This window comes from Enterobacter sp. 940_PEND (assembly GCF_001059415.1).
Lineage (GTDB): Bacteria > Pseudomonadota > Gammaproteobacteria > Enterobacterales > Enterobacteriaceae > Enterobacter > Enterobacter cloacae_M.
Genome location: NZ_JUMS01000148.1, coordinates 1 through 48,078 on the forward strand (window position 1 = coordinate 1; position 48,078 = coordinate 48,078).

Sequence of the window (48,078 nt, forward strand, 5' to 3'; positions counted from 1 at the left end):
CTCAAAAACACCATCATACACTAAATCAGTAAGTTGGCACCATTACCCGGGCCCGCATCGCGATAGCTGTTCATCAGCGGAATATGATCGTTCTGGAAGCAGACGGTTTTTTCCGGGTTGTTCATGACCCAGCGCGGGAAGAAGATGGTGCCGTGGAACAGCTTGTCGCCCAGGTTCACAATCAGGCTGACGTCGGTGCCGGTTGGCTCGGTCCAGGAAATTTTATAGATGCTCTCCCCTACCCGCACGATGTAAGCCTGCTGATCTTTCACCCAACGGTTGGCTACCAGACCGCTGTGAATACGGTAATCAAGCGTGGTCTCATTTTTTACGTAAATCTCGTAGTTCCAGCCGTTATCGTAGGTATATACAAGATGTTTACCAACAAAGCCGCTCAAGTCGTGTTTGTCGAAGGTGTTCATAAAATGTCTCCTTTGTTTTGATGAGAAGATTGTACCCCTTCAAAAAATGAATAAATAACGCTATGTTTTAATCAAATCCATCCAAATTTTAGATAAATCATGCATAAGACGACGCTTGAACAATGGTCTTTACTGGAAAAGGTAGTTGAGGCGGGCAGCTTTGCCAGAGCGGCGGAAGAAACGCACCGCAGCCAGTCCTCGGTGAGCTATAACCTGTCGCTGCTGCAGGAGCGACTCGGCGTGGCGCTGCTGGTCCCGGAGGGGCGACGGGCGGTGTTAACCCCGGCCGGAGAGCTTCTTCTCAACCAGGTTAAACCGCTGCTGAAAGCGTTTTCGTATGTTGAGACGCGCGCAGCGACCCTTCGCAACGGGATGCGCACGCGGTTGGATCTGGTGGTGGACTCCATTTTCCCGCGCCGCCGCCTGTTCGCTATTCTTCGTCAGTTCCAGCAGCAGTATCCGCAGACTCAGGTACGTCTGACCGAGGTGCTGGAAAATACCCGCGCCGACGCCATTAACGACGAAGCCGATGTGATGGTCTTAACCCGCCGCCAGGACATTACCGGGCTCGGCGAATGGCTGATGAATATCGACTTTGTTGCCGTGGCCCATTCCCGGCATCCCCTGTTTCACCTCGACGCGCCGCTCAATGATGAGATGCTGCGCCCGTGGCCGCTCATCCAGATTGCGGACAGCCAGCCCGCCGCGCGTGCTGCCGGCGAGTCGTGGACCTTCTCCACCATCGATGCCGCCATAGAGGCCGTTGTCTCTCAGGTCGGCTACGGCTGGCTGCCGGAGGAACGCATCCAGACCCAGTTGGATCAGGGCGTACTAAAACGCCTGCCGCTGAGCCACGGCGCGCGCAGGGCAACGCCGCTACACCTGATTGTTAAGCGTTCCCTCGCCCCGCTTGATGAACAGGTTGAGACGCTATTGCGCCTTTTTAGCCAGGAGCCGTCATCCTCACCTGCTACGCTTTAAGGTCCGAACGTTAAAACGAGAAGGAGCAGATGATGAAAATCGACTTTGCGGGGAAAGTGGCGCTGGTGACCGCCTCAACCGGCGGGATCGGGTTCGCCATTGCCAGAGGTCTGGCAGAAAGCGGTGCGGAAGTGATCGTCAATGGTCGCAGCACGGAATCGGTGAATAAAGGCATTCAGCAGCTCCAGCAGGTGGTGCCGGGCGTGCAGGTGCGCGCCGCGATTGCCGATCTCAGCACGGCGGAAGGGGTCGAGTCGCTTCTGAAGGTGGCGAATGACGTCGATATTCTGGTCAACAACGCCGGGATTTACGGTCCGCAGGATTTCTATGCCACCGATGATGAGACCTGGGAGCGTTACTGGCAGACTAACGTGATGTCCGGCGTGCGTCTGTCCCGCGCCCTGCTGCCGGGTATGGTGCAGAAAGGCTGGGGACGCGTGGTGTTTATCTCCTCCGAGTCGGCCTGCAATATTCCGGCGGATATGATCCACTACGGCGTGACCAAAACGGCGCAGCTCTCGCTGGCGCGCGGGCTGGCGAAGTTCGTGGCGGGGAGCGGCGTGACGGTCAACAGCGTCCTGCCGGGCCCGACGATGTCTGACGGTTTCGCAGAGATGATGAAAGATGAAATCGAAAAAACCGGCAAATCGCTGGAGCAGCTGGCGAAAGAGTTTGTGATGACCAACCGCCCCAGCTCGGTTATCCAGCGCGCGGCCACGGTTGAAGAGGTGGCCAATATGGTGATTTATGTCTGTTCGACCCAGGCCTCCGCCACCTCGGGCGCGGCGCTGCGCGTCGACGGTGGCGTCGTGGATGACATCATCTGACGCTCTGTCAGGCCGCACTGCCTGCGATGCGACGGGCGGTAATGTAGTGTGCCTGCCAGTAATCATCCGTGAGGGTTGAAACCGTTACGCCCTGACTGGTTGAGGCATGAATAAACTGGTTTTCGCCAATATAAACGCCAACGTGCTTGCGGTTCGGGCCCGTCTGGAAGAAGACCAGATCGCCGGCTCTCAGGCGGTATTGCGCCACCTGCACGCCACGATGGATCTGTTCACTCGTCGTGCGCGGCAAATTAAGATGTGCCGCATCGGTGAACAGGTGCTGCATGAGCGCGGAGCAATCTACCCCGCGATGCGTGGTTCCGCCCCACCGGTACTGGGTGCCTTTCCACTTCTGGTATTGATCGAGAATACGCGAGCGCAGCGGGCCTGTTTCCTGATGCACCAGCGCAGATTTCGCCGGTGATGCTGCCAGTTCACTGTTCATCGATAACATCGACGCTGGAAGTTGAAAGCTGAACGCAGAAAACGAAGCAAAACTTAACGTGAGGATTGAAATAAGCGATCTAAGAGTCATATCAAAAAAGAAGTAGTGAGTGAGTTTTTCCTTACCTGTGGGGGCCAACGGTTCCCCTAAATATCTTGCGATGTGGCGATAATATAGACAGCTCGTTTTTTCACCAATTGTTATCGAGGCCAAAAATGGACTCACTTTGAGATCGCAAGATCGAGAAAAAAAGAGTGGTGATATAAGGACTGTCCAGCTAAAGCAGGTAAACTGATCCGCAGAATGTGTATTTCAGCTAAGACGTATTTATGACCAATATGATTGCCGACGAGACGGTGGCTAAATCCAGCGTGCTCTCTGTCTTTGACTTTGACGGGACATTAACGCACCACGACAGCTTTATTCCTTTCCTGCGTTTTGCCTTCGGTAAACGTTACTTCGCGGGCCGACTGGTGCGCATGGCGCTGCCTACGCTGCACTGCGTGCGTCGCAAGCTGACGCGCGATGAGCTGAAGGAAGTGCTGATTAAAACCTTCCTGACGGGCGTGGATGAACACTGGCTGCGCCAGCAGGCGGAAGCCTTTTGCGAAAAATACTGGAACAAACTGATGCGCCCCGAAGGGGTTCTGGCGGTGGCGGCTGAGGTGAATTCCGGTGCGGAAGTGACCATCTGTTCCGCGTCCCCGGCGCTGGTGCTCCAGCCGTGGGCTGATAAGCTCGGCATTAAGCTAATTGGCACGCAGCTGGAAGTGAAGGACGGCAAGCTGACGGGGCGCATCACGGGCAATAACTGCCGCTGCGCCCAGAAGGTGGCAAGGCTGGAAAAAGTGTATGGCGATCTGAACGCCTATCACCTGCGCGCCTGGGGCGACACCCGCGGCGACCACGAACTGCTGGCGGCGGCGCAGGATCCGCACTGGCGGCACTTCCACCACCCGCGCAAGCGTCGGAATTCACCGATTAAGGGTTAGGTGCGGTCCGGTGCCCTCACCCCGGCCCTCTCCCACAGGGAGAGGGAGAAAACCAAATCACAGGCCCGGTAAGCGAAGCGCCACCGGGCAATGCATCAGGCCTCACGTTTTCCCGGGAACATCACGCTCGCAATAATCCCCAGCGCCAGCACGCCAAGCACCACAAACAGGCTGGCCGTGGCGCCAATGCTGTAACCGTGATGCCAGAAGTGGTCGGTGGCATTTAACCCCAGCTTGAACGCCACGAAGAACAGTAGCAGCACCACGGCTTTCTCGAGGTGCACCAGATACTGCTTCAGCGCTTCCAGCACGAAGTAAAGCGTACGCAGGCCGAGAATGGCGAACATCATGGCGCTGTAGATAATCAGCGGCTCGCGGCTCACGGCAATAATGGCCGGCACGGAGTCAAACGCGAACATGACGTCAGAGAGCTCGACGACGGCTACGCAAAGCAGCAGCGGCGTCGCATAGCGCTTCGCCTTCTTCACGCGTCCGACCATCACGTCCTGGTTTTCCGGCTTTTCAAGCTCCGCATCCACCTCTTTCTGCGTCAGAATAAAGGCATTGCTGCTAATTTTTGGCCAGACCGGATAGAAGCGCTTCACCAGACGATAGGCGAGATGACCCGAGTAATCCTCCACTTCGTCGCTCTCTTCATTGCGCCTGAGCATCATCACCGCCGTCCAGCCGACGACCAGCGCGAAAATTACCTCAACGTACGGCCCCAGGCTTAACAGGCTGGTGCCGATAGCCACAAAGATGCCGCGGAAGACAATCGCCCCCAGCACGCCCCAGTAGAGCACGCGGTGACGGTACTTATCCGGCACGCCGAACCAGGCGAAGATCGCCATCATCACGAACAGGTTATCGACGGAGAGCACCTCTTCCAGCGCATAGCCGGTGAGGAACAGGCTCGCCATCTCGGCGCCGTGGTGAACGTACAGGAAACCGGCGAAGGCCATCGCCATCATGACCCAGAAAACGGACCACATCGCCGCGCTTTTCAGCGAGATCGGTTTATCGTGACGGTGCATAAAGAGGTCGATAAACATCGCCCCAACGGCCATCACCACAAAGACAACAACGGTTTCCGTCGGGAAACCGAGATGAGCAGCAGACATACAAAACCCTTTTGGCAGACAAAACACAACACCATGCAAACTGGCGTAAACCAGGAACAGAAAAGGGTGGGCCGTTAATCAGCCTTTTCACCCTCAAAGCCGCAGCCCTGTCGGCTACGTAAAGAGGGGTGTACTTTACCTTACCAGGCGGGGATCGCGCATCTGCCGTTTAGGCGCTCATTCCGCGTAAGCGCTGCAGCACCGCCACCAGAACCGCCACGGACCAGCCCACCATCAACGCGCCCACCAGTCCTTCCACCCCGCCGATAAGCCGCCAGTGCTGGGGTAACGTGACGTCGCCGTACCCTACCGTCGCATAGCTCACCAGTGAAAAGTAGAAGCTGGTGTTCCAGTCATTAAACGCATCGATGACAAAATAAAACGCAGCAAACAGCCCGGCCTCAAGGAGATGGGCGAAGATCATGGAGATCACGATACCGACATTGCGTAAAACAATGCGTACCGCAGAATCGACTTCTAATTTGATGAATTTTAAAACGCCAAACATCCACAGCGAATGGATCACCACGGTTAGGGTAAGCAAAATAATAATACTGAGTAGCTGCATGATGCGTGCTCGACCAAAAGGAATATGGCCCCGCTAACGCGGCGGGGCACCTGGTCGAAGCTTAGTTGAATGGAGAGGAAAAGTTGGTGCAATAATTGCGTTGCGTGATTATCTCCCTTGCAGCGTACTCTCTTTGCGGCTGGTTCGGCTGCTGTGAACGATATATCTGAAGCGCACTATCTGTGAGTCACCTCTTATTTACATCATTTAAACCTTCCATTAACTGGATAAAAATAACGCGCCGTCGCTATAGTGGTTTTGTTTAATAAAACTGAGTTGTACCTAATAAAACAAAGAACAAACCCTGCGAGGACACAATGACAGAACATTTACGTAACGGCGCTACCGCCACCGAGGACATAGAAAGAGAGACGATGCGGAAGGTGATCTGGCGTATTCTCCCGTTTCTGATTGTCAGTTACCTGGTCTCCATTATCGATCGCGGGAATATCGGCATGGCTTCGCTGCAGATGAATGAGGACCTTGGCCTCAGCAAAGCGGCGTTTGGCTTCGCCAGCAGCCTTTACTTCGTGGCCTATTTTTTATTTGAGGTGCCCAGCAACCTGGCCATGCAGAAAGTCGGCGCCCGGCTGTGGATCCCGCGCATTATGATCAGCTGGGGCATCGTTTCCATGTGTATGTCCCTGGTGCAGAACACCACGTCGCTCTATATCGTCCGTTTTCTTCTCGGTGCTGCAGAGGCGGGCTTCTTCCCGGGCGTCGTGCTGTATCTGACCTGGTGGATCCCGTCCCGCTACCGCGCACGCATTATTGCGTCATTTATGGTCGCCATCCCGCTCGCTAACTTCATCGGCTCCCCGCTTTCCGGATTGATACTGTCACTGGATGGCTGGCTGGGTCTTCGCGGCTGGCATCTGCTGTTCATTATTGAAGGCTTGCCGGCGGTGCTGCTGGGTATTGCAGCCTGGTTTATTCTCCGGGATCGCCCTCATCAGGCGAGCTGGCTCAGCAGCGAACAGAAACAGTGGCTGGAAACCACGCTGGAAACCGAGCGCAATCAGCAAAAGAATATCGGACATCAGACCACGTGGCAGCTGCTGAAGCATCGCCAAATCTGGCTGATGGCGCTGATTTACGCGGGCGCATCTTCCGCGGGCACCACGATCAGCGTCTGGTCTCCTCAACTGCTGAAATCCTTCCATCTCGATAACCTTGAGACAGGTCTGCTTAACGCTATTCCTTACGGTCTGGCATCTGTTCTCATGATTGTATGGGGACGGAATTCCGATCGTACCAACGAACGCCGCTGGCATACCGCACTCACGCTGTTCATGATTGCCGCCGGTGTGTTCGCCGCCTTTGTGAGCGTCTCGCTGTCTGCCACGATCGTTATCCTCAGCATTATGCTGATAGGCGCTTATTCAATGAAAGGGCCTTTCTGGGCGCTGGCATCCGGTTGGATGAGCAGTACCTCAGCGGCGGCGGGACTGGCCGCGATTGGCGCCATCGCAAACCTGATAGGCGGGGCGGTGATGGTAAACGCGTACGGCATTATCAATGAGCGGACGGGCAGCTACACGCTGGCTATGCTTCCGCTGGCCGCGCTGTGCGTGGCCGGGGGTATCGCGGTGCTCATTATGGGGCGGCAGGCCCGCCGCGCTCAGCTACACGAAAAACAGGTCACGCATTAACGATGACAGAAGCGGGACATTTGTCCCGCTTCTGCGTTTAAAGATTTTCTTCCGCCGCGTCGCTCGTTTCACCAAAGAACTGCTGACAGAAGGGCTTACTGGCGCCCATTTTCTGCGACAGACGGCTTGCAGCCGCCTTCATCAACTGCCCTATCTCCTTCTCACGACGATCTTCCGTCAACCGCGAGATGGGGCCGGTCAGGGCTAACGCCGCTACCAACTTGTCGTGAACGCCAAAGACAGGCATCGCAAACGCAGCGGTGTGGGGATCGCGTGCGCCTGACGTGTAGAAAGGAAGTTCAGCGTCTTCCTCCGGCAGGCTTTCATTGAGCCCCCAATGACGCAATACCTTACTGATGGCCGAATTATCGAGCGGGAACTGGCTGCCGGGAAGATTGCTGTGTCGCAGGCCATGCGACGCTTCAGCGCGAAACAGGCAAAGCCGCTGCCCTCCCTCCAGCACATACCAGCTGGCACTCTCCTGAGACGCCAGGGATAAGGCCTGAAGCTCTGGCTGAACCACCCGGGAAAGGTGAAAAGATTGTTCATACAGCTTGCCGAGGTAAAGCAGACGTGGGCCCAGCGCATAATTGCCGTCTTCATGCCTGACGACGTAATTCATCCGTTCAAGAGAATTCATCAAGCGGTAAACCGTGGTTTTGTGATAACCCGACAGCTGTGCCAGCGCGGTCAGCGTCAGGCTCTCATCTCCAGGACGGAAGCAATCCAGTAAAGCCAGCGCTTTTTCAACCGCTACAACGCCTTCATTCCCCATCATTATCTCCTTGTTAGCCCGGCAGTGAGTGTACCTCAAATTTTGTGAGTCACTTCGTGTTTACATCACAAACGCCACCTCGGGTCTGGCTAAAAGGAAAGCAACACCGCTATAGTTGTTTTGTTCTGTACACCTGCATTGTACCCAGTAAAACAATATGGAGGCATTTATGTCCGTTACTGAAAAAAAATCGATTAATCGCCATTTCGAGCGCGTTTCTGCCGAGGACGTTCGTCGGGCTGCCGAGTATCAGGCAGCTATTCTGGCCGACGTGGCCGGTCGCCGCGGTACGCTTCATGGCCGCATCAAACCGCTGGCCCCACACATGTCCGTTGCAGGTCCGGCCATCACCGTTGAAGTCCGTCCGGGTGATAATCTGGCGATTCATGCCGCGATGGCGGTGGCGCAGCCCGGCGATGTCCTGATCGTCGATGGCAAAGGCGACCTGAGCTGCGCGCTGCTTGGGGAAATCATGGCCACTCAGGCTCAGGCGAGCGGCATTGCGGGCATTATTATTGATGGCGCTGTACGTGACGCCGACACCCTGAGCAAAGGTCACTACCCCGTCTTTTCTGCCGGTCTGAACCCCTGCGGCCCGACAAAGTTAATCTCTGGCCGGGTTAATCATCCCATTTCAGTCGCCGGGGCGACGGTTCAGGCCGGGGATCTGGTTGTCGCGGATATCGACGGCGTGGTCGTTATCCCGCGAGATGAGGTTCAGGAGGTTATCGCTCTGGCAAAAGAAAAGCTGGAGATGGAGATCCGGCGCCTTGCCGCCATCCGTGAAGGCGATTTACGTCCACACTGGCTTGATGACGCGCTTCGTAAAGCAGGAATGTTAGCTGACGGGGAGACGCTGTGATGGGGGGCAAAGACGTAGTACTGGTTACCGGTAGCGACCTGGCGGAGCAGGCCATGGTGATGTTGCAGGGCTTTGAGGTAGTGTTTGCGGGCCGTCAGCCCACAGAAGATGACCTGATCGCCCTGTGTAAACGACACAATCCTGTGGCAATCCTGGTACGTTACGGCAGGATCACCGCGAAAGTTATGGATGCCGCCCCGGCTCTGCAGGTCATTTCCAAGCACGGAAGCGGGATCGATGTGATAGACCAGACGGCAGCGGCCGAGCGCAACATCGCCGTCCGCTCTGCGCCTGGCGCAAACGCGGCGGCAGTGGCTGAACATACCTGGGCGCTGATCCTCGCCTGCGCAAAGTCGGTGGTGCCTCTGGACAAGCGGCTGCGAGAAGGGCACTGGGATAAGGCGACGCATAAATCCATTGAGCTGGAGGGCTTAACGCTAGGCCTAATTGGGTTGGGTGCTATCGGCTCGCGCGTGGCGACTATTGGTCACGCTTTCGGCATGAAGGTGCTGGCTTACGATCCCTATGCTAAGTCCATGCCTGCCCTGTGCGAACGCGCAGAAACGCTGAACGGACTTCTTTCCCGTTCCGATGTTATCTCTTTGCACTGTCCGCTGACCGATGAGAATCGGGGAATGATCAATAGCCAGACGCTTGCACACTGCAAGCGGAACGCCATTCTGGTCAATACGGCACGCGGCGGACTGATCCACAGTGAATCGTTACTGGCGGCGCTCAGGGATGGCACGCTGCACAGCGCGGCGCTGGACAGCTTTCCCCACGAGCCGCTGACGGCGCCGCACCTCTGGCAGTCCGAAGAAAACGTGGTTATTTCACCGCATATTGGCGGCGTTACCGCAGCGTCATACATCAAGATGGGGACCGTGGCCGCGAGCAATATTCTGGCCGTGACGGACGCAACCACCGTCGGTCCATAAAGCCAACCGTGTCGAGTGGCAGTGCGCTTAGGTCACTTGTCTTCTGCCAGCGCCTGAGCACACGCCCAGGCACTTGCCCAAGCCCACTGGAAGTTGTAGCCGCCGAGCCAGCCGGTCACGTCCATCACTTCGCCAATAAAATAGAGCCCCGGCACGTTGCGCGCTTCCATGGTGCGGGACGAGAGCTCATTCGTATCGACCCCGCCCAGCGTGACCTCTGCCGTACGGTAGCCTTCGGTGCCGTTTGGCTGCACGCGCCAGTTTGTCAGCGTCTCGACCAGCGTTTCCTGCTCGCGGCTATTCAACTGCTTGAGCGACACGTCCGGAATCTGCCCCAGCGCCTGCAAACATTCCACCAGACGTTTTGGCAGCTGCATCGCCAGGGTGTTTTTCAGGCTTTGATTCGGGTGCGCGGTACGCTGCTCGTTAAGGAACGCGTCGAGATCGCAATCGGGGAGCAGATTCACCGTGACGAACTCACCCGGCTGCCAGTAGCTGGAGATTTGCAGCACCGCCGGTCCGGAGAGGCCGCGATGGGTAAAGAGCAGATTTTCGCGGAACACCGTCCCGTCTTCGGCGGTAATCACAGAGGGAACAGACACGCCAGACAGCGTCTGAAGCTGTTCAAGAAGCGGTTTATGTAGGGTAAACGGCACCAGCCCGGCGCGCGTAGGCAAGACTTTAAGGCCAAACTGTTCGGCAATCTTATAGCCGAACGGGGAGGCGCCCAGCCCCGGCATAGACAGGCCGCCGCTGGCGATCACCAGGCTGTTTGCGCTGACGGTTTCACCGTTCAGCTGCAGCGTATAGCCCTGGTCGTCGCGGGCGACCTCCAGCACTTCCGTGCGCAGACGCATGACGACGCCGCCCTTCTCGCACTCGGCCACCAGCATATCGACAATCTGCTGCGCGGAGTCGTCGCAGAACAGCTGTCCCAGCGTCTTCTCATGCCATGCGATGCCGTGCTTGCCCACGAGATCGATAAAATCCCATTGTGTATAGCGCGCCAGCGCAGATTTACAAAAATGACGGTTTTGGCTCAAATAGGCCGCGGGTTCAACATACAGATTAGTAAAGTTGCAGCGCCCGCCGCCGGACATCAGGATCTTACGGCCGGGCTTTTTACCGTTATCCAGCAGCAGTACGCGACGACCCGCCTGTCCGGCCATTGCCGCACAAAACATACCCGCCGCACCGGCGCCAATTACCACGGCATCAAACCTTTCCACGTCAAAACCCTCTTTGTTAACTGCCGCGGATTGTAAAGTTTCCTCTGTGGTCACACCAGCGTAAAAAGATATTACAAAGGCATTCCATTGAAATTTAAAGAATATCCTTTATGAGGCATTTCTCAAATCAGGTGGTATGTCAAAAAAAGTCTATATTTCACTTTGCCCGCCGCGCATTTGTCCTGGATAATGCGCCGCGTTCATGTCCTCAAAATGGCGTAACGTCCTATGCTACATTTGTTTGCCGGCCTGGATTTACATACCGGGCTTTTATTATTGCTTGCTCTGGTTTTTGTACTGTTTTACGAAGCGATCAACGGCTTCCACGACACTGCAAACGCAGTAGCGACGGTTATCTACACTCGCGCAATGCGATCGCAGCTTGCGGTTGTTATGGCGGCGGTATTTAACTTTTTTGGTGTTCTCCTGGGCGGGCTGAGCGTTGCGTATGCCATCGTGCATATGCTGCCAACGGATCTGCTGCTTAACGTTAGTTCTGGCCATGGCCTCGCTATGGTGTTCTCAATGCTGCTTGCTGCAATTATCTGGAACCTCGGTACCTGGTATTTTGGCCTGCCTGCATCCAGTTCTCACACGCTCATCGGCGCGATTATCGGCATCGGGTTAACCAACGCCCTGATGACCGGGACATCGGTTGTTGATGCGCTGAACCTGCCTAAAGTACTGGGCATTTTCGGCTCCCTGATCATCTCCCCTATCGTGGGTCTGGTCGTTGCAGGTGGCTTGATTTTCATCCTGCGTCGCTACTGGAGCAACACGAAAAAACGTGCGCGTATCCACCTGACGCCAGCAGAGCGTGAGAAGAAAGACGGCAAGAAAAAGCCGCCGTTCTGGACGCGTATCGCCCTGATCATTTCTGCTATCGGCGTGGCTTTCTCACACGGCGCGAACGACGGGCAGAAAGGCATTGGTCTGGTGATGCTGGTTCTGATCGGCGTCGCACCGGCAGGCTTCGTGGTGAACATGAACGCCTCCGGTTACGAAATCACCCGTACCCGCGATGCGGTCAACAACGTTGAAACCTATTTCCAGCAACATCCTGACCTGCTGAAAAAAGCGACCGGCGTTGATCAATTGATCCCTTCTCCGGAAGCAGGTGCAACCACCGCGCCTGGCGAATTCCACTGCCATCCAGCTAACGCGATTAACGCGCTGGAACGCGCCAAGGGCATGCTGGGCGACATCGAAAGCTACGACAAACTGGCCGTTGAACAGCGTGGTCAGCTGCGTCGTATCATGCTCTGCATCTCTGACGTGACCGATAAAGTCGCGAAGCTGCCAGAGGTGAATGGTGACGACAAACGTCTGCTGAAGAAACTGAAAAGCGATATGCTCAACACCATTGAGTACGCGCCAATCTGGATCATCATGGCCGTCGCGCTGGCACTCGGTATTGGTACGATGATTGGCTGGCGTCGTGTGGCGACCACCATCGGAGAGAAGATCGGTAAGAAAGGCATGACCTATGCGCAGGGTATGTCCGCGCAGATGACGGCGGCAGTGTCTATCGGTCTGGCGAGCTACACCGGTATGCCGGTATCCACCACCCACGTACTCTCCTCGTCCGTGGCAGGTACCATGATTGTTGACGGCGGCGGTCTGCAGCGCAAAACCGTGACCAACATTCTGATGGCCTGGGTGTTCACCCTTCCGGCCTCAATCCTGCTGTCTGGCGGTTTGTACTGGATTTCGCTGAAGCTGATTTAATCGGTTGAAGGCGACAAAAAAGCGGGTCAGTTTCCTGACCCGCTTTTTTTATGCTCAGTGCCAAATCATCAATGCAATCATACTGACCACGACCAGCCCGCACAGGGCGCTGGTCAAAATGAACTGACGACGCAGGCGCTCGCAGCGACGAATAAACTCTTCATCGTGATGATCGCGGTAGCGCTGGTAGTAGATGTATCCCACCAGACGCATCTGCTTGCTGGGCTGTCCATGCGAGGTGAAGAACCCTCCACCGTCCACATACTGATAAAGCAACGGATCGCAACCACGAAGTACCACTAACAGCGCACGTAACGATGAGAAGTAGCGCGCCATATTCACTATGCAAACCACGCATAACGCCCAAAACAATGCGACGGTGCTAATCATACATCCTCCCCGGCGTCCGCCCACGAAGCAAGGCTCCTGAGCTACCGCACCCCAATGCCCTGACAGACAGTTCAGTGAAAGAATGACCAGAAGTCGATCCAGTTCGCGTTTTAATATCCGAACGGCTCATTTAATAGTGTAGGAGATCCGTTAATTTTTTTGCCACAAGGTTAATCGTTATCAACACCAAAGCTTGAAAAATATGTTTAACTGGGCCGTAATGAAAGTATCAGACGACGGCATTCTCACTTAGTCATCGATAACTTAAGGAAGGAGTAACACTATGGCTTACAAACACATTCTCATCGCGGTTGACCTCTCCCCTGAGAGCAAAGTGCTGGTTGATAAAGCGGTATCCATGGCACGTCCCTACAACGCGAAAGTTTCGCTGATTCACGTTGACGTGAATTACTCCGACCTCTACACCGGTCTGATCGACGTGAATCTTGGCGATATGCAGAAACGCATCTCCGAAGAGACTCACCATGCCCTGAGCGAACTCTCCACCAACGCGGGCTATCCAATTACCGAAACCCTTAGCGGCAGCGGCGACCTGGGCCAGGTGCTGGTTGATGCGATCAAGAAATACGATATGGACCTGGTGGTTTGCGGTCACCATCAGGACTTCTGGAGCAAGCTGATGTCTTCAGCGCGCCAGCTGATTAACACCGTTCACGTGGATATGCTGATTGTTCCACTGCGTGACGAAGAAGACGAATAAGTGCGTTAAATTCCCCTCACCCTAACCCTCTCCCCAAGGGAGAGGGAATAGATCGAGGCCACAGGCCGGGTAAGGCGAAGCCGCCCCCCGGCTTTTTTATTCCGGCGTACCCGGATAAATATCAAACCGGTGCCCTTTGGTGGTCACCGCGTTAGCGGTCGCAACGTTCGCCAGCGGCGGCGCATAGTCCGGGCGCTTTACCACCACCCGCTTCGTGGCAAGCTGACGAGCCGGCTCCAGCAGGCCATCGGCATCCAAATCCGGCCCCACCAGCGACTGAAACACCCGCATCTCTTTCTTCACCAGCGCGCTTTTCTGCTTATGCGGGAACATAGGGTCGAGATAGACCACCTGCGGGCGCGGGGTGATATCCGTCAATGCCGTCAGGCTGGAGGCGTGGATCAGCTGCAAACGATCCTGCAGCCAGGGGCCGATTTCCGGGTCCGCGTAGCCTCGCACCAGCCCATCGTCGAGCAGCGCAGCGACCACCGGATTACGCTCCAGCATCCGCACGCGACAGCCGACAGACGCCAGCACAAACGCATCGCGCCCCAGTCCCGCCGTGGCATCGACCACGTCCGGGAGGTAGCTCCCTTTGATGCCGACCGCTTTGGCCACCGCTTCGCCGCGACCGCCGCCGAACTTGCGCCGGTGCGCCATCGCGCCGCCGACAAAGTCGACGAAAATCCCGCCGAGCTTCGGTTCGTCGCGCTTGCGTAATTCGAGATGTTCCGGCGTCATCACCAGCGCCATCAGGTTTTCTTCATCGTGCTCCAGCCCCCAGCGGGCCGCCAGAACTGATAAGGCGCCGTCTCCGGCGCCTGTTTCATCTACTAAGCAGATCTTCACGTAACAATCAGCCTTTGATCCCGTAATGCTCAAGCATCGCATCCAGCTGCGGCTCGCGTCCGCGGAAGCGTTTGAACAGCACCATTGGCTCTTCAGACCCGCCGCGGGTCAGGATGTTATCGAGGAACGACTGGCCGGTTTCGCGGTTGAAGATCCCCTCTTCTTCGAAGCGAGAGAAGGCATCTGCCGCCAGCACGTCGGCCCACAGGTAGCTGTAGTAGCCCGCCGCGTAGCCGCCTGCGAAGATGTGGCTGAACGCGTGCGGGAAGCGGCCCCAGGTCGGCCCTGGAATAACGGCAACCTGCTTTTTAATCTCGGCCAGGGTCTCAAGGATTTTCGCGCCCTGCTCCGGGCTAAACTCGGCGTGCAGGCGGAAATCGAACAGGCCGAACTCCAGCTGGCGCAGGATGAACATCGCCGCCTGGTAGTTTTTCGCCGCCAGCATTTTATCCAGCAGCTCTTTCGGCAGCGGTTCGCCGGTCTCGTAGTGACCAGAGATAAACGCCAGCGCGTCCGGCTCCCAGCACCAGTTTTCCATAAACTGGCTCGGCAGCTCGACCGCATCCCACGGCACGCCGCTGATGCCTGCCACGCCTGCGGTTTCGATGCGGGTCAGCATATGGTGCAGACCATGACCGAACTCGTGGAACAGGGTAATCACTTCGTCGTGGGTGAACAGCGCCGGTTTGCCGCTTACCGGACGGTTGAAGTTACAGGTCAGGTAGGCGACCGGCTTCTGCAGAGAACCGTCGGCTTTACGCATCTGGCCCACGCAGTCGTCCATCCACGCCCCGCCGCGCTTGTTCTCACGCGCGTAGAGATCGAGGTAGAAGCTGCCGCGCAGCTCATTTTTCTCGTCATACAGCTCGAAGAAACGCACGTCCGGGTGCCAGACGTCGATATCGGTACGCTCTTTGGCAGTGATGCCGTAGATGCGCTTCACCACTTCGAACAGGCCGTTAACGGCTTTGTTTTCCGGGAAGTACGGGCGCAGCTGCTCGTCGCTGATGCTGTAGAGGTGCTGCTTCTGTTTTTCGCTGTAGTACGCGATATCCCACGGCTGCAGCTCGTCCACGCCGAACTCGGCTTTCGCGAAGGCGCGCAGCTGGGCCAGCTCTTTCTCACCCTGCGGACGGGCGCGTTTCGCCAGATCGGTCAGGAAGTCGAGCACCTGCTGCGGGTTCTCCGCCATTTTGGTGGCGAGAGATTTATCGGCGTAGTTTTCGAAGCCCAGCAGCTGCGCCAGCTCGTGACGCAGGGCGAGGATCTCCGCCATTACCGGGCTGTTGTCCCACTTACCGGCATTCGGCCCCTGATCGGAGGCGCGGGTGCTGTACGCGCGGTACATCTCTTCGCGCAGGGCCTGGTTGTCGCAGTAGGTCATCACCGGCAGATAGCTCGGGATATCCAGCGTTAACAGGAAGCCTTCCTGCTCTTTCGCTTCAGCCTGGGCTTTTGCCGCCGCCAGCGCGCTTTCCGGCATACCGGAAAGCATAGCTTCGTCGGTAATCAGCTTCGTCCAGCCCATGGTGGCGTCGAGCACGTTGTTGCTGTACTGGTTGCCCAGCTCGGACAGACGCGCGGCGATTTCGCCGTAGCGGGTCTGCTTCTCTTTTGGCAGGCCAATCCCGGACAGCTCAAAATCACGCAGGGCGTTATCGACCGATTTTTTCTGCGCCGTGCTCAGTTCGGCATAATGGTCGCCGTCGCGCAGGTCGCGGTAGGCTTTGTACAGCCCTTCGTGCTGGCCGACCCAGGTGCTGTACTCAGAGAGCAGCGGCAGGGTCTGTTCGTAGGCTTCGCGCAGTTCAGGGCTGTTTTTTACCGAGTTCAGGTGGCTCACCGGGGAGAAGATACGCCCCAGCACGTCGTCCACTTCGGCCAGCGGCTGACACAGATTTTCCCAGGTGTACGGCGCGCCCTGCGCTACCACGCTTTCTACCGCCGCGCGGCAGTTGTCCAGCGATTGCGTAACGGCTGGAACCACATGCTCAGGGAGGATTTTAGAAAACGGCGGCAACGAAAAAGGCGTCAGTAATGGATTGGTCATAAACGCTGTCCTGTTGAAATAGGTGAATGAAGCGCGCATCCGGCGCTGTGCATATGGGATCTAGAATGGGGTTAAGTGTAGAGGATTTCAATGCCGGACGTTGCGCTTTCGCGGCAGTGGAAACTTTTCTGTATACTGTGGCGATACGCTCTATTTTTGCCCGATGGCGCTACGCTAATCGGGCCTACGTTTACTACCTGGAACACATTCATCCATGCTCAGTTATCGCCACAGCTTCCACGCAGGCAACCACGCCGACGTCCTTAAACACACCGTTCAGAGCCTGATCATCGAATCGCTCAAAGAGAAAGAGAAGCCGTTTCTCTATCTGGACACGCACGCGGGCGCGGGCCGTTATCAGCTGAGCGGCGAGCATGCCGAGCGTACCGGTGAATATCTGGAAGGGATTGCCCGCGTCTGGCAGCAGGACGACCTGCCTGCCGAGCTGGAGCCGTACATCGGCGTGGTGAATCACTTCAACCGCAACGGCCAGCTGCGCTACTACCCTGGCTCACCGCTGATTGCACGTCAGCTGCTGCGCGAGCAGGACAGCCTCCAGCTGACCGAACTGCATCCGAGCGACTTCCCGCTGCTGCGTTCCGAATTTCAGAAAGACAGCCGCGCCCGCGTGGAAAAATCCGACGGCTACCAGCAGCTGAAAGCCAAGCTGCCGCCGGTTTCCCGCCGCGGCCTGGTGCTGATCGACCCGCCGTACGAAATCAAAACCGACTATCAGGCGGTGGTGACCGGTATCCACGAAGGCTACAAACGCTTTGCTACCGGCACCTATGCCCTGTGGTACCCGGTGGTGCTGCGCGCGCAAATCAAACGCATGATCAAAGACCTGGAAGCGACCGGCATCCGTAAGATCCTGCAGATCGAGCTGGCGGTACGCCCTGACAGCGATCAGCGCGGCATGACCGCCTCCGGCATGATTGTGATCAACCCGCCGTGGAAGCTTGAAGCGCAGATGAACAACGTGCTGCCGTGGCTGCATAAAACGCTGGTGCCAGCGGGTACAGGCCACGCCACCGTCAGTTGGATCGTGCCGGAGTAATCGCAGCCATCGGTGGAAACTATTGATTTCAGGTATACAATCGCGGCAATTCACGATTAAGGACAAAAGCAATGACTAAGCATTATGACTACATCGCCATCGGCGGCGGCAGCGGCGGCATCGCCTCCATCAACCGTGCGGCCATGTACGGCCAGAAGTGCGCGCTGATTGAAGCCAAAGCGCTGGGCGGCACCTGCGTGAACGTGGGTTGTGTACCGAAGAAGGTGATGTGGCATGCGGCGCAGATCCGTGAAGCTATCCATATGTATGGCCCGGACTACGGCTTTGACACCACCATCAACCACTTCGACTGGGAAAAACTGATCGCCAGCCGTACCGCCTACATCGACCGCATTCACACCTCGTACGACAACGTGCTGGGTAAAAATAACGTTGACGTTATCCACGGTTTCGCCCGCTTTGTGGACGCGAAAACGATCGAAGTGAACGGCGAGACGATCACCGCCGATCACATCCTGATCGCCACCGGCGGTCGTCCGAGCCACCCGAACATCCCGGGCGTGGAATACGGCATCGACTCCGACGGTTTCTTCGAACTGCCTGCCCTGCCAAAACGCGTTGCCGTTGTTGGCGCGGGTTACATTGCGGTGGAACTGGCCGGCGTGATTAACGGCCTGGGCGCAGAAGCGCACCTGTTCGTACGTAAACACGCGCCGCTGCGCAGCTTTGACCCACTGATTGTCGATACGCTGGTTGAAGTGATGAACACCGAAGGCCCGACCCTGCACACCAACGCCGTGCCAAAAGCGGTGGTGAAAAACGCGGACGGCAGCCTGACGCTTGAGCTGGAAGATGGCCGCAGCCAGACCGTCGATTGCCTGATCTGGGCGATTGGCCGTGAACCCGCGAACGATAACTTCAACCTGGGCGTGACGGGCGTAAAAACCGACGAAAAAGGCTATATCGTCGTCGATAAATTCCAGAACACCAGCGTACCGGGCATTTATGCGGTCGGCGACAACACCGGCGCGGTTGAGCTGACGCCGGTCGCCGTTGCGGCGGGTCGTCGTCTCTCCGAGCGCCTGTTCAACAACAAGCCGGACGAGCATCTGGACTACAGCAACATCCCGACCGTGGTTTTCAGCCACCCGCCAATCGGCACCGTCGGCTTAACCGAGCCGCAGGCGCGTGAGCAGTACGGCGACGACCAGGTGAAAGTGTATAAATCGGCATTTACCGCGATGTACACCGCCGTCACCTCTCACCGTCAGCCGTGCCGCATGAAGCTGGTCTGCGTCGGTCCGGAAGAGAAGATTGTCGGTATCCACGGCATCGGTTTTGGTATGGACGAGATCCTGCAGGGCTTCGCCGTGGCGCTGAAGATGGGCGCAACCAAGAAAGACTTCGACAACACGGTGGCCATCCACCCGACGGCCGCAGAAGAGTTTGTTACTATGCGTTAATCCTGATGCCCCTCTCCTGAGGGGCATTTTTTTAACATTCATAAATCGTTGCGAAACGAATGCTCCGAAAATAGTGATCTACCGCACATTTCCCTCCCCATCTACCGAAGCGAATGTCTACGCTTATAAGACGCCCGGATAAACCTGTCTTTTGAACACACAACCGGAGGTCCCTATCACCATGTTCAACCAGAAACTACAGGCTACCGAGAACATCGAGTTCGAGATTGCAGAAGAGCTGCGCTACGAGACCGATCCCTGCGAGTTGAAACTGGATGAAATGATTGAGGCGGAGCCGGAACCCGAAATGATCGAGGGGCTACCCGCCTCCGATGCGTTGACGCCCGCAGACCGCTATCTTGAACTGTTCGAGCATGTGCAGTCGACGCGGCTGTTTGCGGACAGTAAAACCTTCCCCGACTGCGCGCCGAAGATGGATCCGCTGGATATCCTGATCCGCTACCGCAAGGTCAGACGCCACCGGGATTTCGACCTGCGCCAGTTTGTGGAGAACCACTTCTGGATGCCGGAAACGTACGGCACAGAATATGTCTCCGACCCGGGACTCTCTCTGAAAGAGCATATTGATAACCTGTGGCCGGTGCTGACGCGCGAGCCGCAGGATCACATTCCCTGGTCTTCCCTGCTGGCACTGCCGCAGGCCTATATCGTCCCCGGCGGGCGATTCAGCGAGACCTACTACTGGGATTCCTATTTCTCCATGCTGGGGCTGGCGGAGAGTGGCCGTAACGATCTGCTCAAGTGTATGGCGGACAACTTTGCCTGGCTGATTGAACGCTACGGACATATCCCCAACGGCAACCGCACCTATTATCTCAGCCGCTCGCAGCCGCCGGTCTTTGCCCTGATGGTGGAGCTGTTCGAGGAGGACGGCGTGCGCGGTGCGAAACGCTATCTGGATCACCTCAAAATGGAGTACGCCTTCTGGATGGACGGCGCGGAGTCGCTGCTGCTTAACCAGGCTTACCGCAGCGCCGTGCGCATGCCGGACGGTTCACTGCTCAACCGCTACTGGGACGACCGTGATACCCCGCGCGACGAATCGTGGATTGAGGACGTGGAAACTGCCCGCCACTCGGGTCGTCCGCCCAATGAGGTGTATCGCGACCTGCGCGCGGGTGCGGCGTCCGGCTGGGATTACTCGTCCCGCTGGCTGCGCGATCCGTCGCGGCTCGCCAGCATCCGCACGACGCAGTTTATCCCCATCGATCTGAACGCCTTCCTGTTCAAGCTGGAAAGCGCTATCGCCAACATCTCGGCGTCGAAAGGGGACAAAGAGACGGCCGACCTGTTCCGCCAGAAAGCCAGCGATCGCCGCGAGGCGGTGAACCGCTATTTGTGGGACGAGGAGAGCGGCTGTTACCGCGATTACGACTGGCGACGCGAAGAGCTGGCGCTGTTTTCTGCCGCCAGCATTGTGCCGCTGTATGTCGGCATGGCGACCCATGAGCAGGCCGAGCGCCTGTCGGATGCGGTCAAGGCGCGACTGCTGACGCCGGGCGGGATTCTGGCGACCGAGTACGAAACCGGCGAGCAGTGGGATAAACCCAACGGCTGGGCGCCGCTGCAGTGGATGGCGATCCAGGGGTTCAAGCAGTACGGCAACGACTCGCTGGGCGATGAGATCGCCTGGAGCTGGCTGCATACGGTGAACCATTTTTATAAGACGCATCACAAGCTGATTGAGAAGTATCACATCGCCAGCAGCACGCCGCGCGAAGGCGGCGGGGGTGAGTATCCGCTGCAGGACGGTTTCGGCTGGACGAACGGCGTGGTGCGGCGGCTGATTGGGTTGTATGGGGAGCCTTAAGTGGGGTGCGGTCTGGTGCCCTCACCCTAACCCTCTCCCCATAGGGGAGAGGGGACTGCACGGTGCGCTCTTCATCTCCCTCGTCCCTATGGGGAGAGGGCTGGGGTGAGGGGAAAAATGTTAGCGAATCACCTCATAAATGGCAGTCTGAATGGACTGCCATTTTTTCGTGGTGGCATCCGGCTGCGACTGCGCGCGGCGTGTGGCCATGTCGAGATCGTGCTGCTGGCGTTTCACCACCGCAGGAACGGTGCAGAAAGCTTTGAGATACTCTTTACGTACCGAGGTCAGAGACTCGCCGTTCGACATGGCGTGGCTGAGCGTGTTGATGAAGCGACGGCACGGCTTCTCTTCCACCATGTTCTGCCGGTAGCGTAACATCAGCTCCAGCACATCGTCATAGCCTGCCGACATCGCCTCTTCGGTCCAGGAGAGCTTCCAGTCCATGCCGCCCTGCAAAAACAGCAGTGTCACGCGGGTATCGTTGCGGTTAATGGCCGAGCGGAAATTATTCTCGTCCCAGGTGACCCCCATGCGCGTGAGCGTTTCGCGCGAAGAAGGCGTCTCGCGCATTTCCTGCGGAGAAGCCGCTTCAGCCGCGCTGGCGGTTGCAGGCTGCGGTTTGCTGCTGGTCACCAGCCAGAAGCCCCCCGCCACGATAGCAATCACCATGACGCCAACCGCCCCCCATAGCGCACCGGAAATGAGCTGCTCGCGTTGTTCGGGGGTACGCGGCGCGCGCTGGGTCGGCTTTTCAATGGTGTCACGGACTTCAAACAGATCCCCACCGGTGACCCGATCCATTTTCTGCGCCTTTTCCCAGAAGGTATGCAATTCGCTGGCATCTACCGCCATGAATCCGGCCGGATTGACGCGCGTTCTCCCCTCTTCAAACGCGCGCTGAACGGGCCGCGCGATCTGCGCATAGTAGTTATCCAGCAGCTGGATTTGCGCCGAGCTTAACGTTTTTTGAACGGTGATGCTGTTGCGGATTTGCCGAATGTCATCGAGGAAGGTTTGCAGCGTTTTGCGCGGTTCAACCAGCAGCGTCAGCATGGACGGGTCGCTGAACAGCGAAGCGTAATAGCGGCTGAACTCTTTTTTATCCACCAGCATCTGCGCCAGTTCGCTGAACATCATGCCGCTGAGGACATCATTGATCTCGCCAAGCTTCAGCCAGCGCCGCACGCGGTCAGCGTTAAACAGGGTCTTAAGATGGTTGTTCAGCCGCACCTGATCGGGCCAGGCCTGCTGGATGAGCCCTTTAATCATCAGCTCAATCGCGCGTACCTGCTTGTGCGCCTGCTGCTGCTGGAGTTCGCTTCCCGGTGCCAGGTCAGTGCTGTAGGTCAACAGCGGCTGCTGCAGGCGAAGATGTTCCAGAGCGGTCACAAACCGCATCGCCGCAATAAGCTGGTTTTCACTCACGTCCTGTCCGCTTTCATACTGCGGAACGCGCTGCTGCAGCAGGCGAAGCTGGAGCGTAAATTCCGACATCTCGGCATCATTCAGGTTGAGTTTTTTCGCAACGGCTCCCCAGCCGCCCAGAGCTAATCGCGCGCTGTCGAGTTGTTCCAGGAACCAGCGTGGATCTTTGCCCTCAGAAGCATGTACATTCAGAAGGAGTAAAATTTCCACCGACGCATGGCGAATGACCGCCAGACAGTGTTCAAACTGTTCGCGAATATGATGTGATGTGCTGAGAGTCATTGTTTTCCTTAAGCGACAACGAAGACATCCGGAATGGGCACGAAACGCCCTTTATTCTTTTTATTTATACGCGGTTAACCATACCTGACTTTCTGTTGAAATAAAGTGACAACCCTAAAATGATTTAAAATGTTTCAGGAGAATCTGAATGCCGGTTTTAATTACCTCTCGCCTGACCTGTTCGCCCCTTCAGGAACAAGACTGGCCCTTTTTTCTGGCGCTACAGCAGCACCCGGACGTAATGCGCTTTGTGGCGGAAGACCGTCCCGTCGCGGCGATCCGCGAGGCGTTTGATTCGCGCCTGGCCCCATGGGCACCGGGCAGCGCGCACTGGCTTTGTCTCGTCGTACGTGACACCGCCTCACAGGCCCCGCTGGGCGTTACCGGGTATATTCATCGGGAGGAGGACTGCGCAGAAGTGGGCTTCCTTTTCGCACCCGAGGCGCAGGGGAAAGGTTACGGCTTTGAATCCCTGAAAGTGCTTTGCGATTACGCTTTTCATCAGGGCGGTATACGGCGACTCACCGCCACCGTCACCGCGGGAAATGTTGCGTCAAGACGCCTGCTGGAAAAAGCCCGCTTTCGCCTGGAAGGTGAATTACGCGAAAGCTATTACCTTGCGGGGCGCTGGCAAAATGACTGGCTATTTGGTTTATTACAGCAGGAATACCTGAATAATAATTCCTGACCAACCGCTTTTTAGCAGATATTTCCCGGACGTCGTTTCCTCTTTAATGTCACTATTAAGAGGAAACGAATATCAAACGTCATTCGCTGAAAATATTCTCAGCTGCCGCTGCGTTAATAAAAAAACATCCGGGTCTTTCTCTGGAGAAATATCGTGATGAAAATGGGTTATCGGCTATGGCTGCCTGCGTTCTTTATCACTGTCAGTATGCAGACACATCCATACTAAGGGTTTCCTTAAGGGGCTCCTTCCCCCTAAGCCCGTGTATCACAGGAACATACCGCCTGATACTTCAATACGTTGCGCATTCATCCAGCCCAGCTTATCGCTGAGCAGTGCCGCAATGGCATCGCCAATATCGTCCGGCAGCCCCACCCGTCCCAGCGCCGTCTGCGAGGCCAGAAGCTGATTCAGCTCCGCGTTGTCGCGCACGCGTCCGCCGCCAAAGTCAGTTTCTATCGCGCCCGGCGCAATAATATTGACGGAAATTCCGCGCGCGCCCAGTTCTTTCGCCTGATAACGCGTCAGCACTTCCATCGCCCCCTTCATGGCCGCGTAGGTCCCTGAGCCCGGCTGGGTAAAACGGGCCAGCCCGCTGGAGACGTTGAGGATCCGTCCCCCGTCGTTAAGCAGCGGAAGCAGGCGCTGGGTCAGGAAGAAAGGTCCTTTGAAATGAATGTTCAGCGCTTCATCAAACTGAGCCTCCGTCGTGTCGGCATAGGGCGCGTATAAACCCGTTCCGGCATTGTTCAATAAATAGTCAAAGGTTTCGCGCTGCCAGACGGTCTTAAGGGTTTCCTGAAGCTGTCGGGCAAAATGATCAAAACTCGTGATATCACCGACGTTGAGCTGTAATGCCGCTGCGTTGACGCCTTTTTGCTGAATTTCATGCACAACATCCAGCGCTTCCTGCTGGCTACGGTTGTATGTCAGGACAATTCCCGTGCCGTCTGCCGCCAGCTTTAACGCAGCGTTTTTGCCCAGACCACGGCTACCACCCGTCACTAATGCGATACGTTCACTCATCATAAACCTCGTTTTGGCTGTTAAGGAGATTGAGAAAGAGCTTATTAGGTGATAGAAAATCAATAAAGATGGGTTAAAACGCTTCACTGTTTCACCAGAAACAACAATGAGCTTCCTCTATGGATAAAATTCACGCAATGCAGCTGTTCGTCCGCGTCGCGGAACTGGAAAGTTTTTCCCGCGCGGCCGAAACATTAACCCTGCCGAAAGGCAGCGTCTCGCGGCAAATTCAGGCCCTGGAAAACCGGCTTGGCACCCAGCTATTGCACCGCACCACGCGCCGCGTCAGCCTGACGCAGGACGGCATGGTCTATTACGAACGGGCGAAAGATCTGCTGGCAAACCTTGATGAACTCGACGGTATGTTTCAGCACGATCCCTCCAGCATCAGCGGTCGGCTCCGCGTGGATATGCCCGTCGGCGTTGCTCGAAATTTAGTCATCCCCAAACTGCCTGCTTTTCTGCAGCACTATCCGGGCATTGAACTCGAGCTCAGCAGCAGCGATCGTCTGGTGGATGTGATCCGCGAAGGGTTTGATTGCGTGGTGCGCGTCGGCACTTTGAAGGATTCAGGGCTGATTGCCCGTCCGCTGGGCAAGCTGTCGGTGATTAACTGCGCCAGCCCAGACTATCTGGCGCGATTTGGCTATCCGGAAACCCTGGACGATTTAGGCTCGCACGCCGTGATCCACTACGCCGCGATGCTGGGAACCCGCCCGCAGGGCTTTGAGTTTTATAACGGCAGTGCGACGCAGTGGATAAAAACGGGCGGGGTGTTAACCGTCAACAGCACGGAAACTTACCAGGCTGCCTGTCTCGCCGGGCTGGGCATTATTCAGGTTCCGCGGGTTGGGGTGCGCGATTTACTGCGCGCGAAGAAACTGATTGAGATCCTCCCGCAATACCGGGCCGAAGCGATGCCCGTCTCCCTGATTTACCCTCACCGCCGCAACCTCTCCCGCCGGGTCCATCTGTTCATGGAGTGGCTTACCGAACTCACAAAAGCTTACGTGGACTAGCCGCAAGCTATAATTCAAAAACACATCCAGCTCAACGAAAAGGAAAATGCGCGTGACGCCGGAAAACAACCCGCAACGACCCACCCAACATTTAGAGTATGAGCCCGTCAAAAAGATGGAAACCGGGCCCGAAGAGGCCAAAACGCCAGGCACCGCCAGCAAAGCGCTGGGGACCGTCACCGGCATCGCCGCGAGAATTCAGCAGTTTCCCATGATTGCGCACCTGATACGCGCCACAGAACGGTTTAATGACCGCATGGGGAACCAGTTTGGTGCCGCCATCACCTATTTTTCCTTCCTGTCGATGATCCCAATCCTGATGGTGTCGTTTGCGGCAGCCGGTTTTGTGCTCGCGTCGCACCCGACGCTGCTGCAGGATATCTTCAATAAAATCCTGAATAACGTCAGTGACCCGACCCTTGCCAGCACCCTCAAGAGCACCATCAATACCGCCGTTCAGCAGCGTACCACCGTGGGTATCGTCGGTTTGCTGATTGCGCTTTACTCCGGCGTTAACTGGATGGGCAACCTGCGCGAGGCCATCCGCGCCCAGTCGCGCGACGTCTGGGAGCGTAAGCCGCAGGACGAGGAGAAAATCTGGGTGAAGTATCTCCGCGATTTTGTTTCGCTGATTGGCCTGCTCGTCGCGCTGATCGTGACGCTTTCCATTACCTCCGTGGCGGGCTCGGCGCAGCAGATGATCATCTCCGCGCTCTACCTTGATTACATCGAATGGCTGAAGCCCGCCTGGCGCGGCATTGGGCTGGCCATTTCCATCTTTGCCAACTACCTTCTGTTCTTCTGGATCTTCTGGCGCTTGCCCCGCCATCGTCCGCGCAAGAAGGCACTGATTCGCGGCACGTTGATTGCGGCGATCGGCTTTGAGGTGATCAAAATCGTGATGACCTACACGCTGCCGTCGCTGGTGAAATCCCCTTCTGGCGCGGCGTTTGGCTCGGTGCTGGGACTGATGGCCTTCTTCTACTTTTTCGCGCGCCTGACCCTGTTCTGCGCGGCATGGATTGCCACCGCCGAGTACAAAGGCGACACGCGAATGCCCGGTAAAACGCACCGCTAGCCCCGCTCTCGGGCTGAAATTTCAGCCCGATTCATCATTTCAGCATATAAATCCAGTCCGTAACTTTTATTTAACCGAAAACCAGTTTAATTGACTAATATTTAAAATCTGTGAAGCATTTCATAGACGTGTTTTCGCTGGCCTGAAAATTATCCGCTTTTTGTTGCTTTTATCACCAGCGCGCGGCTTTGTTACAGATTGAAATGTCGCTTTTGCTGTGCGTAATATGGCCTTTCGTTCGACAAAAATAAGAAAATATTATGCAAGCAACAGCCACCACACTCGACTCAGGAACGGAAAACGTTCCGGTAAACTCGCGCAATAAAGTTGTCGTCGCCTCGCTGATTGGCACCGCCATTGAGTTCTTCGACTTTTATATTTATGCCACCGCCGCGGTCATCGTCTTCCCGCATATTTTCTTCCCGCAGGGCGATCCGACGGCGGCCACGCTGCAGTCTCTGGCGACCTTTGCCATCGCGTTTGTTGCGCGTCCGATTGGCTCTGCGCTGTTTGGACACTTTGGCGATCGCATTGGCCGAAAAGTCACCCTGGTGGCCTCGCTGCTGACGATGGGCATCTCCACCGTAGCCATCGGTCTGCTGCCGACCTATGAAACCATCGGCATTCTGGCGCCGGTCCTGCTGGCGCTGGCGCGTTTCGGTCAGGGTCTGGGGCTGGGCGGTGAATGGGGCGGCGCGGCGCTGCTGGCCACCGAGAACGCCCCGGCGCGCAAGCGCGCGCTGTACGGTTCATTCCCGCAGCTGGGCGCGCCGATTGGCTTCTTCTTTGCCAACGGGACGTTCCTGCTGCTCTCGTGGCTGCTGACGGATGAACAGTTCATGAGCTGGGGCTGGCGTCTCCCGTTTATCTTCTCAGCCGTGCTGGTGCTGATTGGCCTGTATGTGCGTGTTTCGCTGCATGAGACTCCTGTTTTTGCGAAAGTGGCCGCGGCGAACAAGCAGGTGAAAGTGCCGCTGGGTACGCTGCTGACCAAACACGTCCGCGTGACCGTACTGGGCACGTTCATCATGCTGGCAACCTATACGCTGTTCTACATTATGACCGTCTATTCCATGACGTTCAGTACCGCCGCCGCGCCGGTTGGCCTGGGGCTGCCGCGTAACGAAGTGCTGTGGATGCTGATGATGGCGGTGATCGGGTTTGGCGTGATGGTTCCGATTGCGGGCCTGCTGGCGGATAAATTCGGTCGTCGTGCGAGCATGATTACGATCACCACGCTCATCATACTGTTTGCTCTGTTCGTCTTTCCGCCGCTGCTGGGTTCAGGTAGCCCGGCGCTGGTGATGGCCTATCTGCTGATTGGCCTGAGCCTGATGGGGCTGACCTTCGGCCCGATGGGCGCGCTGCTGCCTGAGCTGTTCCCGACGGAAGTGCGTTATACCGGCGCGTCGTTCTCCTACAACGTTGCCTCTATTCTTGGCGCGTCCGTTGCGCCGTATATCGCCACCTGGCTGCAGGCGAACTATGGTCTGTTCTATGTGGGCGTCTATCTGGCGGCCATGGCGGCGCTGACGCTGATTGCGCTGCTGCTGACGCACGAGACGAAGCACCAGGCTCTGTAATTCACTGCGGCCTAATGCCCTCACCCCGCCCCTCTCCCACAGGGAGAGGGAGGAAGTCCCGTAGGACGGGTAAGCGCAGCGCCACCCGGCAAAAACGGGTCGCACTTTACTTCTTCATCTGCGACAAAATAGTCCGGCACTGATTCGCTTCGCCCTCAGACGGCGAAATCAACGCCAGCAGCGCTGCGGCCGGGGTAACCAGCGTCGCCAGGGCCGCAGCCACCGCACCGCGCGCAATCAGCGGGCCGGGCTTCACGCCCGCCTGCGGGTTTTTGAAGGTTCCGCGCACGTAAAGCGGCGAGCGCAGGGTGATGATGCGGATCCCCTTACTTTCCGGGTCAATCGTCAGATCAAGCTGCTCCGAGGCCATGCTGGCGGTCCCGGTCACGTTAATCACCGCGTTTTCCGTGTCGAAGGCAAATATCTGCGGACGCGCCACGCCGTTAACCAGATCCAGATTGGCCGCCGCGCAGTTTACCCGCACCTCGTCATCACCGAAGATTTGCCCGATGACGTAGTTACCGACGTTCAGCCCCAGGATCTCCATCAGGTTTCGGCTCACCAGCCCGTCGTTCATCAGCAGCTTCAGGTTACCATTGCCGCTGCCCAGCAGCGCCGCCACCGAGTTCCCCACGCCGCGAATGTCGGCATCACCGTTCATTTCACCGAGGGTTTTCTGCATCAGTTCTACGTTCGGCATCAGCTCTTTCAGCTTCAATCGACGCGCCTGGATCTCCGCTCTTCCCTGCATCGGCTTTTTATCGCCTTCCAGATGAATGTTCGAAGAAATTGTCCCGCCCGCCATGCCGAACTTCAGCGGCTGCAGGCGCAGGTCAGCGTTTTTGAGGAGGATATGGGTCGAAAGATTGCTGATCGGCAGCGTACTGCCATGTTCAATTTTTCCGCCTTTGAAGCGCACATCCGCATCCATCACGTCCCATTTGTCGGTTTCGAAGCGATCGTATGGCAGCACTTTGCCGGCAGGCTGAACATCCTTTTTGACCTCTTTCGACTTGGTCCCTTTACCCGAGTCCACGCCAATTAGCGGGCCCAGGTCGGCCAGACGCAGCTGACGGGACTCAACATCCCCTTCCAGTTTCGGGCGCGGTTTTCCGGTGGTGTAGGTCAGCGTGCCGTGAATATCACTGTCGCCGATGCGGCCGTTGAAATCCCGGTAGTCAAAAACGGACGATTTTTCGGTGTCGATTTTGGCAACCAGATGCCCGTCCGTTTCGAACGGTGGGGTATCCGGCAGCAGCACGCCGGTCAGTTCATACAGCTCGCCCAGCGAATCACCGGCAAATTTAAGCTGAAGGTCGACGCCCCCCATATTCATCGGGTCATTGACCGTGCCAACGAACGCCACGCGGGTGTTACCGGAACGGAAGTCCGCCTGAACCGGGAACGGCGTGCCTTCGCTCCGCAGCGCCAGCATTCCGCCAATTTTCCCTTTACCGCTGAGAGGCCGATCGTTGTAGCGTCCTTTTGCCGTCAGGCCGAAGACATAGTCACCCACGCTTGCCGCGTCGCCTTTTGCTTTCGTGCCCGTGACCTCGCTAAACGGTAGCGGTTTGCCCAGCGGATCGACGAGGATCTCCACATCCGCCTTGCTGACCTTATCGTCGATGGCGATCCGTCCGCGATCGAAAAGAATATTGTCGAGACGGAATGACCAGGAGGAAGGCTGGGCATTCGGATCTTTTTCGCTGTCGCTGGCAAGGTTAAACGTCCAGTTATTGTTTTTTTCTGAAAGTCGGATCAGACGCGCATCGGGCTGCTGAAGTTTGATCCACGGCAGATAGACCGTTTTGGTGAGGAGCGCCAGCGGAGCCAGCGTGGCTTCAACGCGCGGCAGGTGGATCATGGTGACGTCCGGGATATCCGGAGGGTTGCCGAGAATGATGTCGTCGGCATGGACGTGTGGCCAGGGGATCCAGCTGCGCCAGCCGGGCTCCTCTTTCTGACGCTCCCACACCACCCCTAAATCACCGCGTATGGCGAAGGGGCGGTTCAGTTCGGTTGAGACTTTCTGGTTGATGGTCGGCTTGAGACGGTTCCAGTCAAACGTCGCAATAATGATGGCGACGACCACGATCAACAACAAGAAAATCCCTGCTGTCCAGGAGATTACCCTGGTTGTTCTCGTCATTTTTATCCCCTTTCCTGATGACCTGTCCTGTAAAACTATAGTCCAGACAAAGGGAAGCGGGCTTATCAGAGGGTCGTTATAACGCTATCGAGGCGATCCATGGGTACCGGGCGGGAGAGATAATAGCCTTGCGCCGCCGCTGCGGGGGAGTTTTGCACATCACGCCACTCTTCCAGTGTTTCCACACCTTCAACAATCACGCCCTGGCAATAGCGGTTCATCAGCTGTAATAACAGCGTAAACAGATTCCGCCCTTCCGGGGTTTGACGCAGCATAATGAACAGGTCGCGGGCCACTTTGATGTAGTCGTAGCGCACTTCACTCAGGGCGGAGAAGTTCGCCATGCCGGTGCCAAAGTCATCCAGCCACAGCGGGCCGTATTCGCATATCGACGCAAACGAGGAATCCTGCGGCAGGCGGACATGCTCCACCAGCTCAAAGCGCATCCACGGCAGGGTGGCGATCAGCTCCTGCAATTTTGCGTTCTGACGCAGCGCCAGCAGGGTTGGACCATCGACGTTTACTGAGGCGAGGATATCGTGCTGTTCGAAAAAAGGTTGCTTCGTCGCCAGCATACGAAGCTGCTCTTCCAGCACGTCCAGACGCTGGCGAACGGCAACTTCGGCAAAATAGCGATCCGGCGCGATGCGCTGAGTAGGGTTTGAGGGATGCGTAACGACGGTCAAAATTTCAATTGCCATCAGTCGACCATCTGTTCGGTAGATCGGCTGATAGGTGTACGCACGCTCACATTGCAGCCAGTAGCGATGCTCCTGCAAGTTCTCAATACTTGCCTCAGGCGTAGTGCTCAGCCGCTGGATAACCTGCTCTGACTTCATTTCAGATGTCCTGTTGTTGGGATAGCCTTTCTGGACTCGTCACAGGATTATCGGCGCGACAATTGAGAACTTTATGTTCAATTCACCGGGAAAATGAAATTAAGATGACAGAAATGCTCGGGAACACGCGCTGGCTCAAATAAAATAATGGAACGTTGTTTTAATATAGTTGACCGGTTAATTCACTCAGCGCACACTGCTGATAATTCTTCTGTTCAGGTTCACGACTATGTCCAAAAAAATTGCCGTGATTGGCGAATGCATGATTGAGCTGTCACAAAAAGGCGCGGAAGTCAGCCGCGGATTTGGTGGCGATACGTTAAACACGTCCGTTTATATTGCCCGTCAGGTTGCGCCTGACGCGCTTACCGTGAACTACGTGACCGCCCTGGGCACGGACAGCTTCAGCCAGCAAATGCTGGAGGCCTGGCAGAGTGAACATGTTGAAACGTCGCTGATTCAGCGTATGGAGAACCGCCTCCCTGGGCTTTATTACATCGAAACCGACAGCACCGGCGAACGCACGTTTTATTACTGGCGTAACGAAGCCGCGGCCAAATTCTGGCTGGAGAGCGACGCGGCCGCGGCCATCTGCGAAGAGCTGGCGACCTTTGACTACCTCTATCTGAGCGGCATTAGCCTGGCGATCCTGAGCCCTACCAGCCGTGAAAAGCTGCTCTCGCTGCTGCGAGAATGCCGTGCAAACGGCGGCAAGGTTATTTTCGATAACAACTACCGCCCGCGCCTGTGGGCCAGCCGCGAAGAGACGCAGCAGGTCTATCAGCAGATGCTGCAGTGCACCGACATCGCCTTCCTCACGCTCGACGATGAAGACGCCCTGTGGGGTGAGAAACCGGTAGAGGAGGTGATTGCACGCACGCAGGCGGCAGGCGTGAGCGAAGTGGTGATTAAGCGCGGGGCGGATTCATGCCTGGTCGCGGTGGCGGGCGAAGCGCTGGTTGACGTGCCGGCGGTGAAGCTTGCCAAAGAGAAAGTGATTGATACCACGGCGGCCGGTGATTCATTCAGCGCGGGCTATCTGGCAGTAAGGCTGACGGGTGGAACGCCGGAAGCGGCGGCACAGCGTGGTCACCTGACGGCCAGCACGGTGATTCAGTATCGCGGGGCGATTATTCCGCGCGAGGCGATGCCTGTTTAAGTCAGGTGCGGGCTGATGCCCTCACCCTAACCCTCTCCCACAGGGAGAGGGAATGTTTAAGCATTACTGCCCCTGCGGAATATCCGTCGCGTCCGGATGTAAATCATCGGCCGTGGCGGCCTGCGCTGGCTGCGGCGCGGTAGCCATAATGGAATCCCAGGTTTTCTGAAGTTCCTTCATGTCATATTCCGGCTCGCCCTTCGGCTGCAGGAGGATCAACGCCATCTCCTGCGACAGCTGCTGACGGAGGTCCTGATTGAGCATATCGACGGTCAGACCGTTCAGGAAGTCCTGACGCAGTTTCTGGTACTGTTCCGGCGCAATGTCCACCACCTGGTTCTGCAGAGAGCGAATACGCTGGCTGATCAGAATGTCGGTATCGGCGCGAGCGTAGGTCGCAAACAGCTTCTGCAGCTCGAGTTTTTTCTGCGCCACGAGAGCGTTGAATTCCTCTTCGGAAAGCCCCTCTTTACGCACTTTTGCCAGTTCTTTTGCGACCACGCCCAGATTGGCATTCAGCTTATCGCCCGGCGACTCAACGTTGATGGCGCACTGCGCACGCTGGAACAGCACGCGGCAGTCAAAGCCAAGACCGATATTCTTCACGTTGTTCTTGCTCAGCGTCTGCTGAACGTGCCAGAACAGCGCTTCACGCGCCAGATCGGCACGCCAGTAGCGCAGCATCGCCGCGGACTCGCGGATGGGCTGCCAGGCGTTATCCCACATGACGGAGAGGCGATCCTGACGCACGGCGTCCGTCATAATGCTGACAGGCTCTGCACGCAGCGGAGAGAGCGTCGGAACAGGGGCTGGCGTTTCACGCTTGCCTTTCAAATCACCAAATGCTTTGTTGATCTGCTCCACCACCGCGCGGCTGTCCACGTTACCCACCACGATCAGCGTCATGGCGTCCGGGGTGTACCACTTCTGGTAGAACGATTTTACCTGTTCGGCGTCTACCGGCTGTTTCAGCGGTTCGGCCGGGTCATGTCCCAGCAGCGTCGAGCCTTTCAGTCGGTAACGCCACCAGCCCTCTTTGGTATCTCCAGGCCAGGTCGCCACCATGTCGCTGTTACTCAACGCATAGTTGACGGTATCCGGCGTAATCGCCAGATTGCCAGATGCATCGGAGAGATACGTAAGTGCTTCTTTAAGCAGATCGTTACGGTTATTAGGCAGGCTCAGGTTAAACATGGTGTAGTCATACGAGACCACTGCCGGCGGGAGCGGGCGTTTCGGATCGATGGCCTGCTGCCAAAGCGAACGCACCTGAACCGCTTGCAGGCTGCCGCTCTGCGTGAGCGCCAGCCGGGGAATAAAATGGCTAAAACCGGTTTGCTGAGTGCTTTCCGCGAGGGAACCGGTATTAATGGACAGACGGATTTCTACACGGTCACTGGGACGTTGCGGAGTGGCTAAAACCTGCCACTGAAAACCGTTCGCTAATGTCCCTTGTTGCCAGGCCGGGTCTGGCTGGAGCGCATCTGCCTGCACATAACTGGCTGCTGCCATCATCAGCAAACCGCCGGTTAAGAGTCGAATTTTTGTGCCCTGCATGTGAACCCCTGATCAACATTCCTGGTTAAAAAAGAGTGTTTCGCGACGCGCTTCACTCTTAAAGATGACGATGAAAACACGTCGATTAGACCGCGCGTTCGGCAAAACGTCACGGTCAGAAGTGAAATATACCCAAAAAAAATCTTGTCGAATTATGACAGGTACGAACAGTTATTATGCGCAGGAGCCCGCATCCCGACAAGGGAATACGGGCATTTGTGACAAGATTAAGAGGTTAAGCCAGGATTTTTGCTGTCAGTTGAACGGTTATTCAGAGTATCGTCGAGCTTTTTGTGATCCAGCTCTTTCACCCATTTCGCCACCACTACCGTCGCCACGCCGTTACCCACCAGGTTGGTTAACGCACGCGCCTCAGACATAAAGCGGTCAATACCCAGAATCAGCGCCAGACCCGCCACCGGCAGGTGACCCACAGCGGAAATGGTGGCAGCCAGCACGATAAATCCGCTGCCCGTCACCCCTGCAGCGCCTTTAGAAGAGAGCAGGAGCACCACCAGCAGGGTAATCTGATGGAAAATATCCATATGGCTGTTGGTCGCCTGAGCGATAAACACGGCCGCCATCGTCAGGTATATCGAGGTGCCGTCCAGGTTGAAGGAGTAGCCCGTCGGGATCACCAGCCCGACCACCGATTTACGGCACCCCAGCTTTTCCATCTTGTCGAGCATACGCGGCAGCGCCGATTCTGAAGAGGAGGTCCCCAGAACAATCAGCAGCTCTTCGCGGATGTAACGGATAAATTTGAAGATGTTGAAACCCGTCGCGCGGGCGATGGAGCCCAGCACCACGACCACGAAAAGGATACAGGTGATATAGAAGCAGATAATCAGCTGACCCAGCTGCACCAGCGTACCGACGCCATACTTACCGATGGTAAAGGCCATCGCGCCGAAAGCACCAATCGGCGCCAGGCGCATGATCATATTGATGATGCCGAAAATAACCTGCGAGAAGCTTTCGATCACATTAAAGATAAGCTGGCCTTTGCTGCCCAGACGGTGCAGGGCAAAACCAAACATCACGGCAAACAGCAGAACCTGCAGGATGTTTCCGCTGGCGAACGCGCCAATGACGCTGCCCGGGATTACGTCCAGCAGGAATGCCACCACGCCCTGATCCTTCGCCTGCTCGGCATACACCGCGACCGCTTTGGCATCCAGCGTTGACGGGTCTACGTTCATCCCCGCGCCCGGCTGCACCACGTTGACGATGATCAGACCGATAATCAGCGCAAGGGTACTGACCACTTCAAAATAGAGAAGCGCCACTGCACCGGTACGACCGACCGCCTTCATGCTTTCCATGCCAGCGATGCCCGTCACGACGGTACAGAAGATCACCGGAGCGATGACCATTTTAATGAGCTTAACGAACGCGTCGCCAAGCGGTTTCATTTGCGCGCCCAGCTCAGGGTAATAGTGACCCAGCAGAATACCGATGGCGATGGCTGTCAGGACCTGGAAATAAAGACTTTTGAAGAGTGAGGTTTTCATAAGGTGTCCTTGGGAAGAAAAACCACAGGCTTTGTAAGGTTATGGTTAACCTGCGGCTTTAAAATAACACCCACATAACAGGACAGAAATAAACTCAGTTCAAATTTGAAACACAAATGTTAAGAACTTTGAGCTGGCTCGCACAAGCCAGCAACAAAATTACACTTTTGCGTTATTGTCAGCACCAGAAAGGTATCGTTCTTCAAAGACATCCGAAGGAACAGCAGGGGCAAAAAGGAAGCCTTGTCCGCTCTCCACGCCCGCCTCTGCCAGCCAGGCGCGTTGCGCTTCGGTTTCAATTCCCTCGGCAATAAGATGCAGATTGAGGCTGCGCGCCATCTGGATAATCGCCTGCACCAGGCTGCTGTCGCCCGGCAGACCGTCGACAAACGCTTTATCAATTTTGAGCACATCCACCGGAAGGGTTTTCATGTGCTGAAGCTGACGCAGCCCGGCGTACCCCATGCCAAAATCGTCCAGCGCGATGCGAATGCCGGCACTACGCAGCGGTTTCAGGATCGCGACCGCCTGATTAGGGTCGTCGATGCGTCGGCTCTCCGTCACTTCAAGAGTTAACGTATCAGGCTTGATTCGGTAACGATGGATCAGCTCCAGCATCTCTGAAACCATGGTCGGGTGCATAAGCTGCAGGGCAGACAAATTGACCGACAGCGGCAGCGTCACGCCGCGCTCCTGCCAGGCGGCAAGCTGACGGCAGGACTCTTCCAGCACCCAGTAGCCGACGGTAACCATCAGGCCGCAGGACTCAATGCGCTCAATCAGCCCTTCCGGCAGCTCCCATGAGCCATCCGGCTGCTGCACGCGCAGCAGTGCCTCGGCGCTTTTCACTTCTCCCGTCAGCAAATTCACCTGCGGCTGTAGCCAGAGGGCAAACTGGCGGTTATCCAGCGCGGTCAGGATGTCGCTCTCTTCTGTCAGGCGCTGCTGCGCCTTTTCCATCTCTTCCGGCGCGAAGAACTGGATCTGATTTTTGCCTTTGCGCCGGGCGGTGAATGCCGCCGAGAACGCGCGATGATAAAGCTGCTCTGCCGTTAAATCGCCATAGTACATCGCAATACCGATACTGGCGCTTGGACGAAGCTGGATACCCTGAATGGGCAACCGCTCATTAATGACAGTGAGTACTTGCTGACCTAAAGTGATCGCATGCCAGGGTTCTTTTACGCCGTTGGCAATCACCACCAGGTCGTAACCGCTGACCTGGGTCAGCACCATGCGCGGGGCCAGGACAGACTTCACTTTTTCGACCAGAGTCAGCAGCAGCATTTCGCGCTGGCTCTCCTTGAGCACGCCAGCCGTGTCCTGCAGGGTTTCACAGGCGATAACCATCAGCGCCGTAGTTTGCTGACGGGCAACGGTCTGCTCCAGCATCGCCATCAGGAAGGCTTTATTAGGAAGCTCCGACACCGGGAAGCGCGTGGCGCTGCTGTTTAACTCATCCTGCTGGCGCTGGATGCGCTGCTGGTTGAGGTTGTAGCTGCGCACCAGCATGCCTATCTCATCGTCATGATGCAGACGCGGGAGCTCAAGCTGATGTCCCATCTGATCCTGCGGCGCAAGCGTATTCAGCTCGCGGGCGATACGGCGCAGCGGATGAACAATCAGCCGGTTAATGCACCAGGTGAGCGCAACGCTGAGAATAAGCGTCATAAGTAAGCAAGTGGTCACTAACGTAACCACCCAGCTCATGACGAATTTATACATGCGGTAGGAATCCGCCTGTAATACCAGGTAGGCCAGCGGCTGCGGATTGGCAGGGCGTTCGAGCGAATAAACGGGCAGCGAAATCTGCACCGGCAGTTCAAACAGGCGCATCACCATCATCGGGACGGGACGCTCCGGGATAAAGCTCATCCGCAGCGCCTGAAACTGGTTGGGCAAGACCACATCGGCGCGGCTCACGACGCCGGCAGGCTGAATGCGTTTTAAAATGGTTTCCGCTTCGGGAATATCCCCTTTCAGGATAGAGGCAGAGAGCGGGCCGCGCACCGAGCGGGCGATACTTTCTAACTGCGAAGCCGTGTTATAGCGATTCTGCTGTACGGAATGAAACAGCAAAATTACGCAGAAGAGCAGTACAAACAGCATGGTGACGGCAGAAACCATCGCCATCTGTTTGATTGTTAAGGAACGGCTGACACGCAAAATGACTCTCCACAAAACTCGAAGCGCAGGGCGCGCCAGGGTGTAAACCTGGCGCGCCTGAGTATACCCGATTGCCGCGCTATTAAGAGAGACTTACAAATGGATTAAGGAAAATCCGATTACCAGTCCGCGTAAGGGATAAGCGGCTGCGGCGGTAAGTCCATATCGCCCTGCCAGCCTGCAGCAGAGTAACGCACATAGATCAGCGCATGGCTTGGGGTATAGTCTTTCGCTTCCTGAATATCCACGCCCATGCCCACAAACCAGTTGGACGTTACGCGGCGTTCGATAATGGCCCGCGCGGTATAACCCGTGCCTGAGGAGCTGCTGCCGGTTTCCATCGCGCCCCGGTCGGTATAGCGGTCTGGCTCATCGGTCGGGATCAGGTTCTGAATCGGGTAGCGCAGCTCGTCTTTGGTTTTAGAGTGAGACCAGGACACCGAGCCACCCAGTTCCCAGGACCAGTTCTCCGTGCGTTTACGCCAGGTCACCGGCAGTGCGAAGGAGACATACTCCTGCGGGCTGTAGTAGCCGCCCTGACCCAGGGTATAACCGCTCAGGTCTTTGTCATAGTGCCAGAGCATATTGGAGACGCCGACCGTCAGGCGCTCGTTGTTTTTATTAATGAGCTTGTAGTAGTAACCCGTCATCCAGCGGACGCGCCAGTTATCTTCCACATTTTTACCCGTCAGCGTTTCCGCGTTCAGGCTTGACCAGACGCCGTTCGCTTCCCCTTTGTCATAGCTCATGCTTACGCCGCCACCGGTGGCACGTACGCCGCCCCAGGTGGTGCCGGTGTTAGTATCTTTTTGCCCGGCGAACGCCAGCAGGGAGCTGGAGATTGGGCGGCGATGGGCGTTAACGGTATAGCCGATGGGGCCCAGATCGCTGCTGTAGCTGATACCGCCCACCACGTCGACGACGTCAAAGCCCATTGGCGTAGTGCCAATATCCATCGCCCAGGTTTTATTCTGCCAGCCGACGGCGACGCTTGCGCCATTGTCGGACTGATGGGTGTTGCCGCTACACGGCGTTTCGTAGCAGGTCCCCCATTTTGGATCGTAGGTCCCGTTATTGTTATCAAATGAACCGGCGTCCATGTTGACCAGATCGCTTCTGAAGAACATGCGCCCGTCAGACAGCGGGGCATCCACCTGCAGCATGGTGGTGTGCGCTTTCAGGTCGGAATAGCCGCCCGTTCCGCTGGAACCCCAGTAGTCGTGCTGCAGCGTGACGTTAACATCCTGCTGACGGTACAAGTCACCGGCATCACTGCGCACGCCGCGCTTCAGCCAGTCGTCCTTTTCATCGTTACGCGTCAGACGAGTGAAACTGTCGTTGTCGGCCGGACGCGTCGTGGTGATGCCCGTCGACACCATCGCGTCTTTATAGGTTTCCAGCGCTTGCTGAGGCTGACCGTTTTGCGCCTGGAAACGCGCGGCATCACGTAACACCAGCGCGTTTTCCATGGAGCCGGGCTGCGATTTAGCCTGCGGAATGATTTTGTTGAAGGTCTGTTCTGCGGCAGCAGAATCGCCCAGGCCTGCCTGCGCCATCGCGATCCGGCGCTGCATGTTGAGCGACAGCGGCTGGCCGTTTTGCGCGGCGGGCAGTTTCGCCAGCTCTGCGCGCGCGGCATCTTTGTCACCCTGCGCGCTGTAAATCTCGGTCAGGCCGAGGATCGCATCTTCGTTCTGCGGTTCACGCTGCAGAACGGCGCTGTACGTCGTTTTCGCCGACGCCAGATCGCCACGCTGCTGCGCCCAGTCCGCCAGCGTCAGGTCGATGCGGGTGGAGGTCGGCTGCTGACGCAGAAGGTTTTCCGCCTCCTGCTCTTTGCCGCTGTCGCGCAGACGGTTGGCGGTTTCCAGCACCTGATTGCTTTGCAGGCGGTCGGCAAGCTCCTGAATATTGCCGTTCCACTGGCTGCGCGGCAGCGTGTCCAGATGCGCCAGCGCGGCGCGGTCCTGATCGTTGCCGGAAAGATAGAGCCCGCTGGCGTACACCTGATCCGGGTCGGACGGTTTCTGGCTGGCAAGCTGACGCATCAGGGTATCCGCCTGGCTGCGCTGACCCGCGCTGTAGAGATCGCGCGAGAGACGATAGGTTATCCACACGTCGCCGGGAGAGAGCGCCAGACGACGACGCTGAATCTCTGCCGCCTGGGCGTATTTCCCCTGATTTTCCAACTGTTCTGCCTGAGCGGAGAGCTGCTCGTTGGTCAGGCTGCGTTCAATATCATCAATGCTCCGGCGCTGGCTGGCGGAGAGAGACTGGATAAACTGCGAGGCCTTCTCCGGGGACTGCGCGCGGTAAATATTGGCCAGGCCGCGGACCGCATTGCTGTTGCCGCTGTCCATACGCAGCGCCTGGCGATAGTAACGTTCCGCCGCGTCGTTATCTTTACGCGCCGCGGCGGCATCTCCCAGCCCCAGCACGGCATAACTGTCGGTATTGTCGATACCGCGCGCCTGCTGATAGTAACGCTCCGCCTGCGCAGGGTTATTCGCCTTCAGGGCCGCATCGCCCTGCTGGATCAGCAGCCAGTAGCGGTTGACCTTCAGCAGACTGTCCCATTTACCCCGGTTATCGCTCTGGGGATCGAGGGCAATCGCCTTTTCAAACTGCGCCACCGCGCGGGCGCGGTCGCCTTTCTGGGAATAAGCCTGACCAAGGGCACCCACCGCTTCACTGTCGGCATGGTTGGCGCTGACGGCTTTTTGCAGCTCAGCCACCGCCTTACTCCCCTGCCCGGCATCCACCGCCGCCAGCCCTTCCGCTTTCGCGCGGAACGCCGGGTCAGCGAGCTGTTTTTGCTGTTCTTCGAGCTGCGCACGCGCCGCCGCGACGCTATCGCCGTCACTGAATACGCTCAGATATTTTTGCAGCGCGCTGACGCTGGCGCTGCTGGCAGGCTGGCCTTTGATTTGGTCATACCACATATCAGACGCCTGGCTGCGCCCGTTGGTCGATTTAGCCATCTCCTGCAATACGGCAAAGCCTTCATCACGGCGTCCGCTCTGGAACAAAAGCTGGGACAGCGTCGCCTGCAGCTGCGTATTTCCGGGGCTGCTGGTGTTGATTTTCTTGAGCTGGTTAATGGCCGCATTCCGGCGAGCAGGATCTTTCGCGACCACATTCCAGTATTCCGTCGCCACGTCGCCGCCCGGCGGGTTGCCGTCAAACAGCTTGTCATAGGCTGCAATCGCCTCCTGCGTGTGTCCCGTTGTGGCGAGCAAACGCGCCTGCTGGAGCTGCTGGCGGCCATCCGGGGTGGACAGCAGCATCGTGTTGCGTGATGACTGGTATGCACTTGAGCCCGGCGCGATCCCTTTCAGACGATCCAGCTCTTTTTGCGCACCGGCGTTATCGCCCTGGCGCAGCAGGTAGCGAAAGCGTGCGGCAATGACGTCAGGGTTGTTCGGGTCAATCAGCTCCAGACGATAAAGTGACTGACGAACCAAATCCTCACGCTGTGTCGATTCGCCCAGCCGAACCTGTTCCAGCAGCTGTTTCTGCTGCGGAGAGTTGGCGGCCTCAGCCATCGGCATCAGTGCCAGGCCAAGCGATAAAGTGAGTAGATTTACTGTGAACTTGCGCATTCCTGGCCCCAATCCGGTATTAATTCACCTTTTGCGGTGAAGCGAAAACGATGCTGATCCCATCCTTGCCCAAAGAGAGTCAGCACGTAGCTGTAATAGGCATTATTATCGGGAAAATGGTCTGCAACGCGCTGGCGCTGAACCGCCTGGGCATCACGTTGTTGTAAAAACGGCAGCATGGCGGCAGAGAACCCGACCGGACCATTCCCGGTGCGTTTACCCGTCGCCACATCCACTTTCTCCGGCGGCACACCCCGTTTCATTGTCTTTGCCGCCATCGGCTGGAAGCGCGTCAGCAGCCGGGCTTTCTGAGGATCTTTATCACTCATCATTCCCACCCAGAGATAAACGCGGATGGCGTCGTAGCCGCCCACCAGCGATTTATCCTGCTGTAACCGCCAGCCTTTGTTTTTCTGATACTGAACCCAGTCCGGCGAAAAACCTTTCGGCGCGCTCTCCAGCAGCAGACGCTGATTGGTTTCACGAAGCTGGGTCCACGGGGGACCAAAGCGCGTGAAATAACTCGCTAGCTGCGGAGGAAGATAGCTGGGGTTAAAACGCCAGACGTTTTCATCGGCAAAACCGACTTTACCGGGAAGCAGCATTGCGCCGAGCCCCGGCACTTTCACCACTTCCTCACTGACAATGCGTTTCAGCAGCGCCTTACCCGTGCGGGTATAGTCCGGATGTTTCCACAACCGGCCCGCTTCGAGCAGAGACCAGGCGATCCAGACATCGGCGTCAGAGGCGGAGTTGGTATCAATCACCGCCCACGTCTCTTTATCTTTCTGGCCCCATAGCCAGGCGGGCAGGTTGTCGTTGAGATTGCCGCTGGCAAGATTATCGCGCGTCCAGGTCAGCAGCTGGTCAAACGCGCTGCGATCGTTCGCCGCAAGGGCAAAGAACAAGGCGTAGCTTTGCCCTTCCGAGGTCGTAATTTTGCGCGTGTCGCTGGGATCAACGACACGCCCGCCCTCACTGATGTAGTCCTTTTTAAACTGCTCCCAGGCAGGCCAGGTACAGGCGGCGCGAAGAGGAAGCACCGCCAGCATCACCGCTGCTAATACACACCAGCGAAAGGCTTTCATCACATCTTACTCATCCGGGTTCAGACGACGACGGCTGATGATTCGCAGCAGACGCCACAGCACCCATGCCAGCAAGACCACGCTGACCGCCGCCAGGATGGCGAGCAGAACCGGATGGTTAGCCAGCGCATACCACAGGCGTTCGAACCACGGAAGATGGCCCACGTAGTACACGTCGCCCACGCGCAGGCTATTGACGCCGGACTCACGGATCACCGAAACGGAACCAAACATCGCGGCACGTTTACCGCTGTCGTTCATGGCCGTATTGAGCAGTTCATACCCGCGCGGGCTATCCGCCAGGAGAGCCACCACGCTACGCTGTTCGTTGTAAGGTGACTGGAAGCCCACCACCGCGGCCATTGCCCCCTGAGACGTTACGGTCGTCTGCGCGCTGGCCTGCCGGTCATTCACATCCGGCATAATGCTCGGGAACTCGGTCTGGCGCAGCGGCGTGTTAACCCAGGACTGGGCCGCTTTCACCAGCAGATCGATACGTTTGTCATCCTTCAGCTTGTCCGGAATGGTACCGATCACCATGATGTCCGCGTCTTTGTTCTGAATCTGGCTGCCATCGTCCGTCAACGTGACGTTAATCGCCGGTAATCCCGTCTGTCCTCCAACGGTCGCCATGGTATCCAGCAGGGTCGTTACCTGCCCTTCAGTTGGCGCTTTTGGCATTACTACGATGGACTCAGAAAGATCGGCCATGCGGCTGAACGGGAAGCCCGCGTTAGCAAAAGCGCGCAGATCCGGCATCGCCAGGAAGTGATAGTACTTCGAGAAGTCGATGGTCGACTCATCGCCAATCACAACGTGGTTCTGTACGGGCTGGAAGGTGATGCAGTTTTCCGCAGAACCGCCAGGCATCGGGTTCATGTACTGGAAGTCAAAGCGTAGCTGGTTTATCGCGCCGAGCTTCAGTGCCGGGATGGAGACATCCGTTTTACCGTCCAGCAGCCCCTGCAACACCGGCAGGCGAAGCATCAGGCGGTTAGTATCCTGCGTGCTTTGCAGGCTGAACGATTGCAGGAACTGGTTGTTCAGGCTGATATCCATGCGCGAGCTGTCTTTGGTCGCTGGCGCGGTATAGCGGTAGTTCAGATTGATATCAATGCCGTTGGTGCGCAGCAGATACAGATCCGGCGGCAGATTCAGTGACAGGCTAATCGGCGCTGGCTCAAGCCCCGTCGCCTGCAGCTGTTCTTCATAGGTTTTCAGCTCGCCAAAGGTTACCGCACGGTCGGTACGCACCCAGTTTGGCGCATCATAAGGTTTACGCGCCAGCAGCGGTTTCACCTCATCCACCACCACGCTGTTGCCGCGGAACAGGACGTTGCCCTGGGCAATGGCTTTTGCGGCCTGCACCAGATCTTTATCGTCGCGGCCAAAGACCACCAGCAGCTTCACGTACGGGTTTTCCGGGTGGCTTATCATCTCAACGGTCGGCGCTTTGACGTCCGGATGATCGCGCAGGAAGGCCGGGCGTTTCGCGTTGGTCGCAAACACAATGGCATTTCTGTCCGGCAGTTTGTCATACATCGCCGGGAAGCTCTGTCCACGCCAGCCAGCACGTGAACCAAACCAGGACGCCACAATGGTGGCCGCCAGCTGCTCGGTCACGTCCGGGGATGATGCAAACACCATCGGCAGCGTGAGCGGACGGTTATCACGCGGATCGAAGAACGGAACCGGGAATGCCGAGAGATCGTTTTTCAGCGCCAGCGACTGGTAGGTCATCTGCAGCGAGGAGTTACGCCCGACGTCCATCCACAGCGTGTTGCTGGCCGGGTTTTCGCAGACATCGCGGTAGTGGCCGACAAATTCCAGACGGATACGGTTAAAGTCGGTGATGAACAGCGGGTTAATCGGCACCTGCGCCTGGGTTTTCTTGCCCAGCTGCTCTTTGGTGACCGGCAGTACGTCCATCAGCTCATCATTCAGGTAAACCTTCAGCTGAGACTGCGTCGGCAGCAGGGACGGCGACGGCGTGTATTCCAGGTTCAGCACCGCATTAGAGACGACCTCATCGCTGCGCATGCCAAACTCAATGCCGCCGTTAGGGTTGATGCCGCGCAGCACCATACTGCCCGGAGGCGGTGCAATTTGCGCGAAGGTCAGCTTCACGTCCCGCGACGGCGCATTGTCCGCAACGACGGGCGCATTCGCCCCCCGGACGCCCGGCATCACCTGCCCGATGACCTGGCCGTCTGCCGGCAGGGTGTTCCCCTCCGTTGGCTGGTTCGGCACGATATTTTCTGTTTGACCAGGTGCCGCGGTGACAACCGGATCGGTTGCCTGCGCGACGACAGGTACCGTTGGCGCAGGCGTTGCCGCTGCGTTACCAGGAGCTGCGTTAGCCATTGTTGCGGGGAGGACATTCATCCCCATTGCCACTGCACATAACCAGGAAAGTTTTGTTTTCATCGCGTTATCATCATTGTTGAGCCATAACCGGGTCCGCCTGCTTCCCCTCATCCCGCTCAGGACGACGAGGAATGAACGACACGACCCAGGAAACCAGCGAAGTAAGTGACCGGAAAATTAATTTCACCGACGACGGGGCGAATTCTGCAAGGTGACGATAGCCACGGAACCCCAGCTTCAGAATATCCAGCAGGCTTTCCAGAGGTTTATCTTCCGGGAAGCTGTCCTGCCAGAGAGCCCACGTATCCGCGCGGGCAAACGTACACTGCACAAAATCGATATGTTGCTTTTTGGTCAACGGCATCAGCTGCAAACCGACTTCATTGCCCGCCACGCGCACAACCTGCGTCGGGAAGACATACTCCTGCTGGCCGCGCTTAAGCAGCAGGTTAACTTTCTGGCCTTCCAGCACCTTCGCCTGGCCGTTGATTTTGATCCCCAGACCACCGTCAGAGAAGTCGTGCACGGTACAGGAGAAGAGATGGCCATCTTCACGGGCGATCGCCGCAGGCATGCAGATTTCAACGCGATGCGCACGACGGACCTGCTTACTCTCCACCGACACCGCTACCGCGCCGCCGAGGATAATCAGGTTGTAGAAGACCCAGGCCATACTCACAAAGACGGTCAGGATTTCGTTTTCCGGGCCGTAGAAGTAACGCCAGATACCGGCGATGACGCCAACGATATTCAGCAATACCAGGAAGATATACGGACGGGAGATCACCCAGTCGACGTACTCCTCTTCCACCAGGCCGCCCTTGGCGGTGACGTTAAATTTCCCTTTGTGCGGGTTAATCAGCGCCACCATCGTCGGCGGCGCGATATACCAGGCCAGCACCGTTTCGTAGATTTCACTCCAGAAGGAATGGCGGTATTTACCCTGTATCTTCGAGTTCGTCAGGCTCGCGTGGATCATGTGCGGCAGAACAAACAGCGCAATCATCAGCGCCGGGGCGTAGATGATATAAGCGTGAAGGAGCAGGAACGCCAGCGGCGCGGTCAGGAAGATCAGCCGCGGGATACCGGATAAGAAGTGGAACATGGCGTTGACGTAGCAGAGACGTTGCGCCAGCTTGAGCCCTTTCCCAATCAGTGGGTTATCGAGACGGAAAATCTGCACCATGCCGCGCGCCCAGCGAATACGCTGACCAATGTGCGCCGACAGTGACTCCGTTGCCAGACCGGCGGCCTGCGGAATACGCATATACGCCGAGGTATAGCCACGACGGTGCAGGCGCAGAGAGGTGTGCGCATCTTCCGTGACCGTTTCGACGGCGATACCGCCAATTTCATCCAGCGGCTTACGGCGGATAACCGCACACGAGCCGCAGAAGAAGGTGGCATCCCACATGTCGTTCCCGTCCTGTACCAGTCCATAGAACAGGGTGCCTTCGTTCGGGGTTTTGCGGAAGCGGCCCAGGTTACGTTCAAACGGATCCGGCGAGAAGAAGTGGTGCGGCGTCTGCATCATCGCCAGCTCTTTCTCCTTCAGGAACCAGCCCATGGTCATCTGCAGGAACGAGCGCGTCGGCACGTGGTCACAGTCAAAGATCGAGACAAACTCTCCTGTGGCATACTTCAACGCGTTGTTGATGTTCCCGGCTTTCGCATGCTCGTGAGTCGGACGGGCGATGTACTCGACGCCAACCTCCTCTGCGAACTGGCGGAACGCCGGACGGTTGCCGTCATCCAGGATCCAGACCTTGAGCTTGTCTTTCGGCCAGTCGATGCCCAGCGCGGCATAAATGGTGTTTTTCACCACGCTCAGATCTTCGTTGTAGGTTGGTACAAAGAGATCAACAGACGGCCACTGCGCGGTGTCTTTTGGCAGCGGAACCGGCTGGCGGTTGAGCGGCCAAATGACCTGGAAATAGCCCAGCACCAGCACGATCCAGGCGTAGGTTTCGGCAAACAGCAGCACCAGGCCGCATACCAGGCTGACCGGGTCGTCCCAGTTCAGGGTTGAGGTATAACGCCACCAGATGTAGCGACAGGAGACGGTCAACGACAACACAATCAGCATCAGCGCCGAGAAGCGGCCCGGAATACGGCGGACCAGCAGCGCCACGCCCCACAGCAGGATCAGGAAGGTGAACTGCGCCAGAGGGTTGAAAGGCTGCGTAATACAGACCAGCGCCAGAATAAGCGAGAACACGACGATCACGCCGAGGATAAAACGCCGCAGGCCCGGATGAAGATGCCCGAGCTCTTTATGGTTATCCAGATGGCTGGTCTTATCACTTACGCTGTTGGGCAGTCTGTCCAGCCACTGGTGGTAGCGCTCACGTAACTGCTGGACGCGGGAGAAGCTGCGCCAGTGCGGCGTTATTTTCTCTGAGCGGGATGACGTGACCACCAGCCAGATGGCCTGAATGAGATAGCGCGCCGGATCCAAAGGACGCGGCCGGTTGGGATTAATGTGCGGATATAGCTCACCGTGCCGGGCACGTATGCGCTGCCAGCGCGGGTGTTCGAGTGGAATAAACATCCAGGCCAGAATCATCCAGAAACAGCCGAGCGCGGCGCTAAATGCCGAAGCACCGTGCCGGCGGAAATGCCGGTAATGTTCGCTCAAACGCGAACTGACCGGTGGGATGAGTAACCAGCTGGCGAGACGACTCATACAGAACTCCCTGCATGCTCCGCCCTGTTGGCGAAGTTCAGCAGACACCAGTTAGCCAGCGTCAGGATCTCTTCTGCCGCCAGTGAATCGCTGCGGTATTCGCCGAGCGGTTGCTTAGACGCAAGGCATTCCGCCATCCCCTCATCACGATGGATAACAATGGGAAGCAGACGGCGCTGGCTTTGCAGCCAGACCTGATACAGATCGTCCTGGATCTGGCTGCCAATGCGCAAATCGTTAATCAGAAGATGAGCGTTCTGAGGCAGCCCCTGCTGATGCAGGCGGATATGGCAGTTCGCATCAACGTTGACGATGGAAAGTATATGATCGCACTGGGCGATAAGCTGTCGGGTCAGCGTGCCGGCGCCGTGCGGAAGATCCAGCAGGATCCACTTGTAGTGTCCCTTTTCTTTCAGGGCTTGCAGCGCCAGCGTGAATTGCGAAAACAGGCGCTGATACGCGGCTTCATTCTCGCGTTCCGTGGTGGTCAGTTGCCCAAACGGCAGCAGATCGAGCTGGGAGGTATAGCGCATCCCTGCATCCTGCCAGTCTTTATCATCAAGCAGTGCCCGGGCCCAGCCCTCTTCACGAGAAAAGTCGACGTTAAACGACATACGCAACAAATTATCGGCGCAGGCGTCAATAACCAGCACCGATTCACCTAAAAGCTGTAATGACCACGCCAGCGCCGCGGTAACTGATGTGGTACCCACACCGCCACGGACACCCTGTAATCCGAGTATGGCCATCAATGGCTCCCTTATTGTTGATGGGCGAATTCAGCTAATAACGGCCAGCGTTTAATAGCCGCGGCCAACTGTTCCCGCTGGGAAATATCGGTGTAATCTATTTCAGGTAAAGAAAAGGCCTGCGTCAGCGCCAGAAAATCGTTTTGGAATGTGTAACCCAGAGTCGAGTCGACTGGGGTTCCAGGTTCGGTGATGCTGCCAACTTACTGATTTAGTGTATGATGGTGTTTTTGAGG

37 protein-coding genes and 2 pseudogenes are annotated in these 48,078 nt (G+C 57.0%); 17 read left to right on the forward strand and 22 right to left on the reverse strand.

What is annotated here, in order from left to right; all coding sequences use genetic code 11:
* Positions 1-47: 47 nt before the first annotated feature.
* Positions 48-422, reverse strand: a pseudogene (locus ADJ24_RS21060) (phenolic acid decarboxylase); the annotation flags it as partial.
* Positions 423-521: 99 nt separating this feature from the next.
* Here ADJ24_RS21060 and ADJ24_RS21065 point away from each other — a divergent pair.
* Positions 522-1,403 (forward strand): LysR family transcriptional regulator, encoded by an 882-nt coding sequence (locus ADJ24_RS21065; RefSeq protein WP_023309542.1) that lies wholly within the window; start codon positions 522-524, stop codon positions 1,401-1,403.
* A 32-nt stretch (positions 1,404-1,435) separates the two neighbouring features.
* Positions 1,436-2,230 carry an SDR family NAD(P)-dependent oxidoreductase gene (locus ADJ24_RS21070; RefSeq protein WP_023309543.1) on the forward strand — a complete coding sequence of 265 codons (795 nt, stop codon included), beginning with the start codon at positions 1,436-1,438 and terminating at the stop codon, positions 2,228-2,230.
* A gap of 7 nt (positions 2,231-2,237) precedes the next feature.
* Here ADJ24_RS21070 and ADJ24_RS21075 read toward each other — a convergent pair whose 3' ends face one another.
* The gene (locus ADJ24_RS21075; protein ID WP_032667969.1) at positions 2,238-2,765 is read right to left on the reverse strand and encodes an NlpC/P60 family protein; all 528 of its coding nucleotides are present in this window, start codon (positions 2,763-2,765) and stop codon (positions 2,238-2,240) included.
* A 239-nt stretch (positions 2,766-3,004) separates the two neighbouring features.
* Between ADJ24_RS21075 and ADJ24_RS21080 the strand changes: the two genes are divergently transcribed.
* The gene (locus ADJ24_RS21080) at positions 3,005-3,667 is read left to right on the forward strand and encodes an HAD family hydrolase (protein ID WP_014885577.1); all 663 of its coding nucleotides are present in this window, start codon (positions 3,005-3,007) and stop codon (positions 3,665-3,667) included.
* Between the two features lie 95 nt (positions 3,668-3,762).
* Here the strand turns inward: ADJ24_RS21080 and ADJ24_RS21085 are convergent, their stop codons facing one another.
* Both ADJ24_RS21085 and ADJ24_RS21090 read right to left on the reverse strand, forming a co-directional pair.
* Positions 3,763-4,788 (reverse strand): TerC/Alx family metal homeostasis membrane protein, encoded by a 1,026-nt coding sequence (locus ADJ24_RS21085; protein WP_023309545.1) that lies wholly within the window; start codon positions 4,786-4,788, stop codon positions 3,763-3,765.
* Positions 4,789-4,957: 169 nt separating this feature from the next.
* The gene (locus ADJ24_RS21090) at positions 4,958-5,356 is read right to left on the reverse strand and encodes a potassium channel family protein (RefSeq protein WP_023309546.1); all 399 of its coding nucleotides are present in this window, start codon (positions 5,354-5,356) and stop codon (positions 4,958-4,960) included.
* A 317-nt stretch (positions 5,357-5,673) separates the two neighbouring features.
* On the opposite strand from ADJ24_RS21090, the gene ADJ24_RS21095 reads away from it, so the two are divergent.
* Positions 5,674-7,008 (forward strand): MFS transporter, encoded by a 1,335-nt coding sequence (locus tag ADJ24_RS21095; protein WP_023309547.1) that lies wholly within the window; start codon positions 5,674-5,676, stop codon positions 7,006-7,008.
* 37 nt (positions 7,009-7,045) lie between these two features.
* Here the strand turns inward: ADJ24_RS21095 and ADJ24_RS21100 are convergent, their stop codons facing one another.
* A complete protein-coding gene (locus tag ADJ24_RS21100) occupies positions 7,046-7,783 on the reverse strand; it encodes an IclR family transcriptional regulator (RefSeq protein ID WP_023309548.1) in 738 nt (245 codons plus the stop codon).
* A 169-nt stretch (positions 7,784-7,952) separates the two neighbouring features.
* Between ADJ24_RS21100 and ADJ24_RS21105 the strand changes: the two genes are divergently transcribed.
* Positions 7,953-8,645 carry an RraA family protein gene (locus ADJ24_RS21105; protein ID WP_023309549.1) on the forward strand — a complete coding sequence of 231 codons (693 nt, stop codon included), beginning with the start codon at positions 7,953-7,955 and terminating at the stop codon, positions 8,643-8,645.
* Positions 8,645-9,583 carry an NAD(P)-dependent oxidoreductase gene (locus ADJ24_RS21110; protein ID WP_023309550.1) on the forward strand — a complete coding sequence of 313 codons (939 nt, stop codon included), beginning with the start codon at positions 8,645-8,647 and terminating at the stop codon, positions 9,581-9,583. Before ADJ24_RS21105 ends, ADJ24_RS21110 begins: the two co-directional genes overlap by 1 nt.
* A 32-nt stretch (positions 9,584-9,615) precedes the next feature.
* Here ADJ24_RS21110 and ADJ24_RS21115 read toward each other — a convergent pair whose 3' ends face one another.
* Positions 9,616-10,812 carry an NAD(P)/FAD-dependent oxidoreductase gene (locus ADJ24_RS21115; RefSeq protein WP_023309551.1) on the reverse strand — a complete coding sequence of 399 codons (1,197 nt, stop codon included), beginning with the start codon at positions 10,810-10,812 and terminating at the stop codon, positions 9,616-9,618.
* 228 nt (positions 10,813-11,040) lie between these two features.
* Here ADJ24_RS21115 and pitA point away from each other — a divergent pair, with 228 nt between their 5' ends.
* Entirely contained in the window at positions 11,041-12,540 is a 1,500-nt protein-coding gene (gene pitA / locus ADJ24_RS21120; RefSeq protein WP_023309552.1) for an inorganic phosphate transporter PitA, read from the forward strand.
* 54 nt (positions 12,541-12,594) lie between these two features.
* On the opposite strand, the gene uspB is transcribed toward pitA, so the two are convergent.
* The gene (gene uspB, locus ADJ24_RS21125) at positions 12,595-12,930 is read right to left on the reverse strand and encodes a universal stress protein UspB (protein ID WP_003861224.1); all 336 of its coding nucleotides are present in this window, start codon (positions 12,928-12,930) and stop codon (positions 12,595-12,597) included.
* Positions 12,931-13,213: 283 nt separating this feature from the next.
* On the opposite strand from uspB, the gene uspA reads away from it, so the two are divergent.
* Positions 13,214-13,651 carry a universal stress protein UspA gene (gene uspA, locus ADJ24_RS21130; RefSeq protein ID WP_003861223.1) on the forward strand — a complete coding sequence of 146 codons (438 nt, stop codon included), beginning with the start codon at positions 13,214-13,216 and terminating at the stop codon, positions 13,649-13,651.
* A 96-nt stretch (positions 13,652-13,747) separates the two neighbouring features.
* Here the strand turns inward: uspA and rsmJ are convergent, their stop codons facing one another.
* Positions 13,748-14,500 (reverse strand): 16S rRNA (guanine(1516)-N(2))-methyltransferase RsmJ, encoded by a 753-nt coding sequence (gene rsmJ, locus ADJ24_RS21135; RefSeq protein WP_032667970.1) that lies wholly within the window; start codon positions 14,498-14,500, stop codon positions 13,748-13,750.
* A 7-nt stretch (positions 14,501-14,507) separates the two neighbouring features.
* Positions 14,508-16,550, reverse strand: a complete 2,043-nt coding sequence (prlC, locus tag ADJ24_RS21140; protein ID WP_023309554.1) for an oligopeptidase A — start codon at positions 16,548-16,550, stop codon at positions 14,508-14,510.
* A gap of 214 nt (positions 16,551-16,764) precedes the next feature.
* Between prlC and ADJ24_RS21145 the strand changes: the two genes are divergently transcribed.
* From ADJ24_RS21145 to ADJ24_RS21155, 3 genes are all read left to right on the forward strand, one after another.
* Positions 16,765-17,607: a 23S rRNA (adenine(2030)-N(6))-methyltransferase RlmJ gene (locus ADJ24_RS21145; RefSeq protein WP_023309555.1), complete on the forward strand. Its 843-nt coding sequence runs from the start codon at positions 16,765-16,767 to the stop codon at positions 17,605-17,607.
* Between the two features lie 71 nt (positions 17,608-17,678).
* A complete protein-coding gene (gene gorA, locus ADJ24_RS21150) occupies positions 17,679-19,031 on the forward strand; it encodes a glutathione-disulfide reductase (protein ID WP_045355924.1) in 1,353 nt (450 codons plus the stop codon).
* Positions 19,032-19,212: 181 nt separating this feature from the next.
* A complete protein-coding gene (locus ADJ24_RS21155) occupies positions 19,213-20,862 on the forward strand; it encodes an alpha,alpha-trehalase (protein WP_023309576.1) in 1,650 nt (549 codons plus the stop codon).
* A 120-nt stretch (positions 20,863-20,982) separates the two neighbouring features.
* Here ADJ24_RS21155 and ADJ24_RS21160 read toward each other — a convergent pair whose 3' ends face one another.
* A complete protein-coding gene (locus tag ADJ24_RS21160) occupies positions 20,983-22,572 on the reverse strand; it encodes an STY4199 family HEPN domain-containing protein (protein ID WP_023309577.1) in 1,590 nt (529 codons plus the stop codon).
* Between the two features lie 148 nt (positions 22,573-22,720).
* Here ADJ24_RS21160 and ADJ24_RS21165 point away from each other — a divergent pair, with 148 nt between their 5' ends.
* Together ADJ24_RS21165 and ADJ24_RS25840 are read left to right on the forward strand one after the other, a co-directional pair.
* Entirely contained in the window at positions 22,721-23,260 is a 540-nt protein-coding gene (locus ADJ24_RS21165; protein ID WP_023309578.1) for a GNAT family N-acetyltransferase, read from the forward strand.
* A 71-nt stretch (positions 23,261-23,331) separates the two neighbouring features.
* Positions 23,332-23,430 (forward strand): annotated as a pseudogene (locus ADJ24_RS25840) (lysozyme); the annotation flags it as partial.
* 97 nt (positions 23,431-23,527) lie between these two features.
* Here the strand turns inward: ADJ24_RS25840 and ADJ24_RS21170 are convergent.
* On the reverse strand, positions 23,528-24,286 hold the full coding sequence (locus ADJ24_RS21170; protein ID WP_023309579.1) for an SDR family NAD(P)-dependent oxidoreductase: 759 nt from the start codon (positions 24,284-24,286) through the stop codon (positions 23,528-23,530).
* A gap of 119 nt (positions 24,287-24,405) precedes the next feature.
* Here ADJ24_RS21170 and ADJ24_RS21175 point away from each other — a divergent pair, with 119 nt between their 5' ends.
* From ADJ24_RS21175 to ADJ24_RS21185, 3 genes are all read left to right on the forward strand, one after another.
* On the forward strand, positions 24,406-25,305 hold the full coding sequence (locus ADJ24_RS21175; RefSeq protein WP_023309580.1) for a LysR family transcriptional regulator: 900 nt from the start codon (positions 24,406-24,408) through the stop codon (positions 25,303-25,305).
* A gap of 52 nt (positions 25,306-25,357) precedes the next feature.
* Entirely contained in the window at positions 25,358-26,383 is a 1,026-nt protein-coding gene (yhjD, locus tag ADJ24_RS21180) for an inner membrane protein YhjD (RefSeq protein ID WP_023309581.1), read from the forward strand.
* A 260-nt stretch (positions 26,384-26,643) separates the two neighbouring features.
* Complete coding sequence (locus ADJ24_RS21185) at positions 26,644-27,966, forward strand: MFS transporter (RefSeq protein ID WP_023309582.1); 1,323 nt, start codon at positions 26,644-26,646, stop codon at positions 27,964-27,966.
* Between the two features lie 106 nt (positions 27,967-28,072).
* Here the strand turns inward: ADJ24_RS21185 and ADJ24_RS21190 are convergent, their stop codons facing one another.
* Positions 28,073-30,115: an AsmA family protein gene (locus ADJ24_RS21190; RefSeq protein ID WP_023309583.1), complete on the reverse strand. Its 2,043-nt coding sequence runs from the start codon at positions 30,113-30,115 to the stop codon at positions 28,073-28,075.
* Between the two features lie 65 nt (positions 30,116-30,180).
* Positions 30,181-30,954, reverse strand: a complete 774-nt coding sequence (gene pdeH / locus ADJ24_RS21195; RefSeq protein ID WP_023309584.1) for a cyclic-guanylate-specific phosphodiesterase — start codon at positions 30,952-30,954, stop codon at positions 30,181-30,183.
* 229 nt (positions 30,955-31,183) lie between these two features.
* Here pdeH and ADJ24_RS21200 point away from each other — a divergent pair, with 229 nt between their 5' ends.
* Positions 31,184-32,113: a sugar kinase gene (locus ADJ24_RS21200; RefSeq protein WP_023309585.1), complete on the forward strand. Its 930-nt coding sequence runs from the start codon at positions 31,184-31,186 to the stop codon at positions 32,111-32,113.
* Positions 32,114-32,176: 63 nt separating this feature from the next.
* Here the strand turns inward: ADJ24_RS21200 and ADJ24_RS21205 are convergent, their stop codons facing one another.
* The 9 genes from ADJ24_RS21205 to bcsR form a co-directional block, all read right to left on the reverse strand.
* A complete protein-coding gene (locus ADJ24_RS21205) occupies positions 32,177-33,670 on the reverse strand; it encodes a M16 family metallopeptidase (protein WP_023309586.1) in 1,494 nt (497 codons plus the stop codon).
* Between the two features lie 227 nt (positions 33,671-33,897).
* Entirely contained in the window at positions 33,898-35,184 is a 1,287-nt protein-coding gene (locus ADJ24_RS21210) for a dicarboxylate/amino acid:cation symporter (protein WP_023309587.1), read from the reverse strand.
* Between the two features lie 159 nt (positions 35,185-35,343).
* Positions 35,344-37,350, reverse strand: a complete 2,007-nt coding sequence (gene hmsP, locus ADJ24_RS21215) for a biofilm formation regulator HmsP (protein WP_023309588.1) — start codon at positions 37,348-37,350, stop codon at positions 35,344-35,346.
* A gap of 119 nt (positions 37,351-37,469) precedes the next feature.
* Positions 37,470-40,952, reverse strand: a complete 3,483-nt coding sequence (gene bcsC, locus ADJ24_RS21220) for a cellulose synthase complex outer membrane protein BcsC (protein WP_023309589.1) — start codon at positions 40,950-40,952, stop codon at positions 37,470-37,472.
* Positions 40,934-42,040 carry a cellulose synthase complex periplasmic endoglucanase BcsZ gene (bcsZ, locus tag ADJ24_RS21225; protein ID WP_023309590.1) on the reverse strand — a complete coding sequence of 369 codons (1,107 nt, stop codon included), beginning with the start codon at positions 42,038-42,040 and terminating at the stop codon, positions 40,934-40,936. Before bcsZ ends, bcsC begins: the two co-directional genes overlap by 19 nt.
* Positions 42,041-42,046: 6 nt before the next feature.
* A complete protein-coding gene (gene bcsB / locus ADJ24_RS21230) occupies positions 42,047-44,467 on the reverse strand; it encodes a cellulose biosynthesis cyclic di-GMP-binding regulatory protein BcsB (protein WP_048703662.1) in 2,421 nt (806 codons plus the stop codon).
* 10 nt (positions 44,468-44,477) lie between these two features.
* A complete protein-coding gene (gene bcsA / locus ADJ24_RS21235; protein WP_023309592.1) occupies positions 44,478-47,093 on the reverse strand; it encodes a UDP-forming cellulose synthase catalytic subunit in 2,616 nt (871 codons plus the stop codon).
* Positions 47,090-47,842, reverse strand: a complete 753-nt coding sequence (gene bcsQ, locus ADJ24_RS21240) for a cellulose biosynthesis protein BcsQ (protein ID WP_023309593.1) — start codon at positions 47,840-47,842, stop codon at positions 47,090-47,092. Before bcsQ ends, bcsA begins: the two co-directional genes overlap by 4 nt.
* Before the next feature lie 11 nt (positions 47,843-47,853).
* The gene (bcsR, locus tag ADJ24_RS23665) at positions 47,854-48,036 is read right to left on the reverse strand and encodes a cellulose biosynthesis protein BcsR (protein ID WP_048955450.1); all 183 of its coding nucleotides are present in this window, start codon (positions 48,034-48,036) and stop codon (positions 47,854-47,856) included.
* Positions 48,037-48,078 lie beyond the last annotated feature (42 nt).

What these genes read in the sequence shown, in the direction of transcription:
- ADJ24_RS21065 (WP_023309542.1), top strand. Translation starts at nt 522, where the DNA reads ATGCATAAGACGACGCTTGAACAATGGTCTTTACTGGAAAAGGTAGTT.
- ADJ24_RS21070 (WP_023309543.1), top strand. Translation starts at nt 1,436, where the DNA reads ATGAAAATCGACTTTGCGGGGAAAGTGGCGCTGGTGACCGCCTCAACC.
- ADJ24_RS21075 (WP_032667969.1), bottom strand. Translation starts at nt 2,765, where the DNA reads ATGACTCTTAGATCGCTTATTTCAATCCTCACGTTAAGTTTTGCTTCG.
- ADJ24_RS21080 (WP_014885577.1), top strand. Translation starts at nt 3,005, where the DNA reads ATGACCAATATGATTGCCGACGAGACGGTGGCTAAATCCAGCGTGCTC.
- ADJ24_RS21085 (WP_023309545.1), bottom strand. Translation starts at nt 4,788, where the DNA reads ATGTCTGCTGCTCATCTCGGTTTCCCGACGGAAACCGTTGTTGTCTTT.
- ADJ24_RS21090 (WP_023309546.1), bottom strand. Translation starts at nt 5,356, where the DNA reads ATGCAGCTACTCAGTATTATTATTTTGCTTACCCTAACCGTGGTGATC.
- ADJ24_RS21095 (WP_023309547.1), top strand. Translation starts at nt 5,674, where the DNA reads ATGACAGAACATTTACGTAACGGCGCTACCGCCACCGAGGACATAGAA.
- ADJ24_RS21100 (WP_023309548.1), bottom strand. Translation starts at nt 7,783, where the DNA reads ATGGGGAATGAAGGCGTTGTAGCGGTTGAAAAAGCGCTGGCTTTACTG.
- ADJ24_RS21105 (WP_023309549.1), top strand. Translation starts at nt 7,953, where the DNA reads ATGTCCGTTACTGAAAAAAAATCGATTAATCGCCATTTCGAGCGCGTT.
- ADJ24_RS21110 (WP_023309550.1), top strand. Translation starts at nt 8,645, where the DNA reads ATGGGGGGCAAAGACGTAGTACTGGTTACCGGTAGCGACCTGGCGGAG.
- pitA (WP_023309552.1), top strand. Translation starts at nt 11,041, where the DNA reads ATGCTACATTTGTTTGCCGGCCTGGATTTACATACCGGGCTTTTATTA.
- uspB (WP_003861224.1), bottom strand. Translation starts at nt 12,930, where the DNA reads ATGATTAGCACCGTCGCATTGTTTTGGGCGTTATGCGTGGTTTGCATA.
- uspA (WP_003861223.1), top strand. Translation starts at nt 13,214, where the DNA reads ATGGCTTACAAACACATTCTCATCGCGGTTGACCTCTCCCCTGAGAGC.
- prlC (WP_023309554.1), bottom strand. Translation starts at nt 16,550, where the DNA reads ATGACCAATCCATTACTGACGCCTTTTTCGTTGCCGCCGTTTTCTAAA.
- ADJ24_RS21145 (WP_023309555.1), top strand. Translation starts at nt 16,765, where the DNA reads ATGCTCAGTTATCGCCACAGCTTCCACGCAGGCAACCACGCCGACGTC.
- gorA (WP_045355924.1), top strand. Translation starts at nt 17,679, where the DNA reads ATGACTAAGCATTATGACTACATCGCCATCGGCGGCGGCAGCGGCGGC.
- ADJ24_RS21155 (WP_023309576.1), top strand. Translation starts at nt 19,213, where the DNA reads ATGTTCAACCAGAAACTACAGGCTACCGAGAACATCGAGTTCGAGATT.
- ADJ24_RS21160 (WP_023309577.1), bottom strand. Translation starts at nt 22,572, where the DNA reads ATGACTCTCAGCACATCACATCATATTCGCGAACAGTTTGAACACTGT.
- ADJ24_RS21165 (WP_023309578.1), top strand. Translation starts at nt 22,721, where the DNA reads ATGCCGGTTTTAATTACCTCTCGCCTGACCTGTTCGCCCCTTCAGGAA.
- ADJ24_RS21170 (WP_023309579.1), bottom strand. Translation starts at nt 24,286, where the DNA reads ATGAGTGAACGTATCGCATTAGTGACGGGTGGTAGCCGTGGTCTGGGC.
- ADJ24_RS21175 (WP_023309580.1), top strand. Translation starts at nt 24,406, where the DNA reads ATGGATAAAATTCACGCAATGCAGCTGTTCGTCCGCGTCGCGGAACTG.
- ADJ24_RS21185 (WP_023309582.1), top strand. Translation starts at nt 26,644, where the DNA reads ATGCAAGCAACAGCCACCACACTCGACTCAGGAACGGAAAACGTTCCG.
- ADJ24_RS21190 (WP_023309583.1), bottom strand. Translation starts at nt 30,115, where the DNA reads ATGACGAGAACAACCAGGGTAATCTCCTGGACAGCAGGGATTTTCTTG.
- pdeH (WP_023309584.1), bottom strand. Translation starts at nt 30,954, where the DNA reads ATGAAGTCAGAGCAGGTTATCCAGCGGCTGAGCACTACGCCTGAGGCA.
- ADJ24_RS21200 (WP_023309585.1), top strand. Translation starts at nt 31,184, where the DNA reads ATGTCCAAAAAAATTGCCGTGATTGGCGAATGCATGATTGAGCTGTCA.
- ADJ24_RS21205 (WP_023309586.1), bottom strand. Translation starts at nt 33,670, where the DNA reads ATGCAGGGCACAAAAATTCGACTCTTAACCGGCGGTTTGCTGATGATG.
- ADJ24_RS21210 (WP_023309587.1), bottom strand. Translation starts at nt 35,184, where the DNA reads ATGAAAACCTCACTCTTCAAAAGTCTTTATTTCCAGGTCCTGACAGCC.
- bcsC (WP_023309589.1), bottom strand. Translation starts at nt 40,952, where the DNA reads ATGCGCAAGTTCACAGTAAATCTACTCACTTTATCGCTTGGCCTGGCA.
- bcsZ (WP_023309590.1), bottom strand. Translation starts at nt 42,040, where the DNA reads ATGAAAGCCTTTCGCTGGTGTGTATTAGCAGCGGTGATGCTGGCGGTG.
- bcsB (WP_048703662.1), bottom strand. Translation starts at nt 44,467, where the DNA reads ATGAAAACAAAACTTTCCTGGTTATGTGCAGTGGCAATGGGGATGAAT.
- bcsA (WP_023309592.1), bottom strand. Translation starts at nt 47,093, where the DNA reads ATGAGTCGTCTCGCCAGCTGGTTACTCATCCCACCGGTCAGTTCGCGT.
- bcsQ (WP_023309593.1), bottom strand. Translation starts at nt 47,842, where the DNA reads ATGGCCATACTCGGATTACAGGGTGTCCGTGGCGGTGTGGGTACCACA.